This is a genomic window from Roseobacter sp. (genome assembly GCF_045106495.1).
Classification (GTDB): Bacteria; Pseudomonadota; Alphaproteobacteria; order Rhodobacterales; family Rhodobacteraceae; genus Roseobacter.
Map to the genome: position 1 here is coordinate 1 of NZ_JBGCEQ010000013.1, position 56,890 is coordinate 56,890.

53 protein-coding genes, 1 tRNA gene and 1 pseudogene are annotated in these 56,890 nt (G+C 58.2%); 35 read left to right on the forward strand and 20 right to left on the reverse strand.

Going from position 1 to position 56,890, the window contains the following annotated elements; genetic code table 11:
• The 6 genes and pseudogenes from AB8B75_RS10740 to AB8B75_RS10765 form a co-directional block, all read left to right on the forward strand.
• Window positions 1–248 (forward strand): annotated as a pseudogene (locus tag AB8B75_RS10740) (hypothetical protein); the annotation flags it as partial.
• A 112-nt stretch (window positions 249–360) separates the two neighbouring features.
• The gene (locus tag AB8B75_RS10745) at window positions 361–1,641 is read left to right on the forward strand and encodes an ABC transporter substrate-binding protein (protein ID WP_405362116.1); all 1,281 of its coding nucleotides are present in this window, start codon (window positions 361–363) and stop codon (window positions 1,639–1,641) included.
• 53 nt (window positions 1,642–1,694) lie between these two features.
• Window positions 1,695–2,621: a branched-chain amino acid ABC transporter permease gene (locus tag AB8B75_RS10750; protein WP_405362118.1), complete on the forward strand. Its 927-nt coding sequence runs from the start codon at window positions 1,695–1,697 to the stop codon at window positions 2,619–2,621.
• The gene (locus tag AB8B75_RS10755) at window positions 2,618–3,562 is read left to right on the forward strand and encodes a branched-chain amino acid ABC transporter permease (RefSeq protein ID WP_405362119.1); all 945 of its coding nucleotides are present in this window, start codon (window positions 2,618–2,620) and stop codon (window positions 3,560–3,562) included. Before AB8B75_RS10750 ends, AB8B75_RS10755 begins: the two co-directional genes overlap by 4 nt.
• Window positions 3,559–4,251: an ABC transporter ATP-binding protein gene (locus AB8B75_RS10760; protein WP_405362229.1), complete on the forward strand. Its 693-nt coding sequence runs from the start codon at window positions 3,559–3,561 to the stop codon at window positions 4,249–4,251. Before AB8B75_RS10755 ends, AB8B75_RS10760 begins: the two co-directional genes overlap by 4 nt.
• Window positions 4,248–4,946, forward strand: a complete 699-nt coding sequence (locus AB8B75_RS10765; RefSeq protein WP_405362121.1) for an ABC transporter ATP-binding protein — start codon at window positions 4,248–4,250, stop codon at window positions 4,944–4,946. The genes AB8B75_RS10760 and AB8B75_RS10765 overlap by 4 nt, the downstream gene beginning before the upstream one ends.
• A 3-nt stretch (window positions 4,947–4,949) precedes the next feature.
• Here the strand turns inward: AB8B75_RS10765 and AB8B75_RS10770 are convergent, their stop codons facing one another.
• Complete coding sequence (locus AB8B75_RS10770) at window positions 4,950–5,369, reverse strand: MarR family winged helix-turn-helix transcriptional regulator (protein ID WP_405362122.1); 420 nt, start codon at window positions 5,367–5,369, stop codon at window positions 4,950–4,952.
• An 81-nt stretch (window positions 5,370–5,450) separates the two neighbouring features.
• Here AB8B75_RS10770 and AB8B75_RS10775 point away from each other — a divergent pair, with 81 nt between their 5' ends.
• The 6 genes from AB8B75_RS10775 to AB8B75_RS10800 all read left to right on the forward strand — a co-directional run bounded on the left by AB8B75_RS10775 (window position 5,451) and on the right by AB8B75_RS10800 (window position 13,316).
• On the forward strand, window positions 5,451–6,284 hold the full coding sequence (locus tag AB8B75_RS10775) for an FAD binding domain-containing protein (protein WP_405362124.1): 834 nt from the start codon (window positions 5,451–5,453) through the stop codon (window positions 6,282–6,284).
• Entirely contained in the window at window positions 6,281–9,016 is a 2,736-nt protein-coding gene (locus tag AB8B75_RS10780) for a molybdopterin-dependent oxidoreductase (RefSeq protein ID WP_405362126.1), read from the forward strand. Before AB8B75_RS10775 ends, AB8B75_RS10780 begins: the two co-directional genes overlap by 4 nt.
• Window positions 9,013–10,446, forward strand: coding sequence for a 6-hydroxynicotinate reductase (locus tag AB8B75_RS10785; protein ID WP_405362128.1), 1,434 nt, complete (start codon window positions 9,013–9,015; stop codon window positions 10,444–10,446). The genes AB8B75_RS10780 and AB8B75_RS10785 overlap by 4 nt, the downstream gene beginning before the upstream one ends.
• Window positions 10,443–11,273: a UPF0280 family protein gene (locus AB8B75_RS10790; RefSeq protein ID WP_405362130.1), complete on the forward strand. Its 831-nt coding sequence runs from the start codon at window positions 10,443–10,445 to the stop codon at window positions 11,271–11,273. The genes AB8B75_RS10785 and AB8B75_RS10790 overlap by 4 nt, the downstream gene beginning before the upstream one ends.
• Window positions 11,266–11,847 (forward strand): amino acid synthesis family protein, encoded by a 582-nt coding sequence (locus AB8B75_RS10795; RefSeq protein ID WP_405362132.1) that lies wholly within the window; start codon window positions 11,266–11,268, stop codon window positions 11,845–11,847. The genes AB8B75_RS10790 and AB8B75_RS10795 overlap by 8 nt, the downstream gene beginning before the upstream one ends.
• A 536-nt stretch (window positions 11,848–12,383) precedes the next feature.
• Window positions 12,384–13,316 (forward strand): OmpA family protein, encoded by a 933-nt coding sequence (locus AB8B75_RS10800; RefSeq protein WP_405362134.1) that lies wholly within the window; start codon window positions 12,384–12,386, stop codon window positions 13,314–13,316.
• 291 nt (window positions 13,317–13,607) lie between these two features.
• Here the strand turns inward: AB8B75_RS10800 and AB8B75_RS10805 are convergent, their stop codons facing one another.
• Together AB8B75_RS10805 and AB8B75_RS10810 are read right to left on the reverse strand one after the other, a co-directional pair.
• A complete protein-coding gene (locus AB8B75_RS10805) occupies window positions 13,608–14,288 on the reverse strand; it encodes a hypothetical protein (RefSeq protein WP_405362135.1) in 681 nt (226 codons plus the stop codon).
• 55 nt (window positions 14,289–14,343) lie between these two features.
• Window positions 14,344–14,429 (reverse strand) — tRNA-Leu (locus AB8B75_RS10810).
• Window positions 14,430–14,650: 221 nt separating this feature from the next.
• Between AB8B75_RS10810 and AB8B75_RS10815 the strand changes: the two genes are divergently transcribed.
• Entirely contained in the window at window positions 14,651–15,634 is a 984-nt protein-coding gene (locus AB8B75_RS10815; RefSeq protein ID WP_405362137.1) for a complex I NDUFA9 subunit family protein, read from the forward strand.
• On the opposite strand, the gene AB8B75_RS10820 is transcribed toward AB8B75_RS10815, so the two are convergent.
• A complete protein-coding gene (locus AB8B75_RS10820; RefSeq protein WP_405362139.1) occupies window positions 15,631–16,434 on the reverse strand; it encodes an undecaprenyl-diphosphate phosphatase in 804 nt (267 codons plus the stop codon). The two genes, AB8B75_RS10815 and AB8B75_RS10820, sit on opposite strands and share 4 nt — an antisense overlap.
• A 221-nt stretch (window positions 16,435–16,655) precedes the next feature.
• On the opposite strand from AB8B75_RS10820, the gene AB8B75_RS10825 reads away from it, so the two are divergent.
• The 8 genes from AB8B75_RS10825 (at window position 16,656) to AB8B75_RS10860 (ending at window position 28,285) form a co-directional block, all read left to right on the forward strand.
• Complete coding sequence (locus AB8B75_RS10825) at window positions 16,656–18,086, forward strand: NAD(P)-dependent oxidoreductase (RefSeq protein ID WP_405362141.1); 1,431 nt, start codon at window positions 16,656–16,658, stop codon at window positions 18,084–18,086.
• 118 nt (window positions 18,087–18,204) lie between these two features.
• On the forward strand, window positions 18,205–18,636 hold the full coding sequence (locus AB8B75_RS10830) for a GFA family protein (protein WP_405362143.1): 432 nt from the start codon (window positions 18,205–18,207) through the stop codon (window positions 18,634–18,636).
• Entirely contained in the window at window positions 18,633–19,070 is a 438-nt protein-coding gene (locus AB8B75_RS10835; RefSeq protein WP_405362145.1) for a GFA family protein, read from the forward strand. Before AB8B75_RS10830 ends, AB8B75_RS10835 begins: the two co-directional genes overlap by 4 nt.
• Window positions 19,067–23,599 carry a glutamate synthase large subunit gene (gene gltB, locus AB8B75_RS10840; RefSeq protein WP_405362147.1) on the forward strand — a complete coding sequence of 1,511 codons (4,533 nt, stop codon included), beginning with the start codon at window positions 19,067–19,069 and terminating at the stop codon, window positions 23,597–23,599. The genes AB8B75_RS10835 and gltB overlap by 4 nt, the downstream gene beginning before the upstream one ends.
• A gap of 85 nt (window positions 23,600–23,684) precedes the next feature.
• On the forward strand, window positions 23,685–24,416 hold the full coding sequence (gene mtgA, locus AB8B75_RS10845; protein WP_405362149.1) for a monofunctional biosynthetic peptidoglycan transglycosylase: 732 nt from the start codon (window positions 23,685–23,687) through the stop codon (window positions 24,414–24,416).
• A gap of 55 nt (window positions 24,417–24,471) precedes the next feature.
• Window positions 24,472–25,137 carry a glutathione S-transferase family protein gene (locus AB8B75_RS10850; protein WP_405362230.1) on the forward strand — a complete coding sequence of 222 codons (666 nt, stop codon included), beginning with the start codon at window positions 24,472–24,474 and terminating at the stop codon, window positions 25,135–25,137.
• Window positions 25,138–25,161: 24 nt separating this feature from the next.
• Window positions 25,162–26,202: a tRNA epoxyqueuosine(34) reductase QueG gene (queG, locus tag AB8B75_RS10855; protein ID WP_405362151.1), complete on the forward strand. Its 1,041-nt coding sequence runs from the start codon at window positions 25,162–25,164 to the stop codon at window positions 26,200–26,202.
• A gap of 64 nt (window positions 26,203–26,266) precedes the next feature.
• Window positions 26,267–28,285 (forward strand): hydantoinase/oxoprolinase N-terminal domain-containing protein, encoded by a 2,019-nt coding sequence (locus AB8B75_RS10860; RefSeq protein ID WP_405362153.1) that lies wholly within the window; start codon window positions 26,267–26,269, stop codon window positions 28,283–28,285.
• An 82-nt stretch (window positions 28,286–28,367) separates the two neighbouring features.
• On the opposite strand, the gene msrA is transcribed toward AB8B75_RS10860, so the two are convergent.
• Together msrA and msrB are read right to left on the reverse strand one after the other, a co-directional pair.
• Window positions 28,368–28,889, reverse strand: coding sequence for a peptide-methionine (S)-S-oxide reductase MsrA (gene msrA / locus AB8B75_RS10865; protein ID WP_405362155.1), 522 nt, complete (start codon window positions 28,887–28,889; stop codon window positions 28,368–28,370).
• A complete protein-coding gene (msrB, locus tag AB8B75_RS10870; RefSeq protein WP_405362157.1) occupies window positions 28,886–29,335 on the reverse strand; it encodes a peptide-methionine (R)-S-oxide reductase MsrB in 450 nt (149 codons plus the stop codon). The genes msrA and msrB overlap by 4 nt, the downstream gene beginning before the upstream one ends.
• A gap of 136 nt (window positions 29,336–29,471) precedes the next feature.
• Between msrB and AB8B75_RS10875 the strand changes: the two genes are divergently transcribed.
• On the forward strand, window positions 29,472–29,993 hold the full coding sequence (locus tag AB8B75_RS10875) for a glutathione peroxidase (protein WP_405362159.1): 522 nt from the start codon (window positions 29,472–29,474) through the stop codon (window positions 29,991–29,993).
• Between the two features lie 66 nt (window positions 29,994–30,059).
• Here AB8B75_RS10875 and AB8B75_RS10880 read toward each other — a convergent pair whose 3' ends face one another.
• Entirely contained in the window at window positions 30,060–31,046 is a 987-nt protein-coding gene (locus AB8B75_RS10880) for a GlxA family transcriptional regulator (RefSeq protein ID WP_405362161.1), read from the reverse strand.
• Between the two features lie 253 nt (window positions 31,047–31,299).
• A complete protein-coding gene (locus tag AB8B75_RS10885; RefSeq protein ID WP_405362163.1) occupies window positions 31,300–31,650 on the reverse strand; it encodes a hypothetical protein in 351 nt (116 codons plus the stop codon).
• A 75-nt stretch (window positions 31,651–31,725) separates the two neighbouring features.
• Here AB8B75_RS10885 and AB8B75_RS10890 point away from each other — a divergent pair, with 75 nt between their 5' ends.
• Complete coding sequence (locus tag AB8B75_RS10890; protein WP_405362165.1) at window positions 31,726–32,262, forward strand: TetR/AcrR family transcriptional regulator; 537 nt, start codon at window positions 31,726–31,728, stop codon at window positions 32,260–32,262.
• Between the two features lie 214 nt (window positions 32,263–32,476).
• Here AB8B75_RS10890 and AB8B75_RS10895 read toward each other — a convergent pair whose 3' ends face one another.
• Complete coding sequence (locus tag AB8B75_RS10895; protein ID WP_405362167.1) at window positions 32,477–33,346, reverse strand: DMT family transporter; 870 nt, start codon at window positions 33,344–33,346, stop codon at window positions 32,477–32,479.
• A 171-nt stretch (window positions 33,347–33,517) separates the two neighbouring features.
• On the opposite strand from AB8B75_RS10895, the gene AB8B75_RS10900 reads away from it, so the two are divergent.
• Entirely contained in the window at window positions 33,518–34,114 is a 597-nt protein-coding gene (locus tag AB8B75_RS10900; RefSeq protein WP_405362169.1) for an ATP-dependent Clp protease proteolytic subunit, read from the forward strand.
• A gap of 75 nt (window positions 34,115–34,189) precedes the next feature.
• Here the strand turns inward: AB8B75_RS10900 and AB8B75_RS10905 are convergent, their stop codons facing one another.
• The 3 genes from AB8B75_RS10905 to ade form a co-directional block, all read right to left on the reverse strand.
• Complete coding sequence (locus AB8B75_RS10905) at window positions 34,190–34,477, reverse strand: HU family DNA-binding protein (RefSeq protein ID WP_405362170.1); 288 nt, start codon at window positions 34,475–34,477, stop codon at window positions 34,190–34,192.
• Between the two features lie 140 nt (window positions 34,478–34,617).
• Window positions 34,618–36,081, reverse strand: a complete 1,464-nt coding sequence (locus tag AB8B75_RS10910) for an AMP nucleosidase (RefSeq protein ID WP_405362172.1) — start codon at window positions 36,079–36,081, stop codon at window positions 34,618–34,620.
• A complete protein-coding gene (ade, locus tag AB8B75_RS10915) occupies window positions 36,078–37,880 on the reverse strand; it encodes an adenine deaminase (protein WP_405362173.1) in 1,803 nt (600 codons plus the stop codon). Before ade ends, AB8B75_RS10910 begins: the two co-directional genes overlap by 4 nt.
• A 50-nt stretch (window positions 37,881–37,930) precedes the next feature.
• Here ade and AB8B75_RS10920 point away from each other — a divergent pair, with 50 nt between their 5' ends.
• On the forward strand, window positions 37,931–38,350 hold the full coding sequence (locus tag AB8B75_RS10920) for a VOC family protein (protein ID WP_405362175.1): 420 nt from the start codon (window positions 37,931–37,933) through the stop codon (window positions 38,348–38,350).
• 32 nt (window positions 38,351–38,382) lie between these two features.
• Here the strand turns inward: AB8B75_RS10920 and AB8B75_RS10925 are convergent, their stop codons facing one another.
• Window positions 38,383–39,255, reverse strand: coding sequence for a LysR substrate-binding domain-containing protein (locus AB8B75_RS10925; protein WP_405362177.1), 873 nt, complete (start codon window positions 39,253–39,255; stop codon window positions 38,383–38,385).
• 107 nt (window positions 39,256–39,362) lie between these two features.
• Between AB8B75_RS10925 and AB8B75_RS10930 the strand changes: the two genes are divergently transcribed.
• Genes AB8B75_RS10930 through AB8B75_RS10955 form a run of 6 tightly spaced genes read left to right on the forward strand, consistent with a single transcriptional unit; the run spans window position 39,363 to window position 45,975 of the window.
• On the forward strand, window positions 39,363–40,118 hold the full coding sequence (locus tag AB8B75_RS10930) for a class II aldolase and adducin N-terminal domain-containing protein (protein ID WP_405362179.1): 756 nt from the start codon (window positions 39,363–39,365) through the stop codon (window positions 40,116–40,118).
• Entirely contained in the window at window positions 40,108–41,097 is a 990-nt protein-coding gene (locus tag AB8B75_RS10935; protein ID WP_405362181.1) for a sterol desaturase family protein, read from the forward strand. Before AB8B75_RS10930 ends, AB8B75_RS10935 begins: the two co-directional genes overlap by 11 nt.
• The gene (locus AB8B75_RS10940) at window positions 41,094–42,254 is read left to right on the forward strand and encodes an acyl-CoA dehydrogenase family protein (RefSeq protein ID WP_405362183.1); all 1,161 of its coding nucleotides are present in this window, start codon (window positions 41,094–41,096) and stop codon (window positions 42,252–42,254) included. Before AB8B75_RS10935 ends, AB8B75_RS10940 begins: the two co-directional genes overlap by 4 nt.
• A gap of 6 nt (window positions 42,255–42,260) precedes the next feature.
• Entirely contained in the window at window positions 42,261–44,297 is a 2,037-nt protein-coding gene (locus AB8B75_RS10945; RefSeq protein WP_405362184.1) for an acetate--CoA ligase family protein, read from the forward strand.
• Window positions 44,298–45,077, forward strand: coding sequence for a carnitinyl-CoA dehydratase (locus AB8B75_RS10950; protein ID WP_405362186.1), 780 nt, complete (start codon window positions 44,298–44,300; stop codon window positions 45,075–45,077).
• 55 nt (window positions 45,078–45,132) lie between these two features.
• A complete protein-coding gene (locus AB8B75_RS10955; protein WP_405362232.1) occupies window positions 45,133–45,975 on the forward strand; it encodes an SDR family oxidoreductase in 843 nt (280 codons plus the stop codon).
• Between the two features lie 51 nt (window positions 45,976–46,026).
• Here AB8B75_RS10955 and dxs read toward each other — a convergent pair whose 3' ends face one another.
• From dxs to AB8B75_RS10980, 5 genes are all read right to left on the reverse strand, one after another.
• The gene (gene dxs / locus AB8B75_RS10960; RefSeq protein WP_405362188.1) at window positions 46,027–47,958 is read right to left on the reverse strand and encodes a 1-deoxy-D-xylulose-5-phosphate synthase; all 1,932 of its coding nucleotides are present in this window, start codon (window positions 47,956–47,958) and stop codon (window positions 46,027–46,029) included.
• Between the two features lie 11 nt (window positions 47,959–47,969).
• A complete protein-coding gene (locus AB8B75_RS10965) occupies window positions 47,970–48,836 on the reverse strand; it encodes a polyprenyl synthetase family protein (protein WP_405362190.1) in 867 nt (288 codons plus the stop codon).
• Between the two features lie 2 nt (window positions 48,837–48,838).
• Window positions 48,839–49,081, reverse strand: coding sequence for an exodeoxyribonuclease VII small subunit (locus AB8B75_RS10970; protein ID WP_405362192.1), 243 nt, complete (start codon window positions 49,079–49,081; stop codon window positions 48,839–48,841).
• 143 nt (window positions 49,082–49,224) lie between these two features.
• Complete coding sequence (locus tag AB8B75_RS10975; RefSeq protein WP_405362194.1) at window positions 49,225–49,926, reverse strand: response regulator; 702 nt, start codon at window positions 49,924–49,926, stop codon at window positions 49,225–49,227.
• On the reverse strand, window positions 49,923–50,435 hold the full coding sequence (locus AB8B75_RS10980; RefSeq protein ID WP_405362195.1) for a MarR family winged helix-turn-helix transcriptional regulator: 513 nt from the start codon (window positions 50,433–50,435) through the stop codon (window positions 49,923–49,925). The genes AB8B75_RS10975 and AB8B75_RS10980 overlap by 4 nt, the downstream gene beginning before the upstream one ends.
• Window positions 50,436–50,602: 167 nt before the next feature.
• Between AB8B75_RS10980 and AB8B75_RS10985 the strand changes: the two genes are divergently transcribed.
• From AB8B75_RS10985 to AB8B75_RS11000, 4 genes are all read left to right on the forward strand, one after another.
• Window positions 50,603–51,472, forward strand: coding sequence for a branched-chain amino acid aminotransferase (locus AB8B75_RS10985; protein ID WP_405362196.1), 870 nt, complete (start codon window positions 50,603–50,605; stop codon window positions 51,470–51,472).
• Between the two features lie 17 nt (window positions 51,473–51,489).
• On the forward strand, window positions 51,490–51,834 hold the full coding sequence (locus AB8B75_RS10990; protein ID WP_405362198.1) for a hypothetical protein: 345 nt from the start codon (window positions 51,490–51,492) through the stop codon (window positions 51,832–51,834).
• A 112-nt stretch (window positions 51,835–51,946) separates the two neighbouring features.
• Window positions 51,947–53,515 (forward strand): alkaline phosphatase D family protein, encoded by a 1,569-nt coding sequence (locus AB8B75_RS10995; RefSeq protein WP_405362199.1) that lies wholly within the window; start codon window positions 51,947–51,949, stop codon window positions 53,513–53,515.
• A gap of 171 nt (window positions 53,516–53,686) precedes the next feature.
• Window positions 53,687–55,246, forward strand: coding sequence for an adenylate/guanylate cyclase domain-containing protein (locus tag AB8B75_RS11000; RefSeq protein ID WP_405362200.1), 1,560 nt, complete (start codon window positions 53,687–53,689; stop codon window positions 55,244–55,246).
• Between the two features lie 24 nt (window positions 55,247–55,270).
• Here AB8B75_RS11000 and cobO read toward each other — a convergent pair whose 3' ends face one another.
• Both cobO and AB8B75_RS11010 read right to left on the reverse strand, forming a co-directional pair.
• Window positions 55,271–55,870, reverse strand: a complete 600-nt coding sequence (gene cobO / locus AB8B75_RS11005; RefSeq protein WP_405362201.1) for a cob(I)yrinic acid a,c-diamide adenosyltransferase — start codon at window positions 55,868–55,870, stop codon at window positions 55,271–55,273.
• An 18-nt stretch (window positions 55,871–55,888) separates the two neighbouring features.
• Entirely contained in the window at window positions 55,889–56,863 is a 975-nt protein-coding gene (locus AB8B75_RS11010) for a DMT family transporter (protein ID WP_405362202.1), read from the reverse strand.
• Window positions 56,864–56,890 lie beyond the last annotated feature (27 nt).

Below are 56,890 nucleotides of genomic sequence, written 5' to 3' on the forward strand. Positions count from 1 at the left end.
GGATACAGCCCTTTCGGGTGACAACCGGGTTTTTCATTCTTATCGATACTGTGCGGCTGATCTGGGTCACGCAAGCGGTACTGGTCGTCCTCGGGCATGTCTGGTCTGTGCTGTTGGCGCATCGTGTTGCGATCACGCTGTTTGGAGACCATCGTCGCGCAGCCATTGCTACCTTGCCTCTGTCGGTTTTCATGATTGGCTACACTTTCCTGGGTTTGTGGCTTTTGGCGGCACCAAAGGGGGCGTGAGTACTGGCCAGCAGGCCCTTTCCAGAATTCTCTGGACAAATTGCATGTATGCAAACAACATTTGCCCACAATGATCGGTGGCCATAAGGCCCCACCAACAGGGAGAGTTGGAATGACCAAGACGTTTAAGACAAGCCGCAGGACGCTATTGAAAGGCGCAGGGGCCGGAGGGCTTCTGGCTGCATCACCATTATTGGGCCGTTTTGCCAGCGCACAATCGGCTGCCCCGATCAAGATCGGGTTTCAACAGCACTCAACCGGAATCGGCGCCGCTTATGGCCGCTGGTATGGTCGGACAACAGATGCAGCGCTGAAAGTGATCAATGATGCGGGCGGTATCAATGGGCGCCCGGTTGAGATTATCTCAGAGGACGACGGGACTGACCCAAAACGCGGCGCAGAGGTTGTCGAAAAGTTTGCAAACCAGCACGAATGTGACGTCGCGTTTGGCACTTTATTCAGCCATGTCGTGATTGGGTCCGCACCCGCAGCGGGCGAACAAAAGCTCCCTTACTTCGTGGTGTCGGAAGGGCATCATGTCGCTTCCGGTGGTCTGAACCGTTACACGTTGCAGCCCGGCATCACGGACGTAAAAAGCCAGGTGCAGGCGATGGCACCCTATGTCGCCGAAAATCTTGGCAAGAAGGTCACAATGATCTTCCCCGATTTCGCCTTTGGTCATGATCACCGCGATTTCTTTACGGCAGCGATTGAGGCGCAGGGTGGCGAGGTTCTGGAACATATCGCCGTCCCACCGTCAGAAACCTCCTTTACCAAGTATTTCCCGAAGATCCCGCGCGACACCGAGGTACTGTATCACGTCATGGTCGGTCCTGCTGTTCTGACATTTGTGAAAGAACTTGGCGAATTCTTTGGCCCGTCCAGCCCGGCAATCTTTGGTTTCATCGACTCCCTTGAGGCGGTTGATCTTGCATCACCCGGCCTTGAATTCCTCGAAGGCACGTACTTCTGGGAGGGCAATCCACGCTACGCGCAGGCCGATCAGACAGACTATGACAAAAATTTCCGGGCCGCCGTTGGCGTCGATGAAAACGGGGCGTCGGTGTCGGATCCAAGCGATGTCTCGACATACGCGCATATGTTTGGCTGTTGGGAGACGCTACATGTCATAAAGGCGGGTATGGAATCTGCGGACTATCAGGGTCTAGCTGACCGCCAGAAACTGATCGAAGCGGTTGAGGCCATGACAGACATGCCGGAGAGCGATGCACATCCGCAGGGGCCGAAAATCTTCAATGGCAAGACACACCAGGTCTTCGGAGTGCAGTATATCTCAAAGGTCGAAAGCGGGCGTCTGGTCAAGGTGCACACCACAACTATCGAAGACACGCTGTATCCCGATGAAGTAGACTACACGACCCAATCGTTCTGAAATCGTAAAAGTGGGGCCGGGGCTCAGACCCCGGCTCGTTGAGTGCAGGCTGAATGGATTTCGGACCCCACCTAATTCTTGCAATCCTTGAAGGTGCTGTCGGCGCGTCTGTGCTGGCGTTGACCGCACTTGGTCTGTCGCTGGTGTTTGGGGTTATGCGTGTCGTGAATGTCGCGCACGGGGAATTCTTCATGCTGGGTGCCGTGATCGCGTGGTTTGTCGCCACATCCATCGCAGGCCATCCCGCCATCGGTTTCCTCGCCGCGCTTGTCATCGCACCTTTGATTGCAGGGGCAGTGGCCATGCTGGTGGACCGTCTGATCCTCAGAAATGTCGCATATGACCCGGAGGCGACAATCGTGGGCACAATAGGTGTTCTGTACATTCTACAACAGTCCACCTTGATGATTTACGGACCGGAAGCGCGCCCGGTTGAGCCGCCCTTCAGCCATCGCATCGCACTGCCTTGGCTGGAATGGGGTGAAAATGGGCTGGCGTTCTACTTCCCTTGGGGGCTGAGCATTACCAGCTACAAACTTTTCGTGATTGCCGCGGCCGTTGTCATTCTGATGGTCTTCTGGCTGGTCATCTCGCGGACGCGGCTGGGGCTGATCATGAGGGCCACACAGATGGACCGGGAAACAGCTCTTGCATTTGGCATTCCAGTACAGCGGGTTTATTCCATTGTCTTTGGCTTCGGGGCTGCATTGGCTGCCTTGGCCGCTGTGCTGATCGTTCCGATCCAGCAGGCCCATTACCTGATGGGGCATGATCCTCTGCTTCTTAGCTTTATCGTGGTGATTATCGGCGGGCTGGGATCCGTGCGTGGCACGATCGTCGCTGCTTTGCTGATTGGCATGTCGGATGGGATCATCTCTGTCTTTCTTAGTCCGACACTGTCCAAAATCATCGCGACGCTGCTTGTGGCGATCGTGCTCGTTTTCCGCCCGCAGGGACTCTATGGAAAGAAAATGGCATGAATCTGGATGCCCGATCCGCTGCTCTGCATCTTGGCCTGATCGCGGTTCTGGTGGCGTTGGGGTTTGTACTGCCGACCTATCATCAGGGGAACTTGGCACGCATTTTGGTGCTCGCCACCTATGCGGTCGGGTACAACGTGTTGTTCGGGTATACGGGGCTGCTCAGCCTTGGACATGCAATGTTTTTTGCAGCGGGCATGTATGGGTGCGGACTGGCGATGCACTTGGGTGGCATATCTGTTATTCCTGCCCTAGTCGTCGGCCTGATCAGCGCGGTGGTTTTATCTGCAATCGTAGCATTGCTCGCGCTCCGCACGATTGGGGTCGCCTTCATGATCGTAACCCTGATGTTTGCTCAATCGGTATATCTGACGGTGCTTTATCTTGGTGAATGGACCGGCGGGGATGAAGGCTTCGTCATCGCACAGGCCAGTCGCCAGATCGCCGGCTACGCTCTGACCGAACCACTGACGCGCTATTTCGCGGCGCTGATTCTGTTTTCGGTCTCGTTGCTGATTACCGCTCGGATGATGCAAATGTCCTTTGGCCGTGTCTTGATCGGGGTGCGCGAGAACGAGGAACGCACACGCATGCTGGGTTACGACGTCTTCCGGCACAAATTGGGCGCCGTCATCATCTCAGGCACGATTTGCGGGGCTGCTGGGGCAGGCTACGCCGTGTTGTTCGGCTATGTGGGCGCGACCTTCGCCTCGGTGCAATATTCGATCTTTCCGTTGCTTTGGGTGCTTCTGGGGGGCATGGGCACAACGATTGGCCCGCTGATTGGTGTCGCCTTCATGTTCTATCTGATCGATTACGCGAGCGGGCTTACCAACGCCTATATGCTGATTGCTGGGGCAGCGCTTGTGCTGTTGACCCTGTTCGCCCGGGCCGGGATCGTGGGTGAAATCCGCAACCGCTGGGTCCCATGGCTACCATGACGTTGTTGGAGACCAAAGGGCTGACGCGGATCTACGGTGGCCTTCGAGCAGTCGACGATGTTGATTATACCCTCGCCAAGGGCGAGATTCACGCGTTGATCGGGCCGAACGGTGCAGGCAAAAGTACCTTTGTCGGTATGGTGTCAGGTCGCGTCCCCGCAAGCGAGGGCGAGGTTTGGTTCGACGGTGAAAATGTCACACACCTGCCCGCCCATGCCCGCATTCAGCGTGGCATGGCCTATACATTTCAAATCACGGCGATCTATGCGCGCCTGAATCTATTCGACAATCTGGCCCTCGCCCTTGGTCGGCGGGCGAAAGGCGATGTGCTTGCCGCGCTCGACCGGGTTGGGTTGGCTGACCGCGCTGATCAGATTGCGGGCGATATGGCCTATGGGCATCAGCGCCTGCTGGAAATCGCCATGGGCGTGGCGCAGAACCCACGCCTGCTGATCCTGGATGAACCCACGCAGGGCCTCGCCGAAAGTGAGATTGAGGGGTTCAATACACTGATCAAGACATTGGCAGGCGACACGACCATCTTGCTGATTGAACACAACATGCGCGTCGTTATGGCTTTGGCCGATGAAATCACGGTGTTGGAAACAGGCAGGATCCTGGCCCGTGGCACACCCGCCGAAATACACGCCAACACCGACGTGCAAAACGCCTATCTGGGGACCGGATGACCTTGCGACTTGATGCCATAAGCACTGGCTACGGTCAGGTTCAGGTCTTGTTTGATCTGTCACTTGAGGCGCGGGCTGGCGAAGTGCTGTGTCTGTTGGGCCGCAATGGGGCGGGAAAGACAACGACGCTCAAGGCAATCATGGGTCTGCTGCCGCTACAGTCCGGCACCATCAGTCTGGATGGAAAGAGTATCAGCAACTTGCCCCCACATGCGGTTCCAAAGCAGGGCATTGCCTATGTGCCCCAAGGCAGACGCCTGTTTGCCGAGTTGACGGTAGCCGAAAACATTGAGATTGGACTTATGACGCGGGGAAAATCCCGCCAGACCCGCGATCGTGTTTTGACGATGTTTCCCCGTTTGCGCGAACGTCTCAACCAAAGAGCCGAAACCCTTTCAGGCGGCGAGCAGCAGATGCTGGCCACAGCCCGGGCTCTTTGTCTCGAGCCATCGGTGCTACTTCTTGATGAACCTACCGAGGGGTTGCAGCCATCCATGATCACACTGATTACTGATACCGTTCGAACCATGCGTGACGAAGGCAAAGCGGTCATTCTGGTCGAACAACGGATCGAGGCAGTGTTGTCACTCTCTGACCGCGTGGCATTTATCGAAAACGGACATGGGCGCGAGGTGGTCGAGACAAAAGTGCTGCGGGATGATCCCAGTCTGTTGCAGAAATATGTCGGGATCTGAGCGCTAGATCAGTTTGGCCAAAAGCGCTTCGAAAACCGCAACTTCTTCCTCAGTCAGGCGTTCAACCGTCTCGGTCCGGGCGGCAAGTGCCTGGTCCAGGGCCACATCAAAGGCAGTGCGGCCTTCAGCAGTCAGATCAACCAGGCGCAGCCGCTGGTCGCTTTGATCCGCCGAGGATTGCACCAGCCCTTTGGCCCGCAATCTTTCGACAACACCTTTGATCGTCGCGGAATCCATTGCCGTCAGTCGCCCCAGCTTGTTCTGTGACAGCGCCCCACATTCGCGCAACCGCGCCAACACCGCGAATTGCGTTGGGGTCAGTCCCTGCACGTGTTTGGCAAAAATCGCCACATGCCGTTGATTGGCCCGTCTCAGGTTGTATCCAACCTGGTCTGACAATTGGTAGGCGTCTGATTTTGTCATTTCATTCGACATAGCCCAAGCATTGACAGTTTGCGCCCGCTCCCGCAACATCTGCTTGTATACGAACAAATCTGCACGGCCATGACGGACAGACACCTGTATCAACGCCCGGAACGACTGGAAGATGCGCTCGCCATTCTGGCGTCGGGCAACTGGCAGGTCGTGGCTGGCTGTACGGACGTTTTTCCCGCTACGCAACGCAAGCTACTCGATGGCCCGACGCTGGACATCACAGGCATTGCCTCATTGCGCGGGATCGATCGCACAGATGATGGGTTTCGGGTTGGTGCGACAACCACTTGGACCGATATCATCAAGGCTGATTTACCCGTTGCCTTTGACGGGCTGAAACTGGCGGCTTGCGAGGTCGGCGCCATGCAGATCCAGAACCGTGGGACCTTGGCGGGCAATCTGTGTAATGCCTCTCCCGCCGCCGATGGTGTGCCGCCCTTGCTGACACTTGATGCGGAGGTCGAGATCCGTCGCACCGATGCTACCCGGCGTATGCCACTAGCCGCGTTTATCACCGGGCCGCGCGAGACTGCTTTGCACGCGGGAGAGCTTGTAACTGCCATTCGTATTCCCAAGGCATCCCTGCAGGGGCATGGGCATTTTCGGAAACTGGGGGCACGGAAGTATCTGGTGATCTCGGTCGCCATGACCGCAGCAAGGATCACGCTACAGGACGGGGTGATCACGCAGGCCGCCTTGGCCATCGGGTCATGCGGTCCGGTTGCCACGCGCCTCCCAAAGGTAGAGGCACAGTTGATCGGTCAGGTCTATGACCCGGACGTGATCACTGACCTGATTGTCGAAAGCGCAATCAACCCGATCGATGACATCCGTGCAGATGCTTTCTATCGCAACGTGAGCGCTGCAGAATTACTGCGTCGCACTGTGGAGACTCTGGTATGAAGGATATCGCTCAAGAGATCTCGTTCTTCATCAATGGTGGTATTCACAACGTGCAGACCCATCCAGGCCGTCGGTTGTCCGAGGTTTTGCGCGATGACCTGAACCTGAAAAGCGTCAAAATCGGTTGCGACGCGGGCGATTGCGGGGCCTGTACGGTGTTGATTGACGGGGCGCAGCATTGCGCCTGCCTGACCCCAGCTATTCAAGCCCATGGTCAGAAGATCGAAACCGTGGAAACAGCAGAACCCGTTCTGGCAAAGCGGTTGCAGGATGCGTTTCTGAACCATGGTGCCGCACAATGTGGGATCTGCACACCCGGCATCATGATGGCAGCGATGGAATTGTTGCGTGCCGAGCCGGAACCGACCGAGGCGCAGGTACAGGCCACGTTGGGGGGCGTGCTGTGCCGTTGTACCGGCTATCGCAAGATCATTGCCGCAGTTATGGCTGCCAATCAAACCCCCTCAGATTCGCGACGGCCAGGCGCAGGACACGCCGTGGGCCAGTCTATCCCACGCCTTGACGGACGGCCAAAAGTGGACGGGTCAGAGGTTTTCGGGGCTGATTTTATTCCGCAGGGCTCCTTGCTGATCCGGGCGGTGCGCTCACCGCATTACCACGCAGACTTCATACTTGGCGATGTCGCGGCCTGGGCAGGTCTGCATCCCGGCATTCATGCTGTCGTCACCGCCGAAGACATCAAAGGCGAAAATGCGTATGGCGTCATTCCGCCGCTGGCGGATCAACCGGCGTTGGCAGAGAGCCGCGTGCGGTATCTTGGCGAACCGGTTGCATTAATCGTCGGTGAACCGGAAGACGTCGAAGCGTTGAACCTCTCCGATTTTCCGGTGTCCTGGACAATCAAGCCGCACAGCTTGACGGCGGATGAAGGTGGCGCAGAGGGGGTGAGTTTGCTACATGACCACCGCCCCGAAAACACCCTGATCAGAGGTAAGGTGACCTGCGGCGTGCCGGATGCAGCTTTGACCGACGCTGCGCATATCGTGTCAGGCCGCTTTGAAACTGCATATGTCGAACATGCCTATATAGAGCCAGAAGCTGGTGCAGCCTGGATGGATGGCGATGTCTTGACGATTCAAGCCTGCACCCAGGCGCCTGTCATGGATCAGGAGGAAACCGCCAAAGTGCTTGGCCTGCCAAAAGATAAGGTACGGATCATCCCATCGGCCGCCGGAGGTGGGTTTGGGTCCAAGCTGGACTTGACATTGCAGCCATTGCTGGGGCTTGGCGTTATGAAAACTGGGCGACCTTGCCATATGGTGTTCAGCCGCACCGAATCCATGCAAGCCAGCACCAAACGCCATCCCGGCACGATGCATGCCCGTATCGGAGCAAACGCAGATGGCAGGGTGACAAGCATGGTGTTTCACGGCGATTTCAACACTGGAGCCTATGCCAGTTGGGGTCCAACTGTAGCGACCCGCGTGCCGGTCCATGCCTCTGGCCCCTACTTGACGCCCAACTACCGTGCGACCAGCCGGGCGATCCATACAAATGGGCCGACCGCTGGTGCGTTTCGCGGATTTGGCGTGCCGCAGGCTGCGATCACACAAGAAATGCTTTATGATGAACTTGCTCAGAAATGCGGGTTAGACCGCCTAGCTTTCCGACGGTTGAATGCCCTGGAAGATGGCGACAAAACGCCGTTTGGTCAGGTCCTGCAAGCCGTTGGCCTGCGCGAATGCCTGGACGCTCTTGCCCCACACTGGGTACGTGCGGGGGTGGATGCGGCGGATTTCAATGCACGTCATGCTGATCGAAAGCGCGGGATTGGCATTGCGTCCTGCTGGTATGGTTGCGGGAACACTGCCCTGCCCAACCCTTCCACCATTCGTCTGGGCATCACGCCCGCAGGGCATTTGAAACTGCACCAAGGCGCAACCGATGTTGGCCAAGGGTCCAACACAGTTATTGCGCAGATTGCGGCCGACGCCTTGGGTATTGGGATTGATGTGGTCGAATTGGTTGGCCCTGATACGGCGCTGACGCCCGACTGTGGAAAGACCTCTGCTTCGCGCCAGACATTTATCACCGGTCGCGCAGCAGAGGCGGCAGGTCATACACTGCGCAAAACAATTCTGCGCCTGACCAACCTGAGCGATCTGACCAATATGACGCTTGGTAATGGGGCACTGACCGTCCATCAAGGATCAGAGCGGCGAGATATTGATCTGGCGGATTTGGTTATCGATTCAAACGGCTATGTGCTCTGCGCCGAAGAAACATATGACCCGCCCACCACCGAATTGGATGAAAACGGCCAAGGCACGCCTTATGCTGTCTATGGCTACGGTGCTCAGATCGCTGAGGTTGAGGTAGATTTAAAACTGGGCACCACCCGTGTGCTGCACATGACAGCGGCACACGATGTGGGCCGAGCCATCAACCCCGCGTTGGCTGAGGGCCAGATCGAAGGGGGTATTGCCCAAGGTTTGGGATTGGCCTTGATGGAGGAGTATATTCCGGGAAAGACGGAAGATCTGCACAATTATCTGATCCCGACCATTGGAGACATGCCTACGGTCACGTCTATCCTGATCGAAAAACCTGACCCTGAGGGGCCAATGGGCGCCAAGGGGCTGGGGGAACATGTGTTGATCCCCACGGCCCCCGCGATCCTGAACGCGATCCGTGACGCTTGCGGTGCCAAGGTGACAAGGCTGCCCGCTTTGCCGCATCGGGTGCTTGCCGCGATGCGAGCCGCCGAATGACCCGCCCCGAAAAGATCCGCTGCGATGCATGCCCGGTCATGTGCTACATTGCTGAAGGCAAGGTCGGCGCCTGTGACCGTTATGCCAACGAAGGTGGCAAGATCATTCGCTGCGATCCGCTAACAATTCTGGATCGGCGCATGGCCAAAGGGGATGAAATCAAACCGTTCCTCGCGGCCGACTGGGACGGCCAGACCGCAACCGGTGATGATGTTGTTGTCTCGGCCATTGGGGCAGGCACGACCTACCCCGACTATAAACCAGCCCCATTTATCGTCAGCCGGGAGATCGCGGGCATTGACTGCGTGACCGTGGTTACCGAAGCGATTTTTTCCTATTGCGGGGTCAAGGTGAAGATCGACACTGACCGGCATTTGGGCGACGAAGCCAGCCTTGTGCGCGCAAATGGAGAAGTGATCGGCCACGTGATGACCTCTGAATATGGGTCGCAAATGTTTTCGCTGGGGGGTGTGGACCACCTGACAGGCGGCAGCAAGGCAGAAGGGCGCGCAACCTGCGACGCACTTTTGAGATTGTGCAATAAACAAGCGGTTGAGCTGTCTATCGATGGTGGATCAACCGTAATCGTGCAAGCTGGACAGCCTCCCATTGTCGATGGGGCAACCGAAATCAGGATGCGGGTGGGCTGTGGCTCTGCCACGATCGGGATGTTTGCCTCGCAGTGGCAAGGGCTGGTGGATGAGGTCGTGGTAGTGGATGACCATATCACGGGTGTCGTTTCAGAACATCAGGCAGGCAAAGTGATTGACTGGCCGGCCACCGGCATACGGATCCTGGGTCGCCGGTCGACGCCAGGTCGCTATTTCAAGGTGGCGGGGCCGGGCCAAGGCTGGGGAGGCACGGATATTGATGATCCGCTGACAATTCTTGGGCCCTGGCGATCAGAGAAAGGGGCACGATCAGGTCTGAGACTATTGATGGTCTCAACCACCGGCGAACATGCGGCCTATTATGTGCTGAACGATGCGCTTGAGCCCCAAGAGCAATCGATGCCGGACCACTTGCAGCCCTCAGTCGATCTGATTGCGCAGAATTGTGAAGCGGCACTGTGTACTGTGTTGTTCATGGGCGGTGCGGGCGGGTCGTTACGCTCCGGCGTGACAGAAAACCCGATCAAGCTGACTGAATCGGTCAAAGCCGCGCACACCACTGTCACGATAGGCGGCGCGCCTGTTTACCGTTGGCCCGGGGGCGGTATTACCGTCATGGTAGACGTAATGGATGTGCCAGATGGGGCTTTTGGCTACGTGCCCACCCCCGCGCTGGTTGCGCCGCTGGAGTTTACCGTGGAACGGACGGAATACCGTCAGTTCGGCGGGCATGATGCGCAGATCAGAGATCTGGATGATGTGCTGGAAACCGGCGGCGAGTTTGGTGCTGATGCATGTGTGATCGGGGCGGCGGAATGAATATGGGACCGCAAGCTACTTTGCTATCCGGTGATAGGTTGCACCTTCATCACGGGCCGATCGACCTGATCATCGGTGTCGAGGGGACAGCCAGGCAAAGTTGCTATCAAACCGCCACCGAACGGTTCCAGACCGTGCTGACTGGATTGGTGGGCGAACTGCCGAATTTGCGGCGGCCAAAGTCCCAAGCTGACTATATCAACCCCATTGCAAAACGGATGGCGCGGGCGGTGCGACCCTATACCGATGTCTTCGTCACCCCAATGGCCGCAGTAGCCGGGGCCGTCGCGGATGAGCTGCTGGCCGCAATGCTACAACACCACTGGCCTTGCAAGGCTTACGTGAACAATGGCGGAGACATTGCCTTGCACTTGTCAGGACAAGCTGAGTTCACCGTCCTCGGCCCCGCCGGCGAGATTAAGATCAATGCCGACGTCCCAGTACGCGGCATTGCCACATCGGGTTGGCGCGGACGCAGCCATTCACGCGGCATAGCTGACGCGGTGACGGTACTGGCACCCAGCGCCGCCGCAGCCGATGTGGCCGCGACGCTAATTGCCAACGCAGTGGACTTGCCAGGACATCTCAGCGTGACACGTCGGCGAGCCTTAGAACTCAGCCCCGACAGTGATTTGGGCGACCTTCTAGTGACGACGGATGTTGCTGACCTGTCCAAAGCGGATATTCAACGGGCACTGAAAGCCGGATGTGCCTTTGCTGAATCGTTGATACGGGATGGTCTGATCACTGAAGTCGTCCTATCGCTGCAAGGGCAGACAGAAACAATGACCGCCATCCCCGCGATAGGAGCCTGCGCCCATGCCTGAATTTATCATCCGCAAGACGCAATTGATCATCGAAGAGGTGCATCATGACGGCGGGCCAAAGTCGGAAAAACCGCGGATGCTGGGTGCGATCCTGGCCTGTGTCAGCAACCCTTTTGCGGGGCGATACGAGGGAGAACTGCAGCCTGCTATGGACGACCTTAAACCACTAGGCGCAGAGATGAGCGAACGATTGATTGCTGCCCTTGGTGGCAAGGACAAGGTCGATGGCTACGGCAAGGGGGCCATTGTCGGCGAAGCGGGTGAGTTGGAACATGCCGCTCTGTGGCATGTACCGGGCGGGTACGCGATGCGCGGACAACTCAACGATTCCAACGCCATCGTGCCGTCTTGCATGAAACGGGGTGGGATTGGCAGCAAACTCGACATTCCACTGGGCCACATCAATGCCGCCTATGTTCGCAGCCATTTCGACGGGATCGAGGTTGGTTTGCCTGATGGACCAAGGTCAGACGAAATCGTCTTCGCGCTTGCCATGTCTTGCGGCGGTCGGGTGCATAGCCGCATGGGCGGACTGGAGGTTTGGGACGTGAAAGGCGAAGACGGGTTGCGGTAGCTTTTGAAACAGCCGCTGAAGTTCGGACCAAGCCCGATATACGTCGCTTGGTTCAATAAAACCGCGTCAATATTTGAACGGCCCTATGGGTGGCGGCGCCTCGGATCAATATGGCGACCTGACCGCCGGGATCTAGACCAACGGCTCTATTGCGGGCAAATCACCATGATCGAAGTGACTGAAACTTTTGCATTTGCCAATACGTGCGCTTTTCTGATCAGTCGTTATTAAGTGATCCAAGTCCATTTTTTTGTGTATCATCGGCTTTTGGTCCATCGAAGAGGCATACTTAGAATGACCAAATCATACGCTTTATTTGTTGCATACCGATTCGGCGTTTTCGAATTCAGGTTCGAAGGTTCAATGGGAAACGGTCTGCACAACACCTGTAAAAGTGTGGATTAAGCAACATTCCATGCGCTTAACACCGAATTGTCCCATCACAAGTGCTTGATATCCATTGTTTTGGCCGACCCACTGCTACACTGGGTAGTCTTTACTACTGATGCGGGAGGGGCACGGTGAATCTTTCATATGTGGCTTTGGCAGCGATAATTCTCGCTGGAGGGACAGCGGTTGGTTTCGCGACTGGAACTCGAATGGCACCTGAATCCGGTGAAGCGGAGGAGCGCGCCTTGCAGCGGGATTCTGAGTTAGACGCTCAATCTGAAAAACTCGAGATAAAACTGGCTTCGCTGAAGACGCTTGAGGAAGATCTGGCGCGAATGTACGAAAACTTGCGTGTCGATTCTGAAGCTTTGGAGGAACAACAAGCGGAATTGGACAAACAGGAGGAATTAGTTTCTGCGCAGATGCAATCAGTTTTGGAGCGGGAAAACCAGTTGATTGCACTCCAGCAGAAACTGGCCGAGCAGAGCGCTGCCAATCGCGCGCAAGACCTGACAGAAAACAGGGAGTCCAAGTTCGATCTTCATGTCGACCAATCGGAATCGAGAACTGCGAGTAATCAAACGCTTCCCGGCGTTGAATTGAGTGCTATCGCACTTGAGGAAAAAACAAATGTGAACAAGCGCTTTGAGGAAGGCATTCAAGCAGAACAATTTTCTGAAGCCGACGCACCTAAAAGCGATCCTGCGATGTCAAACAAAGGTCCCATCGCGGAAGTCCACTTTGAACAGAACAGCGCGAGGTTGACGCCTGGCGCCATGAAACGCGCGCGCGAGGCGGCAGTTCGTTTGCAGAGTATGAAGTTTTCGAAAATCAGGATAGCCGGACATACCGATACCACGGGATCCGCCAGTCGAAATCGAGCTCTCTCAAACGAGCGCGCGGAAGCCGTAGCCGAAATTTTTGTGCAGTCTGGTTTGTCCAGGCAAATGATCGAAATTGTTGGCTTCGGTGAGACTTCTGACATGCTGCCTGTGTTAACGAGAGATGGTGTCTCGGAACCTCTAAACCGCTGTGTGGGCATTTTCGTCGAAGAGATCGCGCAGTCTTCTCTCCAGTAGCTTTTTTGAAAGCACCCAACACGTGTCGCACACGTTCGTCGTCAGAGAGTTTAGGTCATTTGGCAGCATGATCTACGTGAGGGTCTGGCTCTTCAGGTTTGGCACGTCTACTTTGGGCTGGCACCTGTCAATCGACAAAAACCGTCGCTTGTGCTACGAGACCCAAAATCACTGATGCTGGGCTCTACGCGAAGATCCGAAAAAATGAATATAAAAAACAGTTACTTAGACGGATTGTATTCCCCTCCTGCCGGTTCTTAATTGACCCGTTAGGGCCGAAGATGGCTCAGATCAGCATAACCCCACAACCTCAGCCATTCTGCATCCTGTTTCACCTAACAGCGGCATGATCAGCCTGACGTTGCTCTTTGAGGACAGAGCGCGCTCATATCCCTGCAGCAACTGCTCGTTTGTAAAGACACTGCGTACTAGGGCATCGTCACCTTCGCCTCTGATAATCAACCTCGTGAATGGGTTGCGCTTGTCCAAGTCGAGTTCTGAATAGGCATAGTTCATTATCGCAGAAAGACTGTTGATCCGACGCCTGATAGTAGCTGTCTTATTCCCCTTCATGGTCAAATGACGGACGAAAAGCTTGGCGTCTTCTCGGGTGTATTCACTCACTTCCCTGTCACCAGCCAATGAAATGAAGGTATCGAGGGCGATCTGTGGAGGCTTGAGGTCAATCTCTCTGAGCGACAGATATTCTTCCAACATTTCTGACAACAGGGCAGACCGAGGTTTAAAACTCTCTAGGACGGAAGCGAAATCAACGGGCGTATTTACCTTTGTCCCAGTCCAAGATCCCTCAAGAACAGTGGTCAGACGTTTTGAATAGGCTTCTGCTTCGTTCGCATCCTTGGACAAGGCCAGCCGGATGTATTGACCATAGGTTTCCACTGCATGTTTGGGAACACGACGGTTGTAATAGTAGGTACCGGAACGGCAGATTGTGTACTGAATGTGTGACACGATGATATCCCTCGATGATAAATACGAAGGAATTTCAATGGGTTATTGGAAATATTGGTGCCCAGGAGAGGACTCGAACCTCCACGTCCATACGGACACTAGCACCTGAAGCTAGCGCGTCTACCATTCCGCCACCTGGGCAGGTGTCGTATCGTCGGCATTTAAGGCGAAGCCCAAGCAGTGTCAAATGGAATCTAGTGACCTTGAGCGTGATGCCAACAGATCGGAAGCGGTGGTCAAAAAAACGCCCAATCCTTGTTAGTGAACCTCTTTGGAAACAGCCATCCGTTTTTAAATTGCGCCTTGTTTCGCGACCCCAGCAAAGCTACATCCATGAATGAATGGTTCAGATGGAGCAAGTGATGTCAAAGTTGGTCACCATCTACGGAGGATCGGGTTTTGTCGGGCGCTACATCGCGCGCCGTATGGCGAAGGCGGGTTGGCGGGTTCGTGTTGCCGTTCGACGGCCAAATGAAGCGATTTTCGTAAAACCTTATGGTGTTGTGGGCCAGGTTGAACCGGTTTTATGCAATATAAGGGACGACGCCTCAGTACGCGACGTGATGATCGGGGCTGATGCCGTCGTGAACTGCGTGGGCATTCTGGCCGAAGTGGGCAAGAACCAATTCGACACGGTGCAGGCCGATGGGGCAACTCGGATTGCCCGCATTGCAGCCGAACAGGGCGTAGCCAATATGGTTCATATTTCCGCCATTGGCGCGGATGAAAGTGCCGAAAGCGAATACGCTCAAAGCAAAGCGCACGGCGAGGCAGGCGTGCAAGAGCACTTCCCGAATGCAGTGATCCTGCGCCCTTCGATCGTTTTTGGACCCGAAGATCAGTTTTTTAACCGCTTTGCTTCCATGAGCCGCTTGGGGCCAGTGTTGCCTGTTGTTGGTGCAGATACTCAGTTTCAACCGGTTTATGTGGACGACATAGCGCGCGCCGCAGAAATTGCGCTTACCGGAAATGTTGCGGCTGGTATCTATGAGCTTGGTGGACCGGATGTCGCGAGTTTCCGGGATTTGATGCACCAAATGCTCCTCGTCATTCACCGGCGCAAACTGGTTGTAAACACGCCTTTTTTCATCGCGCGGATGATGGGATTCGGATTTGATATGCTGCAAAAGCTGACGCTTGGGCTGGTTACCAACACAATGATCACACGGGATCAAGTGCGCAACCTCGCACACGACAATGTGGTTGGTGAAGACGCGAAAAGCTTTGCTGATCTCGGGATTTCGCCGGTTTCAATGGCTGCGGTTCTGCCAGATTACCTATGGCGGTTCCGGCCGTCGGGGCAGTATGATGCCATCAAGAAATCTGCCGAAAATCTGCGCGGCTAAGAATAGGCGTAGATCAGCAAAACAATACCCAGCGCGACCCGGTATATGACATAAGGTGTGAAACTGACGCTGCGCAGCAGTCGCATCATTAGGGTGAGCGCCAGAAGTGCTGCGATAAAAGCAAAAGCTGCGGCAATGAGCCCGTCGCGTGCAATCGCCCAATCGGCTTCTTTCACAACATCGACACCCAGCAACAAGCCGGATGCGGCAATTGTCGGTATCGACATCAGCATGGCCAGTTTGGCCGCATCTTCGCGACCGTACCCGAGCCGACGTGCAGCTGTTATTGTGATCCCGGATCGTGATGTGCCCGGTATCAGAGCTAAGACCTGTGCCAAACCCATGATGCCGGCATCTTTGAGTGTCCAGTTGGAGGCCTTTTGGTCTGTTGCGCCGGTCTTATCGGCCCAATAGAGCACGATCCCGAACCCTAACATTGTCCATCCGATCACGGTGACGGAACGCATCAATTCATCAAGCCCGCTGAGCTTTATGGCCGCTCCTGCCAGAACAACCGGTACGGTGCTGATGGCCAGACAAAGGGCGAGGAAAGCCCCTTGAGTGTCGACACGTCCGCGCAGCAAACGGGTTGTACCAACAAGAGCGATTTTCACGTCGGCCCAGAAATAGGCAACGACGGCGAAGAGCGTTCCGACGTGGACGGCGACATCGATGGCCAATCCCTGATCCGGCCCGCCTGTCAGGGCGGGCAATAGCACCAAATGTCCGGAGGAACTGATCGGCAGAAACTCCGTGAGGCCCTGAATCGCGGCAACGAGGAAAAGCTGGAAAAGAGTCATCTGATGGGTTCCGGGCTGTAATGACTTCTGTGGTATAAAGTCAGAGAATCAAAAGAAAAGCGCCAAAATAGATCCGGATCGGAACTAAAATTTGCCATGTGATCGGTATTTTGGCTTAGTGGCGCTTGAATAATCCGTATATAGGTAAGCATAACTGACTTTATTTCCTGTTTTGGTTCGCGTATGCGTGCGCTTCGGAACCCTGGTGGAGGAGTTGATCGATGTCCGGACAGCCCATGTTGAAATTCGTAACCGTTGAACGGGATATGCCCGAGAAACGCTCTGCTGATATGCGCCGGGAAGATTTCGATGAAATCTATGCTGAGTACGCTGAGACCAAGGCAAAAGAGCAATCCAGCAGGTGCAGCCAATGTGGCGTGCCTTATTGCCAGAGCCATTGCCCGCTGCATAACAACATCCCCGATTGGTTGCGCCTGACCGCAGAAGGGCGCTTGCAGGAGGCCTATGAGGTCAGCCAAGCCACCAATACCTTCCCCGAAATCTGCGGCCGTATTTGCCCCCAGGACCGCCTGTGCGAAGGCAATTGCGTCATCGAGCAATCCGGCCACGGGACGGTTACTATTGGTGCGGTCGAGAAATACATCACAGACACCGCGTGGGAAAAGGGCTGGGTGCTGCCGATTTCCCCTGCGCAGGAACGCGCTGAATCAGTCGGGATCATCGGCGCCGGTCCGGGCGGGCTCGCGGCAGCCGATGTGCTGCGCCGGGCGGGCGTGCAGGTCACGGTTTATGACCGCTACGACCGCGCGGGCGGTTTGCTGATCTATGGTATCCCCGGTTTCAAACTTGAAAAAGACGTGGTGATGCGCCGTAACGACCAGTTGGCGCAGGGAGGTGTAACGTTCAAATTGAACACCAGCGTCGGCGAGGACGTCACTTTTGCCGATCTGCGCGCGCAACACGACGCGGTGATCATCGCCACAGGGGTCTATAAATCGAGAGAAATCGAAGCGCCGGGCGTCGGCGGCAAAGGCCTTGTGCGGGCCATTGATTTCCTGACTGCCAGCAATCGCAAGAACTTTGGCGATGCGGTGCCGGAATTCGACTCCGGTGAATTGAACGCCGCGGGCAAGCGGGTTGTGGTCATTGGCGGCGGCGATACGGCGATGGACTGTGTGCGCACCTCGGTGCGGCAGGGTGCGACATCAGTGAAATGCCTCTACCGTCGGGATCGAGCCAATATGCCCGGGTCGCAACGCGAGGTGCAGAATGCCGAGGAAGAGGGCGTGGTCTTTGAATGGCTCTCGGCGCCAAAGGGCTTTATCGGCGATCCTGTGACCGGTGTGATGGTGCAGAAAATGCGGCTGGGGGCGCCGGATGCCACTGGGCGACAGGCCCCCGAGGTGATCGAGGGCGCGGATTACGTCGAGGGTGCGGATATTGTGATCATGGCGCTGGGGTTTGAGGCCGAAGCGCTGCCCAGCCTGTGGGACGAGCCTGCGCTGCCGGTGACGCGCTGGGGCACGATCAAGGCGGAGTTTACCAGCGGCGCGACCGAGCTCGACGGCGTTTACGCGGTGGGTGACATCGTGCGCGGCGCTTCTCTGGTGGTCTGGGCTATCCGGGACGGCCGCGATTGCGCCGACGCGATCCTGAGCCGCTTTGGAGCGGCGGCGCTGGCGGCGGAATGACGGTCACAAGCCGTACACAACCTGTGCACCGATTGTGTACCGCCTGTGTGCATGGCGCTTATGGAGACGAACACATTACGTCGCATAGGCTGACCTTTGTGGAAAAATGGAGGATGGCATGACTGATCTTATCACTCTCAAGGGGCAGTGCCTTTGCGGTGCGGTTACGGTGCAGGCGTTAACCGCCAAGCCCAGATTGCGCGCCTGTCATTGCGACATGTGCCGCCAGCATACCAGTTCGATGTTCATCTCCATCGACACGGAACAGGACGGCATGACCATCGAAGGGCCTGCCAAATCGTTCAAGTCTTCTGACTGGGCGGAGCGGGGCTTTTGCGAAACCTGTGGTTCGACCTTGTGGTATGGCACCGTGCATGATGGCGCGCGTCATCTTTCCGCAGGCCTGTTTGAGGGCGCTGCGGGTGGTGAGATGAAGTTGGAGTTTTTCGCCGATCAATGCCCGCAGGGCTATGGGTTGAAAGGCGATCACCGTCGTCTGAGCACCGAAGAGACGATTGCGATGTTTGAAGGTGTAGGAGAGGGCGCGTGACTGCTGACATTACAGGACGATGCTTGTGTGGATCGGTACAGATCACCATCGCGGGCACCTATGATCCGCGCCCGGGCGCCTGCCATTGTCGCATGTGCCAGCGCTGGTCGGGCGGGATGTTCCTGTGCTTTGAGGTGCAGGCCGATGCTGTGACCATCACCGGTGATGTGGCGCGATATCCGTCGTCAGATTTTGCCGAACGTGCTTTTTGCCCGAGCTGTGGCTCGCATTTGTGGATGCGTGATACCGGCGACGCGGAAAATGCCTATGATTTTATGCCGGGCTTGTTTGACGCGGCGCGTGACTGGCCAATGCGATCCGAGATTTACACCGATCAGGCGATGGCAGCGGTGCAATTGTCCGGGGACCACCGGCGCGCGACCCGTGCCGAATACGAACAAAAGAACAGATCTGTCGAGGGAGAGACCCAATGACCAAATATGATGACGCATGGGTGGCACGCGAAGAAGCCAAACGCGCCTATATGGCCGAAAACGGGCTCTATGACACCTCCGAGGAGCATTCCTCCTGCGGTGTGGGTCTTGTGGTCTCGATTGATGGCAAAAAGAGCCGCGGCGTGGTGGAAAACGGGATCAAGGCCCTCAAGGCGATCTGGCACCGGGGCGCCGTGGACGCAGACGGCAAGACCGGTGACGGGGCGGGCATTCACGTGCAGATCCCGGTGGATTTTTTCTACAATCAGGTGGAACGCACCGGGCATGACCCACGCAAGGGCGAGATGATCGCCGTGGGGCAGGTGTTTTTGCCGCGCACTGATTTTGGCGGGCAGGAAACCTGTCGTACCATTGTAGAGACCGAAGTTCTACGCATGGGGTATTATATCTATGGCTGGCGGCATGTGCCGGTGGATATTTCCTGTCTGGGCGAAAAGGCCAATGCGACCCGGCCCGAGATCGAGCAGATCCTGATTTCGAACGCCAAGGGGGTGGATGAAGACACCTTTGAGCGCGAGCTTTATGTGATCCGTCGTCGGATTGAAAAGGCGGCGCTCGCGGCACAGGTGCCAACGCTTTATATTGCCTCGATGTCCTGTCGGTCGATCATCTACAAGGGCATGATGCTGGCCGAACAGGTGGCGGAGTTTTACCCGGATCTGATGGACCCGCGGTTCGAGAGCGCCTTTGCAATCTATCACCAGCGCTATTCGACCAACACTTTTCCGCAGTGGTGGCTGGCCCAGCCGTTCCGCATGCTGGCGCATAATGGCGAGATCAACACGTTGAAGGGCAACCTCAACTGGATGAAAAGCCATGAGATCCGCATGGCGTCCGGTGCCTTTGGCGAGATGGCGGAAGACATCAAACCGATCGTGGCGGCAGGCTCCAGCGACAGCGCGGCCCTTGATGCGGTTTTTGAGGTGCTGGTGCGCGCCGGGCGCAATGCACCGATGGCCAAGACCATGCTGGTGCCCGAAAGCTGGTCGAAACAGGCGATTGAACTGCCCCAGGCCTGGCGCGACATGTATTCCTATTGCAACTCGGTGATGGAGCCTTGGGATGGGCCCGCAGCGCTGGCGATGACGGACGGGCGCTGGGTCTGCGCCGGGCTGGACCGCAATGGTCTGCGCCCGATGCGCTATGTGGTGACAAAGGACGGTATGCTGATCGCGGGATCAGAGACCGGCATGGTGCCGCTGAACGAGGCCAATGTGGTAGAAAAGGGCGCTTTGGGGCCGGGTCAATTGCTGGCAGTGGATATGAAAGAGGGCGCGCTCTTTCACGACAAGGCGATCAAGAACAAGCTGGCCGCTTCCCAACCCTTTGGCGATTGGGTGGGCAAGATCAACGACCTCGAAGAGGCGCTGGCCGATGTGACGGAAAAGCCGATTTTCACCGGTGCAGAGTTGCGCAAGCGGCAGGTTGCGGCGGGCTATACCGTTGAGGAACTGGAGCAGATCCTGGCCCCGATGGCCGAAGATGCCAAGGAAACGCTGGCCTCGATGGGGGATGATACGCCCTCTGCTGTGTTGTCGGGAAAGTACCGCCCGTTGAGCCATTTCTTCCGCCAGAATTTCAGCCAGGTGACCAACCCGCCCATCGACAGCCTGCGAGAGTTCCGGGTGATGAGCTTGAAAACCCGGTTCGGCAACCTGAAAAACGTGCTGGACGAGGACAGCAGCCAGACCGAGATATTGACGCTGGACAGTCCGTTCATGGGCAACGCGCAATTTGAGGAACTGACGACGCATTTCAATTCGGATCTCGTGACCATCGATTGTACCTTTGTGCCGGGCACCGAAAATCTGCGTGTCGGTCTGGAACGCATCCGTTCCGAAGTCGAAGACGCGGTGCGGTCCGGTGCAGGGCACATCGTGCTGACCGATCAGATGTCAGACGTGGAAAAAGTCGCGATGCCGATGATCTTGGCGACCTCCGCGGTGCACAGCCATCTGGTCCGTAAGGGCCTGCGCACCTTCACCTCGATCAATGTGCGTTCGGCTGAATGTGTCGACCCGCATTATTTCGCGGTGTTAATCGGTGCCGGCGCGACCATCGTCAACGCATATCTGGCCGAGGATTCACTGGCCGACCGGATCGAACGCGGCTTGCTGGACATGACCTTGACGGCAGCGATTGATCGCTACCGCATCGCGATTGACCAGGGTCTTTTGAAGATCATGGCCAAAATGGGCATCTCGGTAATCTCTTCTTACCGGGGCGGGCTCAATTTCGAGGCGGTCGGTCTCAGCCGGGCCATGGTGGCGGAGTATTTCCCGGGCATGACCAGCCGCATTTCGGGCATCGGCGTCAGCGGCATTCAACGCAAGGCCGAAGAAGTGCACGGCAAGGCCTGGGGGCAGGCGACCTCCGTCCTGCCTATCGGAGGGTTTTACAAGGCGCGCCAGTCGGGCGAAACCCACGCCTGGGAAGCGACGTCGATGCATATGATGCAGATGGCCTGCAACCGTGCCTCCTATGAGATGTGGAAGCAGTACTCGGCCAAGATGCAAAGCAACCCGCCGATCCACCTGCGCGATTTGCTGGACATCAAACCGCTGGGCGCGCCGGTTGCGATCGAGGAAGTGGAAAGCATCACCTCCATCCGCAAGCGGTTTGTCACGCCTGGCATGAGCCTCGGCGCTCTGAGCCCTGAGGCGCATAAGACGCTGAACGTGGCGATGAACCGCATCGGTGCGAAATCCGACAGTGGCGAAGGCGGCGAAGACCCGGCGCATTTCGTGCCGGAACCCAATGGCGACAACCCATCGGCCAAGATCAAGCAGGTGGCGTCGGGGCGTTTTGGCGTGACGGCGGAATACCTCAACCAGTGCGAAGAACTGGAGATCAAGGTCGCACAGGGCGCCAAGCCCGGCGAAGGGGGCCAATTGCCCGGGATGAAGGTCACCGACCTGATCGCGCGGCTGCGCCATTCGACCAAGGGTGTGACGCTGATCTCGCCGCCGCCGCATCACGATATCTATTCCATCGAGGATCTGGCACAGCTGATCTATGACCTCAAACAGATCAACCCGCGCTGCAAGGTGACTGTGAAACTGGTAGCCTCCTCCGGTGTTGGTACAATCGCGGCTGGGGTCGCCAAGGCCAAGGCCGATATCATTCTGATTTCGGGTCACAATGGCGGCACGGGTGCCAGCCCCGCGACCTCGATCAAATATGCCGGCCTGCCATGGGAAATGGGCTTGACCGAGGCGCATCAGGTGCTCAGCATGAACAACCTTCGCGGGCGCGTGACCCTGCGGACGGATGGCGGATTGCGCACCGGGCGCGATATCGTCATGGCGGCGATGCTGGGGGCCGAGGAATATGGCATCGGCACCGCGGCCTTGATCGCTATGGGCTGTATCATGGTGCGCCAGTGCCAGAGCAATACCTGCCCGGTCGGGGTCTGCACCCAGGACGAGTCCTTGCGTGAAAAGTTCACCGGCAATGCGGATAAGGTGGTGAACCTGATCACCTTCTACGCCACCGAGGTGCGCGAGATTCTGGCACGGATCGGGGCGCGCAGCCTTGATGAGGTGATCGGGCGTGCGGATCTGCTGGCACAGGTCAGCCGGGGGTCCGCGCATCTGGACGATCTCGATCTCAACCCGCTGCTGATCACCGTGGATGGCGCGGCAGACATCGTCTATGACCGCAACAAGAAGCGCAACAAGGTGCCTGCGACGCTGGATGCGGAGATTGTGCGCGACGCCAAACGTTTCCTGGAAGACGGCGAGAAAATGCAGCTGTCCTATGCGGTGCAAAACACCCATCGGACGGTGGGCACGCGCACGTCGAGCCATATCGTCAAGCAGTTTGGCATGCGCAACACGCTGCAGCCGGATCATTTGACGGTGAAGCTTTCCGGTTCTGCCGGGCAATCTCTGGGCGCTTTTGCGGCACCGGGGCTCAAGCTTGAGGTCTCGGGGGATGCGAATGACTATGTGGGCAAAGGGCTCTCGGGCGGCATGATCGTGGTACGCCCGCCCATGGCCTCGCCGATTGAGGCGGCAAAGAACACCATTATCGGCAACACGGTTCTATATGGGGCGACGGATGGGTTCTTGTTTGCAGCCGGTCGCGCCGGGGAGCGGTTTGCGGTGCGCAACTCCGGCGCTCGGGTGGTGATCGAGGGCTGTGGCTCCAATGGCTGTGAATACATGACCGGTGGCGTGGCGGTGATCCTGGGTGACATCGGGGCCAATTTTGGAGCGGGCATGACCGGCGGCATGGCCTATCTCTATGATCCGGAGCAGAAGGCCCCGGCGATGATGAACATGGAAACGCTGGTGACCTGTCCGGTCACGGTCGATCACTGGATGCTCCAACTGGAAACGATGCTCGAAGCGCATCTACGGGAAACAGACAGCCGCCGCGCTGCGGATATTCTGCAGCATTGGGACAGCGAAAAGCACCATTTCTTGCAGGTTTGCCCCAAGGAAATGCTGGTGCATCTGGTCGCACCGCTGAGTGTCGAGCAAACGGCCATGCCTGCGGAATGATCTTTGCGTCGGGCCCTGAGGGGTCCGGCGACTTGGGCCCGGGATTTGGGTTCACAACCGGTCAGGACGGCCCTATAGCTGGGCCATGGCACCGCGCAGCAAGAAGAAGGCCAAAGGGTCTCGTAACTTTGATTCCATGTGGCGAACCGGTCTGCGCACCGCGCGGCGGTATCTCCTGCGTGGGGTGATGGCTGTGGCGGCGCTGGTCTTGGGGTTGATCGCCCTGGGGGCTGCGCTGAACCCGCCCACAACGTTGTACATGATGCAGGAATCGCGCCGGTTGGGCGGGGTGTCGCAGGAGTGGGTTGATCTGGCACAGGTGGCCCCGGTGATGGCCCGCGCGGTGGTGGCGGCGGAAGATGCCAATTTCTGCGAGCACTGGGGGTTTGATTTGCCCGCCATCAAACAGGCGATTGCCGAGGGCAGCAACCGGGGAGCGTCGACCCTGAGCCAGCAGACGGTGAAAAACGTCTACCTCTGGCATGGTCGGAACTATACGCGCAAGGCGCTGGAGGCGCTTTTGACACCGATGCTGGAGGCGATCTGGTCTAAGCCGCGCATCATTGAGGTCTACCTGAATGTGGCCGAGTTCGACACCGGCGTGTTTGGCGTAAAGGCTGCGGCGCGCCATTATTTCGGGGTGGATCCGGATCAGTTGTCGGATGTGCAGGCGGCGCGATTGGCAGCGATTTTGCCGGACCCCAAGGGACGCTCTGCCAGCAAGCCTTCTGACTTCGTGCGCAAACGCACCCGTTCGATCCTGTCGGGGGCAGCAACAATCAGCAAAGATGGTCGATCCGCCTGTTTCGAGAGTTGAAACTGGGCGCGGTTGCGGGCATTGAAGAATGACCTCGAACAACCCGGAATTTCTGATGGCGCGCCTGTTTCATGTCCCTTTGTCCCCGTTCTGCCGCAAGGTCCGTCTGAGCCTTGCGGAAAAGAAGATCGAAGTTGAACTCGTCGAGGAAAAATATTGGGAAGCGGATGCGGATTTCCTGCGCCGCAATCCGGCGGGCAAGGTGCCGGTGTTGAAGCTGGACGGCTTCATGATGTCCGAAAGCACCGCCATTTGTGAATACATCGAAGAGACGCGGCCAGATCCGGCGTTGATGCCAAAGGACCCGGTGGCGCGGCTGGAAGTGCGGCGTCTGGTGAGCTGGTTTGATGACAAGTTCCACCATGAGGTAACGTCGAAGCTTCTCTATGAGCGCGTGAACAAAAAGATCATGGGCAAAGGCTATCCCGACAGTGGCAACGTCAAGGCGGGCGCCAAGGCGGTCAAATATCATCTGGATTACATGACTTGGTTGCTTGATCACCGGCGCTGGCTGGCGGGGGATGTGATGACGATTGCGGATTTTGCGGCTGCTGCGCATCTGAGCGCGCTGGATTACATCTCGGACGTGGATTGGAACCGCTCGGAGGTGGTGAAGGATTGGTACGCCAAGATCAAGTCGCGCCCTGCCTTCCGGTCCATTCTGGCCGATCAGGTTTCCGGCTTTCCGCCGCCAAGGCATTATAACGACCTGGATTTTTGATAGGGTGCTGTGCGATTGGGCATCATGGATGATCTGAAGGAGCGGTTGTGCCGTGAGGCGGATGCGGCAGGGTTTGTCGCCTGCCGGGTGTGCCGCCCGGATGCGGTGCCCGAGGTGCCCGCCCAATTGGAAGCCTTTGTGGCTGCAGGCTATCATGGACAGATGCAGTGGATGGCCGAGCGCATGGCATGGCGCAGCAACCCTGTGGCTTTGTGGCCCGAGGCGCGTTCCGTGATCATGCTGGCGGAAAGCTATACGCCCGCGCATGACCCTCTGGAAATCCTGTTGCATCCTGATCGTGCCGCGATTTCGGTCTATGCGCAGGGGCGGGACTACCATGACGTGGTGAAAAAGCGGCTCAAGCGGGTGGCGCGCTGGCTGATCGCTGAAACCGGTGATGCGACGCAGGTCAAAGTATTTGTCGATACGGCTCCCGTGCCTGAAAAAGCATTGGCGGCGGCGGCGGGCGTGGGCTGGCAGGGCAAGCATACCAATATGGTCAGCCGGGAGCTGGGCAATTGGGTGTTTCTGGGTGCGATCTTCACTACGCTGGAATTGCCCCCGGATGCTGCGGAGGAGGATCACTGCGGTTCTTGCCGTGCCTGCCTCGATATCTGCCCGACGGAGGCATTTGTCGCGCCTTATCAAATGGATGCGCGCAAGTGCATTTCTTACCTTACGATTGAGCACAAAGGGCCGGTGCCACATAACATACGCGGACGTATGGGAAATCGCATCTATGGTTGTGATGACTGCCTGGCAGTATGTCCCTGGAACAAATTTGCTGTCGCGGCGCGCGACATCCGGCTGCTCCCGCGACCGGAACTGAAGGCGCCAGGGCTCGCGGAGCTTGCCCGGTTGGATGACGCGGCATTTCGCGCGATGTTTTCCGGCTCCCCGATCAAGCGCATCGGGCGAGACCGCTTTGTGCGCAATGTCCTTTATGCCATCGGCAATTCCGGCACTCCGGATCTGGGCCCGGCAGCGAGGGGCCTGACGGAGGACCCGGACCCGGCAGTGGCGGATGCTGCGCGCTGGGCCGTGGCGCAATTGAACGCGTTATGATGCGCACGGGCTTGCAATTTGAAGCGCGCCTTCTGCCGCGCGACCCGCGACAGGGGAGATGGGTATGACCCTTCTGCTGGGCGTGGACACGGGCGGCACCTACACGGATGCGGTGCTGATCCGGGATGACACGGAGGTTATCGCCTCTGCCAAGGCGCTGACCACGCGGGAAGATCTGGCCATCGGCGTGGGCGGTGCGGTCCGCGCGGTGCTGGAGGCATCCGCCGTGGCGCCGGGCGAGATATCGATGGCGTCGCTGTCGACGACGCTGGCGACAAACGCGCTGGTGGAGGGGCAGGGCGGGCGCGTGGCACTCATCTACATTGGCTTTCGGGCGCGCGATCTCGATGCCCATGGGTTGGGCGATGCGCTCAAGGGCGACCCCTGTCTGATCTGTGCGGGCGGGCATGATCATGCCGGGGCGGAGGCGCTGCCCCTGGATGAAACCGCCCTGCGCGCGTTTCTGGAAACGCAGGGGCAGGATGTCAGCGGATTTGCCGTTGCCGCGCAATTTGCCACGCGCAATCCGGCGCATGAGGTGCGCGCGGCGGCGTTGGTGGCGGAAATCACCGGCAGGCCTGTTTCTGCCTCGCATCAACTGTCGGCACGGCTAAACGGCCCGAAACGCGCGGTGACGGCGGTCTTGAATGCCCGGCTGATTGGCATGATCGACCAGTTGATCGGCCGGGCACAACAGGTTCTGACCGACATGGGCGTGACGGCGCCGATGATGGTCGTGCGCGGGGACGGGGCCTTGATGTCGTCAGATCAGGCGCGGGCACATCCGATCGAAACCATTCTGAGCGGCCCGGCGGCCTCGATTGTCGGCGCGCGCTGGCTCACCGGTGCAACGCGGGCTCTGGTCAGCGACATCGGCGGGACAACCACGGACATCGCGCTGTTGCGGGATGGCAAGCCGGCGATTGACCCAGGTGGTGCGCGCGTGGGGCCACACCGGACCATGGTGGAGGCCGTGGCCATGCGAACCACCGGATTGGGCGGCGACAGCGAGGTTCAGGTAGTGACCGATGGGTTACAGGGCGGCGTGACGCTCGGCCCGCGCCGCGTTTTGCCCGTGAGTTTGCTGGCCGAGCAAGCGCCTGAAGTGGTGCACCGCGCGCTGGATCAACAGTTGCGCAATTCCGTGCCTGCAGAACATGACGCCCGGTTTTTGCGTGTCATTCCGGGCTTAACCTCAGAGGGTCTGGGCCCGCGCGAGGCGGATTTGCTAGCACGGATCGGTGCGCATGTGCGCCCGATGGCAGAGGTATTGCGCGCCCGGATCGAGCACGGTGCTTTGCAGCGTCTGGTGGCGCGTGGTTTGGTGCAGGTCTCGGGCATCACGCCGTCCGATGCCAGCCATGTGCTGGGGCGTGTGTCTCAGTGGGATGGCGCGGCGGCGGAAAAGGCCGCAACCCTTTTTGCGCGCAAACGCATCGGGTCGGGAGAGACCTTGGCGGGTGATGCGCATGCAATGGCTCGCCTGATCGTGGCGCAGCTGACGTATCAGACGCAATTGGCCTTGCTGGAGGCGGCTTTTGCCGAAGATGCGGGCGAGTTTGGTCTCGCGTCGCAGGCATTGGCGGCGCATGTGCTGATGCAGCGCGGCTTGGCGGGCCACGCCGATCTGGTGCGGATCAACACCGGGTTGAACATCCCGGTTGTCGGATTGGGGGCGTCGGCGGCGAGTTACTATCCTGCGGTAGGTGAGGTTCTGGGCGCGGAGATGATTTTGCCCCGCCATGCGGATGTGGCCAACGCCATTGGGGCAGTTGTCGGGCGGGTCACCATGCGCCGGAGCGGTACGGTGACCGCGCCGGCCGAAGGCAGGTTTCGGGTGCATCTGGACAGCGGGCCGAAGGATTGTGCCTCGCAGGCCGAGGCCCTGGCACTTTTAGAGCATCGGCTGAGCGAAGACGCGCGGGCTGCGGCCCTGGCTGCGGGTGCGGCGGATGTGCAGTTGAACGTCTCGAAAGACATCCGGGTCGCGGGTGTGGAGGCGCGGGAGGTTTTTGTCGAAGCACTATTGACCGTGGAGGCCACGGGCCGCCCGCGGGTGGCGGTAGATGGGCCTGAAAACTAGCGCGCGGCGGATCTGAGCGTAGATCGCAAAAGGCCCCCCGTTCTGGACGGAGAAGCCTTTGGTTGTGGTCCCGTGGTGCGGGTTATTCGGCGGCCTGTGTATCAGCGGCGCGTTTGGGCAGCACCCAATCGGCCCGAGGGAAGTGGCAGGTGTAGCCGTTTGGCACCCGTTCCAGGTAGTCTTGATGTTCGGGCTCAGCCTCCCAGAAAGCGGAGACGGGTTCGACTTCGGTGACCACCTTGCCCGGCCAGAGGTCTGAAGCTTCGACGTCTGCGATGGTTTCCAGCGCCGTTTGTCGTTGCGCCTCATCGACGTAATAGATGGCCGACCGGTAGCTGAGCCCCATGTCGTTGCCCTGCCGGTTGAGCGTGGTCGGGTCATGGATCTGGAAGAACAGCGCCAGCAGATCGCGGTAGCTGATTACGGCGGGGTCGAAGATGACCTCGATGCCTTCGGCATGCGTGCCGTGATTGCGATAGGTCGCATGGGGCACGTCACCGCCGGTGTAGCCCACGCGGGTCGAGAGAACCCCGGGCCGTTTGCGGATCAGGTCCTGCATGCCCCAGAAACATCCACCTGCCAGAACTGCGCGTTGTTGGCTCATGCCACATCCTCCACTTGATCCACGTATTCGCCATAGCCCATGGCCACCATGTCGTCACGGTGAATGAACCGCAGCGACGCCGAGTTGATGCAATAGCGCAGCCCGCCGCGATCCTGCGGCCCATCGGGAAAGACATGGCCGAGGTGGCTGTCGCCATGGGTCGAGCGCACTTCGGTGCGGACCATTCCCATGGTTGCGTCGCGCAACTCGGTGACATGTGCGGGTTCGATCGGCTTGGTGAAACTGGGCCAGCCGCACCCGGATTCGTATTTGTCAGCGGAGGCAAAAAGCGGCTCGCCAGATACGATATCGACGTAGATGCCCGGTTCCTTGTTGTTCAGCAAAGGACCGGTGCCAGGCCGTTCCGTTCCGTTTTGCTGGGTCACGCGGTACTCTTCCAGCGACAGTTTCGAGATCGCCGCATCGGTTTTTTCATATGTGGGCATGAAGCGCTCCTTTTTACCTTTGGGTATTAAATGGGACAAAATCGGCTGAATGGAAGGGGAAAACGAATTTGGTGTCGGAGACGTGTCCCTGCGCGGAAACGCCCTATATTGCAAGGGATCGGATAAGGAGCGGTTCATGATACGGAATTTTGCACTTCTCACCAGTACGGCGATGGCCACGGCGGTGGCGGCAGGTGTGTCGCCGCATTCCTTTGCCTCCATCGACGGCGGCACGCTGAACACGGCCGATTGGGCGGGGCAGCCTGTTCTGGTGGTGAACACAGCGTCGCAATGCGGGTTCACGGGCCAGTATGATGGGTTGCAGGCGCTCTATGATACCTACCGCGATGCGGGGTTGATCGTTTTGGCGGTGCCGTCAGATGATTTTCGTCAGGAGCTTGGCAGCGCCGAAGAGGTCAAGGAATTCTGCGAGATGAATTTTGGGCTGGATATCCCGATGGCGGATATCACGCCTGTCACCGGCACGCAGGCGCATCCGTTTTACCGAGAGGTGGCACAGGAAACCGGGTTCACGCCGCGCTGGAATTTCAATAAGGTGCTGATCGGTCCCGACGGGGACGTGGTCGGGACCTGGGGGGCCAGTACCCGACCTCAGTCGCCCAAGATCACCCGCGCGATTGAGGGGCTGTTGAACTAGGCCGTTTGATGTTGATCACGGCGCGGGGCGGTGGGCGCGCGCGGTTTCTGGCCCGGCCAAAAGCCGTCATATCCCGCCATGCCAGATCAGCTTGCTGTTGCTGCTGCCGTCGACGCCCGGGCTGATGCCATAGGCGGCGCGGTAGCTCTTGGAAAAATGCGACAGAGATTTGAACCCGCAGGCGACACAGACATCGGTCACGGAGAAATCGGTTTGCCGCAGCAGATCGCGGGCTTTTTCCAGCCGCAGCCTCAGATAGTGTCGCTTGGGCGATAGGCCGACGTATTTGGCAAAGAGACGCTCCAGCTGACGGGTGGAGATTTCCACGATGGCGGAAATCTCATCCGGTGTGAGCGGGTCTTCTATGTTGTTTTCCATGATCTGCATGGCCAGTGCCAGCTTGCCGTTACGCACTTGCGTATGTGTTTGCAGCGACATGCGCTGGGCATGATCGGGCAGGCGCGGGTCGGTATAAACCATCTGATCGGCCACCCATTTGGCCAGATCTACGCCATAATCCGCTCTGATACGCTCCAGCATCATGTCCATCGATGCCGCCCCGCCCGCCGTGGTGAAAACCCGCCCATCGATGGAAATTATCGTATCCTCCATGATGACATCGGGGAGTATTTCGGTCAGGGCAGCGCGGTATTCCCAATGTGTGGTGACGCGCTTTCCGGCCAGAAGACCCGCGCGTGCGAGGATATAGGTGCCCGATGACAAGGCGCCGAAATCCATGCCGCGGCGCACTTCGCGGCGCAGCCAGTTGGTCAGGGTCTTGCTGGCACTTTTGCCCACGTCCTCGCCGGCGCAGATCACGATTGTCTCCGAGCGGTCCAAGGCCACCAGCGGCCCATCGACCTGAGTGACGACCCCGTTGTAAGCGGGCACGGGCGCGCCATCCTCGCTGAGCAGCCGCCAGCGATAATACGGGTCGGCGCCAGGGTGACGGTTCGCCAGCGAAAGTGCCTCGATCGCGCAGGCGAATCCCAGTTGCGAATAGCCTGGCACCAGCACAAAGGCATAGGGTTTAGCCGCATGCTGCAAGGTCATTTCGGGGTCCGATTCCGGCTCAGTGCGAGATCGTACATTAGCTTCCCAGACCTCCATTCTGGCGCGTTTTGATACGCTAACGTCTCTGTAGACTGTCCCCATTGAACGATCTCTGATCTGTACTAAGCAAGTACCTAGTTTTGCTGTTGTAGGTTTTTTCCCTTTTTTGACATTGGGCTTTTTAGGACAAACAAGCGAAAGCGGCCTTTCAACGTCAAGCTTTGGTCGGCGGCTATGCGGACAATACCGCCCTTCACCCACCAAGCAAAGACAATGCCGCCGCTAAGGCTAGTGCATATCCACCAAAATGGCGGCCGCGTGTGAGCCACATGTTCCCCGATGCCCCGACGGCATATACAAAAGCCACCATCACCGCGACTGCAAGGCGCATTTCTGGATCGAGGGTAAACGGAGCCAGAACCAGCGCAGCACCGCCTGCGAACCAATAAACGGCCGTCATTTGGAACACGGCGTAATTCAGTCTCAGCATTGCCCGGGATGGCCCAGTGAGGGGCTGCAATACTTTTTTGTGCCCAATAAATCCGTGTCCAACAGCGACAAGCATTCCGCACGCGCCACCCATAATCAATAAAGCGTTGTCCATGCTCTACTCCATACATATATGTATGCCCTAAACTTGCCGCTGGAAGGAGTCAAGACAGTTGTGTATGGTATTCCCATGTCAGACCATCTAACAAAAGAAAAATGGGTCCAGCACGGCTTGAGAACCCTAGAAAAAAAGGGTTTTAACGCGCTCAAGGCGGAACCTTTGGCAAAAGCGTTGAAGGTGTCGCGTGGAAGCTTCTATTGGCATTTTAAAGATATCAGCGTTTTTCAACGTGCTGTTCTGGATCTTTGGCGGCAACGCTCAACCCTACAGGTGATCGCCGACATTGACAGGCTAGACAGTAGCGCGGGCCGATTGCGTGCTTTGATGCAAAGAGCGTTCAATTCGGATCGTGATTTAGAGCGGGCTGTTAGGGCATGGGCAATTCCAAATCCAGAGGCCGCAAGTGCTGTCGTTTCGGTAGACAATGAACGGATAAACTACATCAATGACCTGTTGGCAGCGCACGATGCTGCCGACGCTTCGGCTCGAAGCAAGGCAACCTTTCTTTACTGGGCCTATCTGGGTCAAATGATGATGGCGAATGGCAATGACATGCAATTCACGGATGTTGAATTTGAGAAAATAATTGCCCTTTTCCACTCGTAAGAAGCAGGATTCGTTGAAAATAAGTGCATTCTAGGAGGCGCAATGGGCTCTGACCGGTCGTCCGACTTTTTTGTCATATGACCGCGCTGCGTCGGAGGACATGCCACTCAGTCTTGTGATAGGATTTCGGCCTGAGCCGGAGTCGACCCCTTTCAGCTTCGGTCTAAAACCGGATGTATCATGGCCAAAAGATCGTCGCAGTTGATAGTGAAAATCACGGTTTGGCGTGTCGGGACAGTTGCACCGCCAGAATGCCCACTGTGATGATCGCCACACCCAGCACATCGCGCAGCCCGAGGCTCTCGTCCAGGAGCAGCGCTGCTATGGCGACGCCGAATAACGGGTTGAGAAAGTGGAATGTGGCCGCTCGTGTTGCACCGATCCGGTTGACCAGCCAGAACCACACGAAGGTCGCGGCCAGTCCGGGCACCAGCGTGGTATAGGCAAAGGCGGCGGCCAGAGGCCAACTGGGCGTGACCCGCGGCGTTTCAAAGAGCGCTGTTGCGAGGGCGAGAGCCGCACAGCCGACCAGCATTTGCAAGCCGACGATCATCAGGAAATTGCCGCCGGATGTGGCCCCCCGCACGGCGAGTGTGGCAACGGTCAGAGCGACTACGCCGATCGTGCAGAGCATCAGGCCAACGAGATCGACGCCACCGGTGATGCGTGCGCCCATGATCAAACCGACACCGATCACCCCGGCCACCAGCCCTGCGACGCTCAGGGGTTTGAGGTTGTCTCCGAGAAAGACCCACCCGGCAAGTGCCACGAGCAAAGGCATGGTCGAGGCGATGATTGCGGCGACAGAGGCCTCAATGGTCTGCATGGCCACGAAATTCAGCCCGAGGTAGACGGCGTTTTGAAGTACGCCGAAGACGATGGTCGCGCGCCATTGTTTTGGTGTCAGCTGCCACGTCTGCCCCAGCATCCGGGCAATGGCGACCCCAAGCAGCCCGGAGATTAGATAGCGCAGGGTCAGGGCGGCCAACGGCGAGGCATCGGCTACAATGATCCGCGCGGATGTAAAGGCCGACGACCACATGAGCGCAAAGCCAAGCCCTGCGAGGATTGCGCGGATGTCCATGGGGGCCTTTCTGACGGGTCTGCCTTTGGCGCGACCTTTTCCTAAATCATCGGCAAGGGCAAGGTGCGGATCGGCCCGCGCGCCAGTGTGCTCTGTCGCCGCCACGGGCTCTGGACACTGCGGAAAATCTGGCTAGGTTTCCCGCATAGGTTACGTTCAGGGAGAGACACAATGTCTGACACGATGCTCGACGACACAAGCCAGGCGCCAGAGAAATCCAGTGACGGTCGCATCGACGCGCTGTTTTTCAAAAGCCGCAATGTGATCATCGCCGGCGAGATCAACGACAAACTTGCGCAGCGCACGGTGACCCATTTGCTGGCGCTAGCGGAGGAGAGTGACGATCCGATCAATGTTTATATCTCTTCGCCCGGCGGCCATGTGGAAAGTGGCGATATGGTGCATGATGTGATCAAGTTCATCCGCCCCAAGGTGCGCACAATCGGGTCCGGGTGGGTTGCCAGCGCGGGCGCGCTCATCTTTGTCGGTGCGGCGTCGGAAAACCGCTATTGCCTGCCGAACACGCGGTTTCTTTTGCACCAGCCCCGTGGTGGGATCGGCGGACAGGCCACGGACATGATGATCCAGGCAGAGCAGATCCGGATTATGACGGAACGGTTCTATACGTTGTTTGCCACGGCGACCGGTCAGACCCGCGAAAAGATCGAAGCCGACATCGGGCGCGATTTCTGGCTGACCACGCAAGAGGCCCTGGACTACGGTCTGGTCGGGAAGGTGATTTCATCGGTGGATGAGTTGGGCGCATGAGCTTGTTTCGCCAGGGGTTCTGACAAAAAAGGGCCGCCCAAAGGCGACCCTTGAACAGTCTAGCATGTGCGGTGGTTAGCCGTTCACGCTGTCTTTGAGCGCTTTGGCGATGGTCATTTTGACCACCTTGTCCGCGTCTTTTTTGAATTGCTCACCGGTGGCAGGGTTGCGCACCATGCGCTCCGGGCGTTCGCGGCAATAGATTTTGCCGACACCTGGAAGCGTAACCGCGCCGCCGCCTGAAACTTCACTTGTGATCAGGTTGCAAACCGCGTCAAGCGCTGAACCTGCGGATTTCTTGTCAACACCCATCTCTTCGGCCAGTGCCGCGACGAGTTGAGTTTTTGTCATTGGTTTTGCCATTTTCTTATTCTCCTTCGCTGCCCGAACAGTAGGGCCTCATGACCAAAAACTACCCGGATGTTGTGTATCAACACAACGATTAGTAGAGCAATGCAAGCAAAAATATGCAAAATTAACCTATTTTATTGGGTTTTTGGTCCTCAGAGGAAGGCTGTCTCCTCAAACGAGCGTAATTTCCGACTGTGGATGCGTTCCAGCGGCATCTCGCGCAGGCGTTCCATGGCATGAATTCCGATCATCAAGTGGCGTGCGACCTGCGTTTTATAGAAGTCTGAGGCCATGCCGGGGAGCTTCAATTCGCCGTGCAGGGGCTTGTCCGAAACACATAAGAGCGTGCCGTAGGGCACCCGGAACCGGTAGCCATTGGCGGCGATTGTGGCGCTTTCCATGTCCAGTGCGACGGCGCGGGATTGGCTGAGGCGTTGCACCGGGCCGGATTGGTCGCGCAACTCCCAGTTGCGGTCGTCATAGGTGGCGACCGTGCCTGTGCGCATCACGCGCTTGAGCTCGTAGCCTTCGAGATTGGTGACCTCGGCCACGGATTGCTCCAACGCGATCTGAATCTCAGCCAGCGCCGGGATCGGTACCCAGGGCGGCAAATCGTCATCCAGCACGTGATCTTCGCGCAGGTAGGCATGGGCCAGCACAAAGTCGCCGAGCGCCTGAGAATTGCGCAGCCCGGCGCAGTGCCCGACCATCAGCCAGGCGTGGGGGCGCAAGACCGCGATGTGATCGGTGGCGGTTTTGGCATTGGAAGGGCCCACGCCGATGTTGACCAGCGTGATGCCTGAGCCATCAGCGCGTTTGAGATGGTAGGTTGGCATCTGAGGCGTCTTGATCGGATCGGCGAGCGGTTGGTCGCCAGCGGTGATGGTCGCGTTGTCGGTGGAGACAAAGGCGGTATAGCCCGAGGCCGGGTCGTCAAGCTGGGTCCGTGCGTAGGCTTCGAATTCGGAAACGTAGAACTGGTAATTGGTAAAGAGCACATGGTTCTGAAAGTGGCTGGCGTCGGTCGCTGTATAATGGGTCAGCCGCGCCAGTGAATAATCCACCCGCTGTGCGGTGAAAGGGGCCAGGGGCCCGACGCCGTCGGTTGCGACATAGGTGCCGTTTACGATGTCATCATTGGTGGTCGACAGATCCGGCACGTCAAAGACATCGCGCAGAGTGAAGTCGGCGGCGCCTTCTTGCGGCACGGTGATATGGGCGTCATTGGCCACGGCGAAATGCACCGGCATGGGCGTTTGCGAGGGGCCGATGCTGACAGGTTGGCCGTGGTTTTCGATCAGCAGGCCGATCTGTTGGATCAAGTAGCTGCGAAAGAGATCCGGGCGCGTGATGGTGGCGCGAAAGCTGCCGGGCGCAGAGACATGACCAAAGCTCAGGCGGGTATCGACCTGCGCGTAGCTTGAGGTTTTAAACAACACTTCGGGATAGAAAGCACGGACGCGTTTTTCCGGTGCGCCTTGCGTGATGGCCTTGATGAAGTGGTCGCAGAGAAAGGTGCTGGCCTGGTTGTAAAGCCCCTCCAGTCGCGCCACCGCAGCGGTCGCATCATGGAATTCCTCGGCGACAGGGGCGTTCGGGGTTTGTATTTCGGTCATGACAAGGGCTCGATTACTGGAATGAATTCAAAACTGCGAACGTCTACTAAGCCCAGATCGGAAATCCGAAGCTCCGGGATGACCACAAGGGCCAGCAACGAATGCTGCATATAGGCGTTATTGAGTGTGCAGCCACAGTCGCGCATGGCCTGCATCATCTGATCCGCCTTGGCGGCAACTTCGGTGGCAGGGCGGTCTGACATCAGGCCAGCGATGGGCAGTTCGACCAGAGCCAATTCTACCCCGTCCTTGAAGATCACGATGCCGCCGCCGACCTCGCCCAATCGGTTGGCGGCCTGCGCCATGTGGTCCACGTCGGTGCCCACCACGATCATATGGTGACTGTCGTGGGCCACGGTGGAGGCCATGGCCATTGGCCCGTCATAGCCAAAGCCCGAGACAAAGGCGTTGGTTACGGCGCCCGTGGCGCGGTGGCGTTCGACCAGCGCAATCTGGCAGACTTCGCCCGTGGCCTGTACACGGCCTTCGGTAACTGGCAGCTCGAATTGCAAGGCCTTAGTCGGGGCCTGATTTTCCACAACGCCGATCACATTGGCGCGCACGGCATTGGCCCCGGTGGGCGCGGGGATCTTGAAATCATCCGGCCCCAGCGCCTTGCCCATATGGACGGTTTGACGGGCTGCGTCAGGCCAATCGAAATGCGGGCAATCCACCAGACAGGTGCCATCTTCCGCAATGATCTCGCCCCGTGCGATCACGGTTTCGATGGGCAGAGATTTCAAATCCGATGTCAGGATTACATCGGCCCGACGGCCCGGTGTCAGGGAGCCGATCTCGCGTTCCAGGCCAAAATGCGTGGCAGTGTTGATCGTGGCCATCTGCAATGCGACCAGCGGATCACAGCCGCAATCGATCGCGTGGCGCACCACCCGGTTCATATGCCCCTCGCCGACCAACGTGCCGGAGTGACAATCGTCTGTGCACAGGATCATATTGCGCGGGTCGAGGCCTTTTTCGGTGATGGCGGTGATCTGGGTTTCGACGTCATACCAGGCCGACCCCAATCGGATCATCGACCGCATGCCCTGGCGCATCCGCGCGATGGCGTCGGCCTCACAGGTGCCTTCGTGGTCGTCCGCTGGCCCGCCCGCGACATAGCCGGCAAAGGCCGGACCCAGATCGGGTGAGGCATAGTGCCCGCCCACGGTTTTACCGGCGTTCTGGGTGGCGGCGATTTCGGCCAGCATCTTGGGATCGGCGTTGGATACGCCGGGGAAATTCATCATCTCGCCCAGCCCGATGATCCCGGGCCATTGCATGGCTTCCGCCACGTCTTCGGGCGATATCTCGAAGCCGGTGGTTTCCATGCCGGGCGCAGAAGGCGCGCAGGAGGGCATTTGGTTGAAGATGTTGACCGGTTGCATCAACGCCTCGTCATGCATCATGCGCACACCGTCGAGCCCCAGCACATTGGCGATCTCATGCGGATCGGTGAACATGGAGGTGGTGCCATGCGGAATGACCGCACGGGCGAATTCCGCCGGGGTGAGCATGCCGCTTTCGATGTGCATATGCCCGTCGCACAGGCCGGGGATCATATAGCGCCCATGCGCCTGGATGACCTTGGTTTTGGGCCCGACACAAGAGGCGGCATCGGGCACAACACAGGCGATGCGACCGGCGGCAATGGCGATGTCGTAGCCGTCCAGCACCTCTCGGGTATGGACATTGACCCATTTACCGCCCTGTATCACTGTATCTGCGGGGCTTTGACCCGTGGCAACGGCGATCAGCTGGGCTGCTGCTTCGGGCCATGTGGGAAAAGTTTTCTGCGTCATGTCCCTAGGTGACACGGGTTTTAGGGATGTTCAAGCGAGGAGCGCATCAGATGGACTATGAAACTGTCTCGGCGGATGATTTCGGCAAAAGCCTGCGTGGGATCGGTCTGAACCTACTCGTGCGGGATGTGCGGGGGACCAGCGCCTTTTTGCACAGTGTATTTGATATGGGTGTGCATCGACTGAGCGCGGATTTCGCGATCATCACCTATGGCGCGGAAGTCTTTCAGTTGCACAGTGACGGCACCTATGGGGCCAACCCGCTTTTGGGCTTGCTGCCGGAAAACCCGCCGCGCGGGGCTGGTGTTGAGATTCGGCTCTACGACACGGATCCGGAAGAGGCCGTTGCCAAGGCAGAAGCGCTGGGGGCTATGATCCTGCAACCGCCCACGGACAAACCTCACGGCCTGCGCGAGGCCTACATCTTGTGTAACGATGGGTATGCCTGGGTGCCCAGCCGGGCAATTTAGACGGGTCGGACAAGGGGCCCTTGGGGCGGGCATTAGACCGCCCCGCGTCCGAAGATCTCTTGTCGTAACCAGCTTGAAAACGCTTGTGCAGACGGCATGGCCTGAGCGCGGGGGGATTGGATCAGGTAGTAGGCTTCCTGCATCCGGGCGCGGTGAGCGAAGGGCACGATGAGGTGGCCCGCATCGATCAGACCCTGTGCGATGATGTCGTGCGCGAGCGCCATGCCGCCGCCCGTTACGGCCACGGAGAGCGGGATTGAATAGGTTGTGGCATAGGTCACCACGGGGTCGGACCAGTCCAAGCCCTGCTCTTCGGCCCAGACCGCCCAGGTGCCCATCATGTTCGAGCAGTCATAAAGCGGGTGATGCGCCAGCGTTTCGAGCGTCACCGGATAGCCCGGTGCGCAGACAGGGTAGTAGTGATCGGTCGCCAGAAGTTCCGCATGGACTTGATCTGAGGGGCGCACGGAGAACCGAATTTCCACATCCGCCCCCTCGGCCATGTCACGGGCTTCCCAAAGCTCTGTCATCAGATTGATTTGCACCTCGGGATGGGCTTGTCGGAACCGGGGCAACCGCGGCGCAAGCCATTGAATGGCAAAGGTCAGGTTGCATTGGATCTGGAGCACATCGCTTTCGTTTCGTGTAAGCGCGCGGGTGCCATGAGCAAGGGTGCGGAAAGCGTCGCGCACCACGGGCAGATAGCTGATGCCGGTTTGCGTGAGTTCCAGCGCGCGCGGGCGGCGGTGAAACAGCGGGCGCCCCAGAAACCCTTCCAGGGCTTTGATCTGCTGGCTCACAGCGCTTTGGGTCATGTTCAAGTCCCGCGCAGCCCCGGTAAAGCTGAGGTTTCGCGCCGAGGCTTCAAAGGCGCGCAGCCAGTTCAGAGGGGGCAGGCCAGTCACTATAACGTATCCATTAGTTTAACTTATGCGTCACTTACGATTTTTTCATTGGTCAAACAAGCGCTTTGGGTGTTCTCCTATGGGCGATCAGACCGGAGGACGACCACATGACCGTGACCCAAATGCGCCCCAATATGGACAACTGGCAAGAACGCGTGGATCTCGCCGCGGCCTTTCGCTGGACCGTGCGGCTGAACATGCACGAAGCGGTGGCTAATCACTTTAGTCTGGCGATCAATGACAGCGGCACAAGGTTTCTGATGAATCCCAATCAGATGCATTTTTCGCGCATCAAGGCCTCGGATCTGATTGTGGTGGATATCAATGATCCCAAAGCCCTCGAGGGCCCGGACGCGCCGGACCCCACAGCTTGGGGCCTGCACGGTGGGATGCACCGCCACTGTGCCCATGCCCGGTGCGCGATGCACGTGCATTCGCCTTATGCGACCGCGCTTGCAGCGCTGGCCGATAGCCGACTTCCACCGGTGGACCAGAACGCTTGCATGTTCTTTGACAGGGTTGTCGTGGATGAAAACTACGGCGGGCTTGCGTTTGAGGAAGAGGGCGAGCGCTGTGCGCAACTTTTTGATGACCCGAAGAAAAAGGTCATGGTCATGGGCAACCACGGCATCATGGTCATTGGCGACACGGTCGCCGACACCTTCAACCGGTTGTTCTACTTCGAACGCGCCTGCATGACTTATATGATCGCGCTGCAAACGGGCAAACCACTGCGTGTTCTGCCGGATGATGTGGCTGAAAAAACCGCGCGCGAGATTGAAGAATACCCCGAACAGGATCTGCGCCATCTGGCCGAACTCAAAGCCATCCTGGATGAGGAAGGATCCACCTATGCCCAATGACGCGGAGGCCCGCGAGGCCGGGCGATGGAATTTTCGGCCGGAAACACCGCTTGCACAAAACCCTCTGTTTCAATGGCCCTCCAAACCGGCCGCCGTTTTTCGCTGGTACGCGGCGTTCTGGCTGGAACTGTCGACAACCACTCTTTGTTTTGTCATCGCTGTGGCCGCTTATTTTCTGATTTTGCCCGACCTTGCAGAGATGCAGGTGCTGGGCTGGGCTTGGGTAGCGCAGGTCTGGATCGCCAATTTGGTGCCGCAGGTGATGTGCGCAGGCACCTTGCATTATTGTTTGATCATGCGCAAAGGGCAGGGGGACCGCACCAAATACGACCCCCGCGATCAAGCGCGCGACAATGGCGGTTTCACCTTTGGCAATCAAGTCTATGACAATATGTTCTGGCACATTGCCAGCGGCATCACGATCTGGACGGCGGCGCAGGTGGCGGTGTTTTGGGCCATGGCAAATGGCTATGCGCCGGTTGCGCTCTTCCCGGGCAATCCGCTCTGGTTTGTTGCGTTTTTTGTGCTGATCCCGATCTGGTCGAGCTTTCACTTCTATTGGGTGCACAGGCTGCTGCATTGGCCGCCGCTGTACAAAATGGCGCATGCGCTGCACCACAGGAACGTGAATGTGGGGCCTTGGTCGGGCATCTCGATGCACCCGATTGAGCACATCCTGTTTTATACAAACTTCGCGATCCACTTTATTGTGCCCAGCCACCCGTTGCATGTGCTGTTCCATGGCTATGTGCAATCCACGCACCCGGTATTCTCGCACTCGGGGTTTGAAGACCTTGTGGTCCAAGACAAGCGCCGGGCGCAGATCGGGGTGTTCTTTCACCAACTGCATCACCGCTATTTCGAATGCAATTACGGCACAGTCGAAATGCCCTGGGACCGTTGGTTTGGCAGCTACCATGATGGATCGGCGCAAGCCACAGAAGAAACCCGCGCGCGCAAAAAGCAGATGTATACATGAATTACGGCCTCACGGACGAGCACCATATGATCGCGGATACGGTCCGCAGCTTTGTGGAAAACGAGATCTACCCGCATGAAGATGTGGTGGAGCGCACTGGCGAAGTGCCGCAGGAAATAGCCGATGAGATCAAACGCAAGACCATAGAACTTGGGTTTTATGCCTGTAATTTTCCGGAATCCGTCGGGTGTGCCGGTTTGAATCATCTGGAGTTTGCGCTGGTGGAGCGCGAATTGGGTCGTGGATCGATGGCCTTGAACCATTTCTTTGGCCGCCCGCAGAACATCCTGATGGCCTGTGAGGGCGCGCAGGTGGAGCGCTATTTGATGCCGGCGGTGCGTGGCGAAAAGATGGATGCCTTGGCGATGACCGAACCGGGTGCGGGATCTGACGTGCGCGGTATGAAATGTGCAGCACGACGCGAGGGCGGGGATTGGGTGGTGAATGGCACCAAACATTTCATTTCCGGTGCGGAGCATGCCGATTTCATTATCGTCTTCATTGCCACAGGCGAGGATCAGACACCAAAAGGCCCCAAGAAACGCATCACGGCCTTTCTGGTGGATCGCGGCACGCCGGGTTTCACCATCCGGGACGGTTACAAATCGGTCAGCCATCGTGGCTACAAGAACATGATCCTCGATTTCGACGAGTGCCGCTTGCCGGATGCGCAGGTGCTGGGCGCGGTCGATGGCGGGTTCGAGGTGATGAACACCTGGCTTTATGCCACGCGGATCACTGTGGCCACGATGAGCGTAGGGCGCGCGCGCCGTGTCTTTGACTACGCGCTGAACTACGCGGCGGAACGCGAGCAATTCGGCCAGAAGATCGGCAAATTCCAGGGGGTCAGCTTTCAGCTGGCGGATATGGTGACCGAAATAGATGCCGCCGATTTGCTCACACTGGCCAGTGCGGACCGGCTCGACAAGGAATTGCCAGCCAACCGCGAGATTGCCAGCGCCAAGCTCTATGCTTCCGAGATGCTTGCGCGTGTCACCGATGCTGCAATCCAGATTCACGGCGGTATGGGGTTGATGAATGACTACCCGCTGGAGCGGTTCTGGCGCGATGCGCGGGTGGAGCGGATCTGGGACGGGACGTCGGAGATCCAGCGCCACATCATCAGCCGGGATCTGCTGCGTGCCCTGGGGGCCTGAACCCTGATGGCCAGGAACCTGAGTCGTTTGCTGCACCCGCAGTCGATCGTTGTGATCGGCGGTGGCGAATGGTGTCGGCAAGTCATCGTGCAGGCTGTGGCGCAAGGCTACGTCGGTCCGATCTGGCGGGTGCATCCCGATCCGGCACCGGTTGAGGGGATCGCCGCCCATGCAACCATCGCCGAACTACCAGTGGTGCCCGACGCGGCTTTCATTGGGGTCAACAGGCATCTTACGGTTCGCGCAGTGGGTGAATTGGCGCGACGGGGCGTAGGGGGGGCGGTTTGTTTTGCCTCCGGGTTTTCCGAGGCGGTGGCCGAAGACGCGCAGAGCGCCGATTTGCAAGCCGATCTCGTGCAGGCAGCGGGTGATATGCCGATCCTTGGGCCGAACTGCTATGGGTTCATCAATGCGTTGGACGGTGCGCTGTTATGGCCGGATCAACATGGATGCGCCCGGGTTGAGACGGGCGTCGCGATTCTGACCCAAAGCTCCAATATCGCGATCAATCTGACCATGCAGCTGCGCAGCCTGCCCCTGGCTTACGTAGTGACTTGCGGGAATATGGCACAGACCAGCCAGGCGGAAATTGCCACGGCCCTGCTGGAGGACAGGCGCATTACGGCGATTGGTCTGCATATCGAGGGGTTTGGCGATGTGGCGGCTTGGCATGCTTTGGCGTTGAAGGCGCAGGCCAAAGGTGTGCCTCTGATCGCATTGAAGGTCGGCGCATCAGAGCAAGCGCGACAGGCCACCGTTTCGCATACTGCGTCGCTGGCCGGCAGTGAAGCAGGGGCTGCGGCGCTGCTGCGCAGGTTTGGCATTGCGCGGGTCCATGATTTGCCGTGTTTTCTGGAGGCCTTGAAACTCTTGCATGTGAGTGGGCCATTGCAGAGCAACGCACTGTCCTGCATCAGTTGTTCTGGTGGAGAAGCCAGCCTTGCAGCGGATACTGCGGCGGATTTGAACCTAGTGTTTCCGCCGCTGCAGGACAGCCAGAAATCAGACCTTGAGATGGCCTTGGGGCCCATGGTGGCGTTGTCTAACCCCTTGGATTATCACACCTATGTTTGGGGGGATGTGGAGCAGATGACGGCCGCCTGGTTGCCGATGGCCGCAGCGCACATTGGCCTGGTGATGTTGATCATCGACTACCCGCATACTGACGCCAGTGCATGGGAGGCCGCCACGCAGGCTGCGATTGCCGTGCGCGCAGAAGCCGGGCGGCCTGTGGCCGTTGTCGCGACCCTTCCGGAGTTGATGCCGCTTGACGTTTCCGCACGTTTGCTGGCCGCCGGTGTAACGCCGATCTGCGGGCTGCGCGAGGCGATGGTGGTGTCTGAGGCGGCGGCAAACATGACGCCGCTTCAGGATGTCGCGCCGCTTGTGCCGGGGGCCGTGCTGCCGCCGCGGTTGCTGTATGAGGCCGAGGCCAAGGATCTTTTGCGTGCCCATGGGGTGCCGGTGCCGAAAGGCGTTGTTGTACCATCCACAGCAGATTTCGGTCTGGCTGCAGGCATCACCGCACCCTTGGTTTTGAAGGGTCTGGGTCTTGCGCATAAGTCCGAGGCCGGCGCTGTGCGGTTGAATTTGACCCATGATTCGCTTGCTTGTGTCGCCGGTGGCATTGTGGCGGAGAGCTTTCTTGTCGAAGAGATGGTCGAGGACGGCGTTGCGGAATTGCTGGTCGGTGTGACCAGGGACGCGGCGCATGGGTTTGTGCTGACACTTGGCGCGGGTGGCGTCATGACTGAGCTTTGGCAGGACACAGTGTCGCTTTTGTTGCCCGTGACAGAAGCGGATGTCCAGGCGGCGATCAAAGAGCTCAAGACATATCCCTTGCTCGCCGGTTACCGTGGCAGGCCAGCGGCAGATATCACCGCCATCACGGCGGCCATCATGGGGCTGCAAGCCTGCGTCATTGCGCATCAGAGCACAATGAACGAAGCTGAGATCAACCCGTTGATCTGTACCAAAGACCGCGCCGTCGCAGGTGATGCGCTGATCATGATGGCCGCAGGCCCACCCCAAAAGGAGACGTAGATGGACCCGATTAAAACCACCCGAAAAGGGGCCATTTTGCAGGTCACCTTGGATCGCCCCAAGGCCAATGCCATCGATCTGGTGACCTCCCGCTTGATGGGCGAAGTATTTGCCGATTTCAGGGATGATCCCGAGCTGCGCGTGGCCATTCTAACCGGGGGCGGCGAAAAGTTCTTTTGCCCCGGTTGGGATCTCAAGGCCGCTGCAGAGGGGGACGCGGTGGATGGGGATTACGGCGTGGGTGGTTTTGGCGGCTTGCAGGAGTTGCGCGGGCTGAACAAACCGGTCATTGCAGCGATCAATGGGATTGCTTGCGGCGGCGGGCTGGAATTGGCACTGAGCTCTGACATGATCCTCGCAGCGGAGCATGCCAGTTTTGCGCTGCCGGAAATTCGTTCCGGGACGGTGGCAGATGCGGCTTCGGTCAAGCTGCCAAAGCGCATTCCCTATCACATTGCCATGGAACTGCTGCTGACGGGCCGTTGGTTCGACGCGGTCGAAGCCAAACACTGGGGTCTTGTGAATGAGATTGTACCAGCGGGCGACCTGATGGACCGGGCCTGGGCTCTGGCGGAAATGCTCGCCTCCGGACCGCCGCTGGTTTACGCGGCCATCAAGGAAATTGTGCGCGATGCTGAAGACGCCAAATTTCAGGATGCCATGAACCGCATCACCCGACGACAATTGGAAACGGTTGACCGGCTCTATGGCTCCGAAGACCAGCTGGAAGGTGCGCGCGCCTTTGCCGAAAAGCGCGACCCGGTCTGGAAAGGCCGCTGAGGCAAACCGGGACGCGGGGCTTGAACCTCTGGCTTTGGACGTTCACCTTACACCCATGACAAAAACGCTTCTTTCGATCGGGCACGGTTTTTCAGCACGCGCGCTGGCGGCACGTCTATTGCCGCAGGGCTGGCGCGTCATCGGCACCACACGCAGCGCTGAAAAAGCTGCCCAGATTTCCGCCACGGGTGTGGACCCTGTGATCTGGCCGGGCACGGATCTGGCGCCGCTTCTGGGCGAGATCGATGCATTGCTGATTTCTGCCGGGCCCGGACCTGATGGTGATCCGACGCTGAATGCGCTGCAGACAGAGATTTCTGCGGCGGCCCCGCGTTTGCCGTGGGTCGGATATCTGTCGACCACAGGGGTTTATGGGGATCATCAGGGCGGTTGGGTGGATGAGACATCACCTTTGACGCCCTCGACCAAGCGCGGTCAAGCGCGTGTGGCAGCGGAAAGCCAGTGGCAGTCGATTGCCGGTCTCAACCTGCATATTTTCCGCCTGGCGGGTATTTACGGCCCCGGACGTGGACCCTTTGCCAAGGTCCGCAATGGGACCGCGCGGCGTATCATCAAGAAAGGACAGGTATTCTCGCGCATTCACGTTGAGGACATCGCGCAGGTTCTGGAGGCTTCGTTGGCGCAGCCCAATCCGGGCGCGATTTACAACCTTTGCGACGATGACCCGGCGCCGCCTCAGGATGTGATTGCCCATGCCGCGGAGCTTTTGGGCCTACCGGTGCCGCCTGAAGTGGATTTCGAGACTGCCGAGATGACCCCAATGGCGCGCAGCTTCTATGCCGAGAGCAAAAAAGTGCGCAATGACAGGATCAAGGAGGAATTAGGGGTCAAACTGCTGTATCCGGATTACCGGACCGGGCTGAAGGCGATGCTCTGACCCAGCGGAGGCCGCGTTTTGAAGCCCATCGAGGTCCTGCGCTGGGCGGGTTCAGGCCCGCGCTTCGCCGATCTGAGCCACGCCGAGAACGCTGAGGACTTTGCTTTCGATCTCGGCGGCATTCATGCCTGCGACCTTGTACATATCTGCGGGGCTTGCTTGATCAATGAAGATGTCGGGCAGCACCATTGAGCGGTATTTCAGCCCCGTATCGAAAACGCCCTCTTCGGCAAGCAAGTGTGCCACATGGCTGCCAAATCCACCCACGGCTCCTTCTTCGATGGTGATCAGAGCCTCATGGTCTGCCGCCAGTTGTAGGATCAGATCACGGTCCAAAGGTTTGGCAAAACGCGCGTCCGCGACGGTGGGCGTGACACCCCGCGCTGAAAGTGTTTCAACGGCTTTTTCAACCTCTGCCAGACGGGTGCCAAAGGACAGCAGCGCCACCCGCGCGCCTTGCGAGATGATCCGGCCCTTGCCAATTTCCAGCGGTTGTCCGCGTTCGGGCATATCAACACCATTGCCTTCTCCGCGCGGGAAACGGAAAGCGATCGGCCCGGTATCATGGGCTGCGGCAGTGGCCACCATGTGTTTCAACTCCGCCTCATCGGCGGCGGCCATCACCACGAAACCCGGCAGATTGGACAAATAGGCAATGTCAAAGGCGCCCGCATGGGTCGCGCCATCCGCGCCCACAAGGCCGGCGCGATCTATGGCGAACCGCACCGGTAGGCGTTGGATCGCAACATCATGCACGACCTGATCGTAGCCGCGTTGCAGAAAAGTGGAATAGAGCGCGCAGAAGGGTTTCATGCCCCCTGCCGCCAGAGCCGCGGAAAAGGTCACGCCATGCTGCTCGGCGATGCCCACATCAAAACACCGGCTGGGGTAGCGCTCGGCAAAGAGGTTCAGCCCGGTGCCATCCGGCATTGCCGCCGTCACCGCGCAGATCTTGTCGTCTTCGGCAGCCTCCTGCAACAGGCTGTCGGCAAAGACACGGGTATAGCTGGGTGCATTGGAGGCGGCCTTTTTCTGCGCGCCGGTGACCACGTCGAACTTGGCAGTGGCATGGCCCTTGTCCCGTGCGGTTTCGGCCGGGGCGTAGCCCTTGCCCTTTTTGGTGAGCACATGGATGAGGATGGGCCCGGTGGCGCGGGCTTTGACCGTGCGCAGGACCGGCAGCAGCTGGTCCATATCATGCCCGTCGATTGGGCCCAGATAGGAGAACCCGAGCTGTTCAAAGAGGGTGCCGCCAACGGCCATGCCTTTGAGGATATCCTTGGCGCGTTTAGCGCCTTCGCGGAAGGGCTCGGGCAGCAGACTGACCGCCCCTTTGGCGGCGGCCTTGAAGTCCTGAAACGGTTCTTCAGCGTAGAGCTTGCTGAGGTATGTGGACATGGCACCGACGGGTGGGGCAATCGACATCTCATTGTCGTTCAGGATCACAATCAGGCGCTTTTTCAGGTGCCCCGCGTTGTTCATCGCCTCATAGGCCATGCCGGCACTCATGGAGCCGTCGCCGATCACCGCAATCGCATCGCCGAGGCCTTCGGGCACCACCCCGCCCAGATCGCGCGCCACGGCAAATCCCAAGGCGGCAGAGATCGAAGTGGAACTATGGGCCGCGCCAAAGGCGTCATAGGGCGATTCGGCGCGTTTCGTGAAACCGCTCAAGCCGCCTTTCATGCGCAATGTGCGGATGCGGTCGCGGCGTTCCGTCAGGATCTTATGCGGATAACATTGGTGCCCGACATCCCAGATGAGCTTGTCGCGGGGGGTGTCAAAAACCGCATGCAGCGCCACGGTCAACTCCACGACACCCAGACCGGCGCCGAGGTGTCCGCCGGTCTCGGAGACCGCAGAAATGGTTTCAGAGCGCAACTCATGGGCCAACTGCGTGAGCTGGGCATCAGACAGTTGTTTCATATCGGCGGGTCGATGCACCATGTCCAACAAAGGCGTTTTGGGGGTCTCTGACGTCATATTACTGTCTCTCAATGCGCACGCGTCACAACAAAGCGTGCGGCTTCTTTTAAGGTGTCGGCGTCATTTCCGTAACCCGCCAAGCTGTCACAGGCCTGCTCAACGAGTTCGTCAGCCCGTTTGCGCGCGGCGTCCAGACCCAGGAGCGACACAAATGTGGCCTTGCCTGCTTCGGCATCTTTGCCAACGGCTTTGCCGATGGTGTCGCTGTTGCCGGTCACGTCCAGCACATCATCGGCGATCTGAAATGCCAGACCCAAGGCCTGTGAATAGCGCTGCAATGCCGCTGTATCGGCCCGGGCCAGACGGGGACCCGCCGTGGCGGACCATTCGATCAATGCACCGGTTTTACCTTGTTGCAAGGCGGTTATCTGGTCGAGCGTCAAAGGTGCTGAGGCAGTTTCAGCGGCCATGTCGAGGGCCTGTCCCAGCACCATGCCTTGCACGCCGGCGGCTTTGGCGAGGGTAGCGGTCAGTGTCACACGTACCTCAGGCGGGCCGGTCTCAGGTCTCGAGACCAAATCAAACGCCAATGCCTGCAGCGCGTCACCGGCCAAAACCGCCGTGGCGTCATCCCATTTCTTGTGGACGGTAGGCTGGCCGCGACGCAGATCGTCATCGTCCATGCAGGGCAGATCGTCGTGCACCAGCGAATAGGCGTGAAGGGCCTCAATCGCTGTGGCGGGCCAGATCGCGCGGTCAGGTCCAACGCCGTGCAAACGCGCGCTTTCAAGGACCAAAAACCCGCGCAGTCGTTTCCCGCCGCCGGTGGCATGCGCCATTGCATGAACAACGGGGAGGTCATCCAAAACCGCAAGGACCTGATCGAAATGTGTCTGAATGGCCCGAGCAGAAGTGCCCAGACGTTCGGCGAACATGGTCAGAGCCCTTCAACCGGCGTAACACCCGTTGGTTTGCCGTCGCCATCAAGCGTGATTGCCGCGACCTTTTCTTCGGCCTCCTTCAGCTTGGCCTCGCACCGGGCTTTCAAAGCGGCACCGCGCTCGTAAAGCGCAATGCTTTCATCCAACGCCACATCGCCACGCTCCAGCTGCCCAAGCACTTTCTCAAGCTCGGCCATGGCTTGCTCGAAGCTCATCTCTTCGGTGGGTGTGTCGGTCATGCTGGAAGGTCCTGTATCTTGCGTCACGCTTTTCTAATGGCATTTCGCGCGCAGCACCAGTCCGTGGTGCATGACGGCGGTTCAAGTAGATGCAGGAAAGGTGCGGCGCGGGTCAAACTCGCAGCGGCGCTGCCGCGCAATTACTATTCCGGAGCCAGCATGTATCCCGCGCCGCGCACTGTTTGCAAAAACCGTGGCTGTTTCGGATCGTCTTCGATTTTGCGACGCAAACGCGTGATCTGCACGTCAACGGCACGCTCCTGCGCCTGTCCTCTGTCGCGGCCCAGTTCTTCGACCAACTTGGACCGGCTGATGGGCTCGTTGCAGCTTGCGGAGAATATTTTCATCAATTGCATCTCTGTGGCGGTCAGCCGCACCAGATCTTCGCCCTGCCACATCTCGCCCCGTTCCATGTCATATTTGATTGTGCCGAGAGACAGGACTTTTGGTGCGGCGTGGTCTATGAGGGTTTCGGGCATACGCCGCAGTATAGCGTTTATGCGTAACAACAGTTCCTTAGGCTCGAAAGGCTTGGCCAGATAGTCATCTGCACCAGCTTCCAGGCCCTCAATTCGATTGCCTGTCTCGCCCTTGGCGGTCAATAGCAATATGGGAACATCGTGGGTTTCGCGCAACGCCTTTGTAAACGACAACCCGTCCTCGCCCGGCATCATGATGTCCAGAACGATAAGGTCAAAATCCAGACCTGAAAGAATGCGCCGGGCATGTGCTGCATCACGCGCGGCTGTCACCAGAAACCCGTTGCGCATCAGGAACTTTTGCAAAAGCGTCCGTATGCGTTCATCGTCATCCACGATGAGCAGGTGCGCGTCCATATCACTCATTGGCTGCTGTCCTTCAAGCGGTTGTAGGCAAAGCGCATTTCCCGGTCCATCATCGCTTCCAACACTTGCCTGAACCCGGCCACGGCCTCAGGCCCTGCTTCGCGAAAGGCCATGCGCATGCGCACACGTTGGGCATCTGAGAGTTTCTGTTCCAGCGCTTGGCCTTCTTGGGTCAAAAACAAATGGCGCTCGCGCTTGTCACGCTTGCCAACCTTGCTTTCTACCAGACCATCCTCGATCAGGGTACGCAAGACACGGTTGAGAGATTGTTTCGTGACACCCAGTATATTGAGTAAATTGTTTACTGTTGTGCCGGGTGCACGGTTGATAAAGTGGACCGCCCGGTGATGCGCGCGACCATAAGCCATCTCTGCCAGAATGCGGTCCGGGTCGGCGGTAAAGCCGCGGTAGGCAAAGAACATCGCTTCGATGCCTTGCCGCAGCCGCTCGTCAGTTAAAAACAGAAGGTTTTCGCCGCTGTGGGCCGTTGTGCTCCGACCATCCGCCATACTTTGTCCCACGTTCTATAAATTTTGTTTTGGCGAGCATATGTCAGTGTTGTTGACATTCCAAGGGTGAAGAGCTATCGAATCGCAGCTTTTGCGCAATTTTATGTCCGTTTCGGTCGTATTTTGCGCAATATTTGAAAACATGATGCTCTGGGGAAGGAAAGACGATGGCAGGCGCTTATAATGATCGTGATGGTACAATCTGGATGAACGGGCAAATGATCCCGTGGCGTGATGCCAATATTCATATTCTGACCCATGCCATGCACTATGCCTCTTCGGTTTTCGAGGGCGAACGGGCGTACAACGGCAAGATTTTCAAAAGTCGCGCACATTCCGAACGTCTTAAGCGCTCGGCGGAGATGATCGATTTCGAAATTCCCTACACCGTGGATGAGATCGAAGCCGCGAAGGTCGAGGTTTTGACCGCAAGTGGTTTGCAGGACGCTTATGTGCGCGCCGTCGCCTGGCGTGGTGCGGGCGAAGACATGGGTGTCGCCTCCGCGCGCAATCCGGTTCAGATGGCGATTGCCGCTTGGGAATGGGGTGCCTACTACGGCGACGCGAAAATGAAGGGCGCCAAACTGGACATTTCCAAATGGAAACGCCCAAGCCCTGAGACGATCCCCAGCCATGCCAAAGCGGCGGGTCTCTATATGATCTGCACAATGTCCAAACACACCGCCGAAACAAAAGGGTGTTCGGATGCGATGATGTTCGATTATCGCGGCTATGTGGCCGAAGCGACCGGGGCCAATATCTTCTTTGTTAAAGATGGCGAAGTGCACACCCCTGATCCGGATTGTTTCCTCAACGGAATCACCCGCCAGACGGTGATCGGCATGCTGAAGGACCGCCAGATCAGGGTGCATGAGCGTCACATCATGCCCGAAGAGCTTGAAGGGTTTGAGCAATGCTGGTTGACCGGCACAGCGGCTGAGGTCACCCCCGTCGGCCAGATCGGCGAGTACAATTTCGAGGTTGGCAGCATCACGCGTGAGATTGCGCAGAGTTATGAGACGTTGGTGCGAAGCTGACGCCTGAAGGGTTCTTGATGCCACATGCGGAAATTAAGTTCTCCTCTGATTTGTCGTTTGACGCTGTTGCCGTGTTGCGGGTGATCGAAACGACAATTCTAGAGCATGACGACGGGTCGGGCGCGTGCAAGGGACGTGCTTATCCGACCGATCTCTTTCACCACAGCCATTGCCTCATAGCGATCTCGATGTTGCGTAAGCCGCATCGGGATACCGCCTTTACGGCGCGGCTTCTGGATGCGCTGGAGTTGGCAATAAAGCAGCAGATAAAGGAGCCGTGTTATTTCTCATTGGTATTGGATTATAGCCCCATGACCTATGTGACAAACACGCATCCGGGTGCCGTGGAGACGCTGGACTAGGCTGACTTTTGGACGTTACAAAATCTTGTCCTTTCCGTTACAAGTGTGTCTCTCAAGCGTTACGTAAAACCAGTTCCATGTGACGGTAGCCACACGCCACACGGAGAATTTGATGACACGTCTCATACGCCCCACCCGCCGCGCCGTTCTTGCCGGATCCACTGCTTTCGTCACCAGCCTCGCCATGCCCGCCATCAGCCGCGCCGCGTCGCGTCCTGTGTTCACCCATGGCGTTCAGTCCGGCGACGTAGACACATCGTCAGGTATGATCTGGACCCGTACTGATCGCCCCGCGCGGATCAGCATGGACGTGTCCACCACCGAGAGCTTTGCCGATGCACGTCGGCTGGCATTCATGGATGCAATCCCAACAAGCGACATGACGATAAAACGTCTGATCGGCAATTTACCGTCTGATCAGGATATCTTTTACCGTTTCGTCGCGGCTGACCTCAACGACATTAATGCTGTGTCGGAACCCTTGGTAGGTCGGTTCCGTACCGCCCCGATGGCCCGTCGCGATGTCCGGTTTGCCTGGTCGGGGGACACTGCGGGGCAGGGCTGGGGAATTGATGATGCGGGCATGGCCACCTATGCCACCATGGCGCAGCACCAGCCTGATTTTTTCATCCATTCCGGCGACACGGTCTATGCAGACGGCCCGATGCAGGATGAGGTGGAACTCAAAGATGGCACCCTTTGGAAAAACACCGTGCTGCCGGATGAGAAACGCAAGGTCGCCGAGACGCTGGATGAGTTCCGTGGTCAGTGGAAATACAACATGCTGGACCAACATGTTCAGGCCATGAACGCGGTGGTTCCGACCTTCATGCAATGGGATGACCACGAGGTTGTGAACAACTGGTCGGACAGCAAGGATCTGATGAGCGATGACCGCTACACCGAGAAATCGGTTCATATGCTGCAATCCCGCGCCACACGGGCCTTCCACGAGATGACGCCACTGCGGATTACGCCCGAAGAACCGAACCGGGTCTATCGCAAGATCAACTATGGCCCTTTGCTGGATGTTTTCTTTCTGGATCTGCGCAGCTATCGCGGACCGAACACCGCGAAAGTCAGCACCGAGCTCACCGAAGATCAGCGGGTGCTGGGCGCGGAACAGATGGCATGGCTGAAGCGCGAGTTGGCAGCATCCGAGGCCACATGGAAGGTGATCGCCTCTGACCAGCCCATTGGACTGATCGTTTGGGACAATTTCCGCGAACAGTCGGGTGCCGAGGGGATTGCCGATGGTCAGGACGGTCCGGCGATGGGCCGCGAGGTCGAACTGGCGGAACTCTTGCGGTTCATCAAAACGGCCAAGATCGACAACACCGTCTGGTTTACTGCGGATGTGCATTACACGGCGGCGCATTACTACAACCCGGACAAAGCGCATTTTCAGGACTTTGAGCCCTTCTGGGAATTCGTTTCGGGACCGCTGCATGCGGGCACATTCGGACCCAACGCGATGGACGCGACATTTGGTCCCGAGGTCAAATATGTGAAAGCGCCGACAGAGGCGCAGGGTGTCAACCTGCCGCCCTCCATGGGCTTGCAGTTTTTCGGGTTGGTGGACATCGACGGGCAAACACAGCAAATGAAAGTGAGTCTGATGGACCGTGCTGACACTTTGCTCTACTCGGTGACGTTGGATCCAAAGGGCATCAGCATCTAAAACCATTTGCCAAAAACCGGTTACTTTTGTGCATGCCGCTCGCACCCGGGCGGCATGCTTTTTGCCATTTCTGGGGGAATTCCGGAACACAAATACGGGCAAAGTGAACTTGCACACAGATGGTTGCGCGGCAGTGTGCTAATATCTTTCCATCTGATGGGGAGATTTAATGTGGACCGCCTTGGATTGTTTTTCGTAAAGAGACCCTCGCTACTGATTGTGCTGGTACTGGTGGCTTTGATCGGTTTGCCGGTGGCCATCTGGCTCGATCTGAAGAACCTCTCTGATGAAACACTCAAACGACAGGCGACCAGCTTGAATGGTGTGATCAGCAGTGTCCGCTCTTACTACGCCACAAATGTGGTTGGCAGGGTCGTCAGCACGGATGAGAAAACGCAAGCGCTGCATAATTATCTGGATGTGACCGGTGCGATCCCGATCCCGGCCACGCTGTCGCTCGAACTGGGTGAGGCGATCGGTGCCAGCGAGGGTGACGTCGAATACCGGTTCGTTTCGGACCATACCTTCCAAAACAGACCAGCGCATAATCTCGACCCCTTTGAAAAGGCCGCGCTGGCCGAGTTTCGCGACAACCCCGATGCGCCTGAATCAATCATTCAGTCAACTGGCAACATCTGGAACCGCAGAATTACCTTGGCCACGCCCGTAGTCATGTCGGGATCTTGTGTGAACTGCCATAATTCGCATCTGGAAAGCCCGAAAAAGGACTGGGAGGTCGGTGACGTGCGTGCGTTGCAGACTGTCACGGTGCGCCAGCCGGTTGCGCTGAACATCTGGTCGTTCAAGTGGTTGCTGCTCTATTTTGCTGTAGCGGGTACGATTGGATTGCTATTCGCCGCAATGCAGTTCCGACTGGCTGCGCGCTTTAGCCGGCTGAACGCCGAGCTCGCGGCCAACAACGAATTTCTTGCAGGCATCTCGCTGAAAATTTCCAAATACTTGTCGCCGCAAGTCTATCGATCGATATTTTCCGGGGAAAAAGACAGCACAATCTCGACCGAGCGAAAAAAGCTGACGGTGTTTTTCTCGGACATCAAGGATTTCACGGCAACAACCGAACGGATGCAGCCGGAAGAGCTGACGGCATTGTTGAATGAATACTTCACCGAGATGTCGGCTATTGCGGAAGCGCATGGCGCAACCATCGACAAATTTATCGGTGACGCCATTGTTGCGTTTTTTGGTGACCCTGAAACCAAGGGAGCGGCCGAAGACGCGCGCGCCTGTGTCAAGATGGCCCTGGCGATGCAACAGCGTCTGGCCGATTTGGGAACCGTTTGGCAATTGAAAGGGCTGGAGCACCCCTTCAAGGCGCGGATGGGCATCAACACGGGCTACTGCAACGTGGGGAATTTTGGTTCAGATGCGCGGATGGACTATACTATCATTGGTGCGGAGGCGAACCTTGCTGCCCGGCTCGAAAGCATCGCTGAGCCAGGTGGGATCGTGTTGAGCTACGAGACCTATGCCCATGTGCGCGATATCGTTGATGCGACCGCGTCAGACCCGGTACACTTCAAAGGCATTGCGCGCGAAATCGTCCCCTACCATGTCAAAAGCCTCGCCGAGGCGTCACCGGTGTCTGCGATCCAAGGTGTCGATGACGATGGCAGGCTGACGCTGGATCTGGGTGCGCTCGACCCAAGCACACGCGACAGGGTGCGCGCCGCGATCAAGGACGCGCTGCAACCGGGGCATTCCGTGGCATAGCTGTGAATTCGGTTAACTCAGGGACTAATAATCTACGCCACGCTGAGCTTTGATGCCAGCTTTGTAGGGGTGTTTCATTTCTGTCATATCGGTTACCAGATCTGCGTATTCCATCAATTCGGGCTTGGCATTGCGACCTGTCAGAATGACCCCGGTGCGTTTGTCCCGCGCTTTCAGGCATTCAATGACGTATGCCACATCCAGGTAGTCATAACGCAAGGCGATGTTGATCTCATCGAGGACAACAAGGTCGTATTCTCCGCTGTTCATCATGTCCACAGCCTTTGCGAATGCCGCCTCTGCGGCCGCGATATCGCGGTCCCTGTCTTGCGTGTCCCAGGTAAAACCCTCGCCCATTGTATGCCAGGTGACGTCGCCAAGCCGGTCGAAGAACCGCCGTTCGCCGGTGATCCATTTGCCTTTGATGAACTGAACGACGCCCACTTTTTGCTTCCAGCCCAAGGCCCGAATGACCACCCCAAAAGCGCTGGAGGACTTGCCTTTGCCGTTGCCAGTGTGCACCAACACCAAGCCTTTTTCCGGGTCTTTGGCTTCGGCAACTTTGGCGCGGTGCTTGGCCTGCACCTTCTTCATGTCGTCCTTGTGGGTTTCTGCGTCGCTCATTGCGTGATTTCCTCGTGACTAAGGGATGCCTGAGGGTGGCATATTGGGCTTAGATTTACTGCGGTCCACCCCCAATTGACGTTCGCGCCAAATGATCAGAACACCACCCGCAATGACCAGGCTGGCACCAATGATGATGGGGCCTGTAGGCAGTTCGTCAAAGGCGACATAGCCGATGATGCCAGCAAAGATCATCGAGGCATAGTCAAAAGGCGCGAGCATGGACGCGCCACCAAACCGGTAGGATGACGTTATCATGATCTGCGCCACACCGCCCACAAGTCCGGCGGTGACCAGCCAGATCAACACGTCGGGTTCGGGCCAGAGCCATACAAATGCCGGGTGATCGACGATCCAGCCAATGGGCGCCGACAGCAAGGCCAGGCAGGTGGCGGTCGCCGAAAAGTAGAAAACGATTGCCGCAGTGTGGTCGGTCATTACCAGTCGGCGGACGTGAATTTGCACCAGCGCGCGCAGGATCGAGGCCGTAAGTACCATCACTGCGCCAAAGGTGGCTGCGCGCGAGAGATCATCGGCACCTATGCTGAGACGGGGTGCCATGACAATCATCACTCCGACCAGTCCCAGAGCTACTGCCGACAATCGGAAAATGCGAACCCGTTCTCCGAGAAAGAGGGCCGCGAACAAAACGGTGAACATCGGTGTGGCATAGCCAATCGCGGTTACCTCGGGCAGGGGCAGGAGACCCAGACCAGCAAAGGTCAGCCCCATGGCGGTTGTGCCGAACACGCCACGCCAGACATGGCCCATCAAGTTCGAAGGGATCAATCCCTGACGTAGCTGCCCGCGTTGCCACAGCCATAACAGAATGACTGGCATGGCACAGAGCGAGCGGAAAAAGACGGCCTCGCCGGGGGGCACTTTGCCAGAGACACTTTTGATGATCGCGGCCATGACCATGAACAAAAAGACCGCGCAAAGCTTGAGGGCAATTGCGCGGCCAGGGCGGTGTTGGGTGAGATTTTGCGCCATGGGCGTCTCTTGCGCCCCTGAAAGGGA

Coding starts and splice junctions, on each gene's coding strand:
- AB8B75_RS10745 (WP_405362116.1), top strand. CDS start 361: ATGACCAAGACGTTTAAGACAAGCCGCAGGACGCTATTGAAAGGCGCA.
- AB8B75_RS10750 (WP_405362118.1), top strand. CDS start 1,695: ATGGATTTCGGACCCCACCTAATTCTTGCAATCCTTGAAGGTGCTGTC.
- AB8B75_RS10755 (WP_405362119.1), top strand. CDS start 2,618: ATGAATCTGGATGCCCGATCCGCTGCTCTGCATCTTGGCCTGATCGCG.
- AB8B75_RS10760 (WP_405362229.1), top strand. CDS start 3,559: ATGACGTTGTTGGAGACCAAAGGGCTGACGCGGATCTACGGTGGCCTT.
- AB8B75_RS10765 (WP_405362121.1), top strand. CDS start 4,248: ATGACCTTGCGACTTGATGCCATAAGCACTGGCTACGGTCAGGTTCAG.
- AB8B75_RS10770 (WP_405362122.1), bottom strand. CDS start 5,369: ATGACAAAATCAGACGCCTACCAATTGTCAGACCAGGTTGGATACAAC.
- AB8B75_RS10775 (WP_405362124.1), top strand. CDS start 5,451: ATGACGGACAGACACCTGTATCAACGCCCGGAACGACTGGAAGATGCG.
- AB8B75_RS10780 (WP_405362126.1), top strand. CDS start 6,281: ATGAAGGATATCGCTCAAGAGATCTCGTTCTTCATCAATGGTGGTATT.
- AB8B75_RS10785 (WP_405362128.1), top strand. CDS start 9,013: ATGACCCGCCCCGAAAAGATCCGCTGCGATGCATGCCCGGTCATGTGC.
- AB8B75_RS10790 (WP_405362130.1), top strand. CDS start 10,443: ATGAATATGGGACCGCAAGCTACTTTGCTATCCGGTGATAGGTTGCAC.
- AB8B75_RS10795 (WP_405362132.1), top strand. CDS start 11,266: ATGCCTGAATTTATCATCCGCAAGACGCAATTGATCATCGAAGAGGTG.
- AB8B75_RS10815 (WP_405362137.1), top strand. CDS start 14,651: ATGTCAAAGTTGGTCACCATCTACGGAGGATCGGGTTTTGTCGGGCGC.
- AB8B75_RS10820 (WP_405362139.1), bottom strand. CDS start 16,434: ATGACTCTTTTCCAGCTTTTCCTCGTTGCCGCGATTCAGGGCCTCACG.
- AB8B75_RS10825 (WP_405362141.1), top strand. CDS start 16,656: ATGTCCGGACAGCCCATGTTGAAATTCGTAACCGTTGAACGGGATATG.
- AB8B75_RS10830 (WP_405362143.1), top strand. CDS start 18,205: ATGACTGATCTTATCACTCTCAAGGGGCAGTGCCTTTGCGGTGCGGTT.
- gltB (WP_405362147.1), top strand. CDS start 19,067: ATGACCAAATATGATGACGCATGGGTGGCACGCGAAGAAGCCAAACGC.
- mtgA (WP_405362149.1), top strand. CDS start 23,685: ATGGCACCGCGCAGCAAGAAGAAGGCCAAAGGGTCTCGTAACTTTGAT.
- AB8B75_RS10850 (WP_405362230.1), top strand. CDS start 24,472: ATGGCGCGCCTGTTTCATGTCCCTTTGTCCCCGTTCTGCCGCAAGGTC.
- queG (WP_405362151.1), top strand. CDS start 25,162: ATGGATGATCTGAAGGAGCGGTTGTGCCGTGAGGCGGATGCGGCAGGG.
- AB8B75_RS10860 (WP_405362153.1), top strand. CDS start 26,267: ATGACCCTTCTGCTGGGCGTGGACACGGGCGGCACCTACACGGATGCG.
- msrA (WP_405362155.1), bottom strand. CDS start 28,889: ATGAGCCAACAACGCGCAGTTCTGGCAGGTGGATGTTTCTGGGGCATG.
- msrB (WP_405362157.1), bottom strand. CDS start 29,335: ATGCCCACATATGAAAAAACCGATGCGGCGATCTCGAAACTGTCGCTG.
- AB8B75_RS10875 (WP_405362159.1), top strand. CDS start 29,472: ATGATACGGAATTTTGCACTTCTCACCAGTACGGCGATGGCCACGGCG.
- AB8B75_RS10880 (WP_405362161.1), bottom strand. CDS start 31,046: ATGACCTTGCAGCATGCGGCTAAACCCTATGCCTTTGTGCTGGTGCCA.
- AB8B75_RS10885 (WP_405362163.1), bottom strand. CDS start 31,650: ATGGACAACGCTTTATTGATTATGGGTGGCGCGTGCGGAATGCTTGTC.
- AB8B75_RS10890 (WP_405362165.1), top strand. CDS start 31,726: ATGTCAGACCATCTAACAAAAGAAAAATGGGTCCAGCACGGCTTGAGA.
- AB8B75_RS10895 (WP_405362167.1), bottom strand. CDS start 33,346: ATGGACATCCGCGCAATCCTCGCAGGGCTTGGCTTTGCGCTCATGTGG.
- AB8B75_RS10900 (WP_405362169.1), top strand. CDS start 33,518: ATGTCTGACACGATGCTCGACGACACAAGCCAGGCGCCAGAGAAATCC.
- AB8B75_RS10905 (WP_405362170.1), bottom strand. CDS start 34,477: ATGGCAAAACCAATGACAAAAACTCAACTCGTCGCGGCACTGGCCGAA.
- AB8B75_RS10910 (WP_405362172.1), bottom strand. CDS start 36,081: ATGACCGAAATACAAACCCCGAACGCCCCTGTCGCCGAGGAATTCCAT.
- ade (WP_405362173.1), bottom strand. CDS start 37,880: ATGACGCAGAAAACTTTTCCCACATGGCCCGAAGCAGCAGCCCAGCTG.
- AB8B75_RS10920 (WP_405362175.1), top strand. CDS start 37,931: ATGGACTATGAAACTGTCTCGGCGGATGATTTCGGCAAAAGCCTGCGT.
- AB8B75_RS10930 (WP_405362179.1), top strand. CDS start 39,363: ATGACCGTGACCCAAATGCGCCCCAATATGGACAACTGGCAAGAACGC.
- AB8B75_RS10935 (WP_405362181.1), top strand. CDS start 40,108: ATGCCCAATGACGCGGAGGCCCGCGAGGCCGGGCGATGGAATTTTCGG.
- AB8B75_RS10940 (WP_405362183.1), top strand. CDS start 41,094: ATGAATTACGGCCTCACGGACGAGCACCATATGATCGCGGATACGGTC.
- AB8B75_RS10945 (WP_405362184.1), top strand. CDS start 42,261: ATGGCCAGGAACCTGAGTCGTTTGCTGCACCCGCAGTCGATCGTTGTG.
- AB8B75_RS10950 (WP_405362186.1), top strand. CDS start 44,298: ATGGACCCGATTAAAACCACCCGAAAAGGGGCCATTTTGCAGGTCACC.
- AB8B75_RS10955 (WP_405362232.1), top strand. CDS start 45,133: ATGACAAAAACGCTTCTTTCGATCGGGCACGGTTTTTCAGCACGCGCG.
- dxs (WP_405362188.1), bottom strand. CDS start 47,958: ATGACGTCAGAGACCCCCAAAACGCCTTTGTTGGACATGGTGCATCGA.
- AB8B75_RS10965 (WP_405362190.1), bottom strand. CDS start 48,836: ATGTTCGCCGAACGTCTGGGCACTTCTGCTCGGGCCATTCAGACACAT.
- AB8B75_RS10970 (WP_405362192.1), bottom strand. CDS start 49,081: ATGACCGACACACCCACCGAAGAGATGAGCTTCGAGCAAGCCATGGCC.
- AB8B75_RS10975 (WP_405362194.1), bottom strand. CDS start 49,926: ATGAGTGATATGGACGCGCACCTGCTCATCGTGGATGACGATGAACGC.
- AB8B75_RS10980 (WP_405362195.1), bottom strand. CDS start 50,435: ATGGCGGATGGTCGGAGCACAACGGCCCACAGCGGCGAAAACCTTCTG.
- AB8B75_RS10985 (WP_405362196.1), top strand. CDS start 50,603: ATGGCAGGCGCTTATAATGATCGTGATGGTACAATCTGGATGAACGGG.
- AB8B75_RS10990 (WP_405362198.1), top strand. CDS start 51,490: ATGCCACATGCGGAAATTAAGTTCTCCTCTGATTTGTCGTTTGACGCT.
- AB8B75_RS10995 (WP_405362199.1), top strand. CDS start 51,947: ATGACACGTCTCATACGCCCCACCCGCCGCGCCGTTCTTGCCGGATCC.
- cobO (WP_405362201.1), bottom strand. CDS start 55,870: ATGAGCGACGCAGAAACCCACAAGGACGACATGAAGAAGGTGCAGGCC.
- AB8B75_RS11010 (WP_405362202.1), bottom strand. CDS start 56,863: ATGGCGCAAAATCTCACCCAACACCGCCCTGGCCGCGCAATTGCCCTC.